Consider the following 57,671-nt stretch of genomic DNA (forward strand, 5'->3'; position numbering starts at 1 on the left):
CCGCGTATGCGCTGTCCTCGCAGGGCCCAATTCTTCATCCGCAGCTGCGCGGTCTCGTGCTCGTGCCGATCGCTCCGCACGCGCTGTCGAATCGCCCGATCGTCGTGCCGGACGAATGCAAGCTCGGCATCCAGATCATCGGCGGACGCGACGTCAACGTGAATTTCGACATGCAATCGTTTACTGCGCTCGAGCTAAACGACACGATCGAAGTGAGGCGCTCGCGTCACACCGTGCCGTTCCTGCATCCCGTCGGCTATAGCTATTACGCGACGCTGCGGCAAAAGCTCCATTGGAACGAGCATCCGTCCGGCGGCGAGGAACCGGACGACGCGACAGGGCCGCTCTAGGCGAGGCGCGCCGACGGACCGCGGCGCCCGAGCGGCCTCAGCCGTCGGCAACCCATACGAGAACACGACGTCAACATCACCATTCCCATGCTCCGCCACCTCTCGATACGCGACTTCGTCATCGTCGCCGCGCTCGACCTGGAATTCGACCGCGGCTTCACTGTTTTTTCGGGTGAAACCGGCGCCGGCAAATCGATCCTCATCGACGCACTCGCATTGACGCTGGGCGCGCGCGCGGACGCCGACGTCGTGCGCACCGGCACGAGCCGCGCCGATATCACGGCGGAGTTCAGCGCCACGGCGGAGGTCGAGCGCTGGCTCGAGGAGCAAGCGCTCGCGCGGCCCGAGCCCGACGCAGCGGGCGGCGCGGTCATGCTGCGACGCGTCGTCGATGCCAACGGGCGTTCACGCGCATTCATCAACGGCACGCCCGCCACACTCGCGCAATTACGCGAGCTCGGCGAACGGCTCGTCGATATCCACGGGCAGCATGCCCATCAGTTATTGATGCGCCCCGATGCGCAACGCACGCTGTTCGATACCCATGCGGGCCTCACGGCGTCTGCCGCCACGGTGGCAAGCGCGCACCGAAGCTGGCGCGATGCGCAACATGCGCTCGAGCTCGCTCGAACACGCGATCGCGAGCTGCAGCTCGAACGCGAGCGCCTCGCATGGCAGCTTGCCGAACTCGACAAGCTCTCACCGCAAGCCGGGGAATGGGAAGAGATCTCCGCCGAGCACCGCCGGCTCACGCACTCCGTCAATCTGATCGAAGGCGTGCGCGGCGCCGTCGATGCGCTGTCGGAAGCCGACAATGCCATGCTCGGCCAGCTCGGCTCGATCATCTCGAAACTGCGCGATTTGGCCGATATCGATCCGGCGCTTGGCGACACGCTCGCCTCGCTCGAGCCGGCCGAAATTCAATTGCGCGAGGCCGTTTATTCGCTGACGCACTATGCGCAAAAGCTCGAGCTCGATCCAGACCGGCTCGCGCAGGTCGAAGCGCGGCTCGATGCGCTGCACTCGCTGGCCCGCAAGTTCCGGTTGCAACCGGAAACGCTGCCGGCCGAGCACGAGGCACGCCGCGCGCAATTGGCCGCGCTCGACGCCGCAGCGGATCTCGATACGCTGACAGCGGCCGTCGCCACGGCGCATGAGGCCTACCTGCGCGAGGCGAAGCAGCTCTCGAAAGCGCGTGCCAAGGCGGCGAAAGCGTTGAGCGCGGCGGTCACGGCGGGCATGCAGGAGCTGTCCATGGCGGGCGGCAGCTTCGAAGTCGCGCTCGTCCCACTGGCCGAAGGCGGTGCGCACGGTCTCGAACAGATCGAATTTCGCGTGGCAGGCCACGCCGGGGTGCCGCCCAGGCCGCTCGCCAAAGTCGCCTCGGGCGGCGAGCTCGCGCGTATCAGCCTGGCATTGGCGGTGGTCGCCAGCGCCGCGAGCCCGACGCCGACACTGATTTTCGACGAAGTCGATACGGGCATCGGCGGCGGCGTGGCGGAAGTCGTCGGCCGGCTGCTGCATCAACTGGGCCGCGATCGGCAGGTGCTCTGCGTGACCCATTTGCCGCAGGTCGCGGCGCGCGGGGATCATCACTTCCAGGTCGCCAAAGCAGGTACGGCGGACGGCGGCACGCTGTCCACCGTGACGCAGCTCGACCGTACGAGCCGCATAGAGGAAGTGGCGCGGATGCTGGGCGGCCTCGAAATCACTGCCACGACGCGCCGCCACGCCAAGGAGATGCTCGCGGCCTAGGCACCGCCGGTTTGCGCCGGCTCGCGGCCCTCCGGGCGGCTCTGCCCGCTGGCGCCGGTGCAAGCCGTCACCCGAATACCCGCTGCCACAACCGCAGCACGGCATCGCGTTCGGCAGCGATTTGCGCGGCCGGTACACGCGCCTTCTCCATGCCATCGAGCCGCAAGCGATGCTGCAGTTTGCGATAAGTGCGGTAAGCGCCGCCCACGGTCTCCGCCTCTTCCGGCTGCATCAGCCCATAGCGGGCTACTTCGCGCAGCAGCGCGATATTGCCGGTATTGAGAATGAGCTCGGGGTCGCGCGCGGCGTGCAGCAAGACCCAGTATTGGACGATGAATTCGATATCGACCATGCCGCCGCGATCGTGCTTGAGATCGAAGAGGTCGCTGCGGTTCGGATGGCCGGCCGCGACGCGCTCGCGCATCGCGACGATTTCGGTCGCAAGCGGCCCCGCCTCGCGCGGCATCGTGAGCACCTGTTTGCGGATCGCCTCGAACTCGGCCCCGATTTGCGCATCGCCCGCGCAAAACCGCGCGCGCGTCAAGGCCTGGTGCTCCCAAACCCACGCCGTATTGGCCGCATCGCCCTCGCGCAATTGGTAACGCCGGAACGCATCGAGATCGGTGATCAGCAAGCCCGATTCGCCGTTCGGCCGCAAACGCAAATCGACGTCGAACAACGTGCCGGCTCCCGTCGCCGTCGTCAGCCATGTGATGAGACGCCGCGTAAAAGTGGCATAGATTTCGGCGGCCGATTCGTCAGCGTCGTCATATAGAAAGATCAGATCGAGATCCGAGGCATAGCCGAGTTCCTTGCCGCCGAGCTTGCCGTATGCGATGACGGCAAACCGCGGCGACTCGCGGTGACGTTTGGGCAGTTGGCGCCACACCGCTTCGATCGTCACGTCGAGCACCGAATCGGCGAGCTCCGACAGCCGGTCGCTGACCTGCTCGACGCTGAGCTTGCCGGCCAGATCGATCAGCAGAATGCGGAAGACTTCGGCCTGGTGGGCGTGCCGCAAAAGGTCCATCTGATGCTCGACGCCATCCGCCGCGGCCAGCCGTGTGCGCAGCGAAGCCTTGAACCCGGTCCAATCGAACGGGCTCGCAATCGCTTCGTCGTCGAGCAGTTCGTCGAGCAACTGCGGATGGCGCGTCAGGTATCCGGCCGCCCAGCGCGATGCCGCCAGCACGGCAAGTACGCGATCGAGCGCGGCCGGATACTCGTTCAGCAGCGCGAGATAGGCGCCGCGCCGGCCCACGGCCTCGAGCAAGTCGAACAGCCGCGCGAGCGTCGTGCCACGTTTGTCGGCGGGTTCCAACGCCGCAGTCGCCTCGAGCGCCCGCCGCGCGATCGTATCGAACCGTTCACGGCTACGCTCAGGCAGCCCTTGGTAGCGCGTCGAACGACGGATGCCGACGAGCCGGGCGAGGAGGTCTTCGGCGGCGGCAAAGCCCAGCGCCGAGAGGCGCGCGGCCAGCGACGGCGCGGCCGTATCGTCGTCGAGCGCGCTGCTCCAGATGCTTGCCGCCCGCGCTTCGGCCGCTTCGCCGCCCGTGTCGCGCACTTTGTCCGCGAAAATCTGATCGAACTGCGTTTCGACGAGCTCGCGGTAGTCGTCGAGCTTGGCCGCGAGGCTCGCGTAGTCCGCAAAACCCATCGAGGCCGCGAGGCGCGCCCGCTCGTCGGCATCGACGGGCATGGCATGCGTTTGAGCATCGTTCCGGTATTGAAGGCGGTGTTCGAGCACACGCAAAAAGCGGTAGGCCTGCGTGAGCTCCTCGCACACGGCGGCCGAGATCAGACCGCGGTCCGCCGCGCAGCGCAGCACGGCGAGCGTCGGCCTGACGCGGAAGCAGGCATCCTGGCCGCCGCGGATCAGTTGAAACACCTGGGCGCTGAACTCGATTTCGCGGATACCGCCGCGACCGAGCTTGATGTCGTCCGCCTTGTCCGGACGCATCGAGGCGCGGCGCCTCGCTTCCTCGCCGATCTGGCGATGCAAAGCGCGAATCGCGCTGATCACCCCGAAATCGAGATAGCGTCGGTAAACGAATGGCTTGACGAGCGCGTCGAGCTGCACGGCCAGACGCTTCGCCGCAGCGCTCGCGCCTTCCGAGACGAGCCGCCCTTTGATCCACGCATAACGTTCCCATTCGCGGCCCTGCACGTAGAAATACTCTTCGAGCATACCGAGGCTGCACGCGAGCGGTCCGGCGTCGCCGTTGGGCCGCAATCGCATGTCGACGCGAAAGACGTATCCATCCGCCGTCGGCTCGGCCAGCGCACCGATGAGCCGCCGGCCCAGGCGCGTGAAAAACTCCTGCGTCGAGATGGACGGCCGCGCCGCGCCCGCGGTCTCGCCATCGTCCTCGTAGACGAAGATGAGATCGATATCCGACGATACGTTCAGCTCCCGGCCGCCCAGCTTGCCCATGCCGACCACGCCCAGCACGAGCCGCTCGCCGCTCGGGCCGCGCGGCTCGCCGTAAAGCGCTTCGAGTTCGGCTTCGAGCGTGGCGAGCGCATGCTGGATGGCGGCCTCGGCAAGATCGGTCATCGTGCCGGTCACCTCGTCGACATCCGCAAGACCGGCCAGATCGCGCTCCATGACTGCGCAGAACACCTCGACGCGCAACCGTCGCAGCACGCGGCGCAGGGCATCCTCGTCCAGCCGCCCGGTGTCGGCGCTACCGCGGACCTGCCGCTCCAGCGCGGCGAGCGCATTCAATCGGGCGTCGATGCGCTCGCGCGTGATGGGTGCGCGCGCCCAGTCGGCAATGAGCCCGTTCAGCTCGGGCCGCGCGGCGATCGCGCGTGCGGTAAAAGACGAATAAGCGGAACTCAGGAGTGCGGTTGCAGTCATGAACGATGTGGCTCGCGTGTTGCGCACGACATGGATGGGTGAGCAGCGCACCGGCGTTTGTCGCGCGCCGGCAGCCCGCGCGGCACGGGCTTTGCGCGCCTCGCCCCGCGCCTGCGCTGTGTTACATTCGACGTCCGAAACGCCAAACTACCATACCCCCGATCTGCCGCAGCATGTCCGACAGCAAGGAATCCGTCGAAAAAGCCGTTGCCGGACGCATGCGCCACGATTCCCCGCTTCTGCGCCGGGTTTTCAAAGCCACCCTGGCATTCGCCCTCGTCGTCTACTTCACGCTCGGCGCGGTGTTCATCGGACTGCGTTATGTCGTCTTGCCGCGCATCGACGATTTTCGGCCGCGGATCGAGGCGTTCATTTCCGCGCGGCTGCACGTCGAGCTGCGCATCGAAAAACTTGCCGCTCACTGGAATGGACTGGAGCCGGGCCTCGATGTGACCGGGCTCACGATCCGCGACCGCGACGGCAACATCGCGCTTTCGGTGCCCGATGCCCGCGCCTCCCTCTCATGGAGTTCGCTCATGCGTGGCAGGCCCGCGCTCGCGAGCCTCGTCGTCGAGCAACCCGATGTGCTCGTGACGCGCGCGGCAGACGGCTCCATCGCCGTCGCGGGCGTGCAGGTACCGACTACTCACACCGGCAACGACACCACGTTTTCGAATTGGGTGCTCACGCAGCGCGCCATCGTGCTGCGCGACGGCACGCTGCGCTGGCGCGACAACCAGCGTAAAGCCCCCGAGCTGGCCCTGCGCCACATCCGGGCGGCCATCTTCAACGGAGCCTTCGAACACCGCGTAGCGCTGCAGGCTCCGCCCGAAGGCACGGTGCTCAAGGGAGCGCTCGATTTTCGCGCGCGTTTTCGTCATCTGCCGCTGGCTGAAGTCGGCAAGCCCGCGAACTGGAATGGACAGGCCTATTTGTCGACGGGACCGGTCGATCTGCCCACGCTCGCGCGTTACGTGAAGATCCCGATGAAGCTCCATGCCGGGCGCATCGACAACGAAATCTGGGCGAATTTTTCGGGCGGCGCACTGCGTTCGGCGCGCGGACAGCTGCAAGGCGCCGATGTCGTCTTGCAGGTCCGGCCCGCGCAGCCACGGCTCGACCTGCCCGTCGCCCAATTCGGCTGGGCCGCCGACATCGAGCCGCAACGCGACTACCGCCTGCGCTTGTCGAATCTGCATGCCGAACTCGGACAGCCGCCGCTCGCCGATGGCACGCCGGTCTCGCGCACGCTCTCGTTCACCACGCTCACGGGCCGTTATCGCGTGCCCGATGTGGAGCACGGTCAGTTGATGAGCGTGGCGGGCGACCGCGTCGATCTGGGGGTGCTCGCCGAATTCACTCGCGCGCTGCCGGTGCCGGAGCGTTTTCGCGACGAACTCGTACGGTTCGACCCGCGCGGACTCGTCGCCAACTACGTGATCGAAGTGGAGCGCGCGCGCCCCGACAACGCACTGGCTGCCAGCGAGCAGCGCGTCTCCGGTACCGCCCCGATCGTGCGCTACCGGTTTAAGGGCGACCTCGAAGGTATCAGCTTCGCGGCGCAGGAGCCGCCGCCGGGGCTGTCGCCGGCCGGGCATCCGCGTGCAGGCCTGCCCGGCGTCGAAAACCTCTGGGGCTCGATCGATGCCGACGAAGCCCATGGCAGCGTCACCGTCGACACCGCCGATACGACGCTCACGCTGCCCGGCGAATTCGACGATCCGCGCCTCGCGTTCGATCGGGTGCGCGGCCGCGGCCAATGGACCGTCACCGCTGCGCCCGGCCAGCCGCACAAGGCTTTCTCGATCACCGTTCCGGAACTCAGCGTCGAAAACGCCGATACGGCCGGCAGCGTCGTCGCGAGCTACGCCAATCCGGGCCATGGGCGCGGCACCCTCGATCTCTCGGCGAAAATCGAACGCGCCAAAGTCCCGACCATCCCGCGTTATTTGCCGACGAGCATCGGCGAACATCTGCGCCACTACCTCGGACATGGACTGCAAGACGGCATCGCCCGCAACGCGACCATCGAGGTCCATGGCGGGCTCGATCAGTTCCCCTACTCGCGCGATCCGAAAGCCGGCATCTTCCGCATCGTTGCACCGTTCACCGGCGCGCGCTTCGATCCCTCGCCGTTCCCCGCCAAGACGCTCGCCACCGGCGCGCCCGATGTCTGGCCCGCGCTCGACGGCATCGATGGCGTCTTCTCGCTCGCCGAAAACGTGCTGCGTTTCGATATCGGTCGGGCGCGTTACAAGCGCGTCGTGCTGGACCGGGTGACCGGACGCATCGACGATCTCGGCAACCACGGCTCGGACCTCGTCATCGACGGCAAGGCGCACGGGCCGCTCGCCGATTTCCTCGACTATCTGAACGAAAGCGCGGCCGCCAGCCTCACCGGCCATGCGACGCAAAAGCTGCACGGGACCGGCCCGGCGACGCTCGCGCTCACGCTCAAGGTACCGCGCGGACCCGAGCCTCACGTGAGCGTGGACGGCACGGTCGGGCTCGAGGGAAACAGCCTCGCGCGCGAACAATGGCCACCGCTCGACGCGCTGACCGGGCGGGTGCGTTTCACCGGGCACACCCTCGCCGTCGAGCGCGTGGCGGGACGATGGCTCGGCGGAGAAATCCGTGCAAACGGCGCGCTCGACGCCAAGGGCGCCTACACATTCGATGTCGCGGGACGCATCGCCGCCGACAGCGCGCGCGAACTCGGCATAGAGGGTCCCGCCGGAAAACTGCTGGGCCACCTGCATGGCACGGCGCCTTATACGATCTCGGTGCGCGGCACGAAGAGCGGCCTACCGCAGATCGAAGCCCGTTCCGACCTGAGCGGACTCGGGCTCGACTTCCCGGCGCCGTTCGACAAGCCGCTCGGCACGCCGATGCCGTTTTCGCTCTCGGTCGATGCGGCGAAAACCGACACCGACGCGCAGACCGGGGCGTTGGCCCGCGCCGAGTTGCAGCTCGGGCCCGCGAGCGCGACCTACCTGCTGCGGCGCGGTGCCCGTGAACCGGGCGATCAGGCGTTGGAGGTGGTGCGCGGCGCGATCGGCATCGGTACGGCCGCGAGCATGCCGGCGCAAGGCGTCAGTACGACGGCCGAGCTTGCGTCGCTCGACGGCGATGGCTGGCGCGCAATCGCTTCCGAGCTGCGCGCCGCGGCCAGGCCGGCCCAAGCGCCACCTTCGGGACGAGCCGCATCGCCCAAGACGGCCGGCGGCATCGCGAGCCAGTTCATGCCGACTCACCTGACAGCACATATCGACACCCTCAAGCTGCTCGAGCGCGAGTGGACCCACGTCGTCTTCGATGGCACGAGCTCCGACGACGACTGGCGCGCGCAACTCGCGTCGGATCAGGTGTCGGGTACGCTGTCGTGGCTACCCGGCACGCCGACCAACCGCAACGGGCTGCTGACCGCACACCTCTCGAAGGCGGCCGTTCCTGCCGCGGTGGGCAACGATCTCGTGCGGCAGATATCTTCGTCGACAGCCGAACGGATGCCGGCGATCGATCTCGTCGTCGACGAACTCAGCGTGCGCGGGCGCAGCTTCGGCCGGCTCGCCATCCAGGCGCACAATACCGATGAAGACGGCGTGCCCGTCTGGCAACTCGACAAGCTCGATCTCGCGAATCCGGCCGCGCATCTGTTGGCGACCGCGAATTGGCGCACACTGCGCCGGCTCGGCGACGACATCGATCCGAACTCGCCGCGCCGCACGGCGATCGATTTCAAGCTCGACATCGCCAATGCCGGCGCGCTGCTCGATCAGTTCGGCCTGCCGCGCACGGTGAAGGGCGGCGCCGGTACGTTGTCGGGCAAGGTGGGCTGGCGCGGCGGCCCCACGGCCATCGACTATCCGACGCTGCGCGGCCAGATGGCGCTCGATCTCCATCACGGGCAGATCCTCAAGGTCGACCCCGGCGTCGCGAAACTGCTCGGGGTGCTGAGCCTGCAGAGTCTCGCGCGCGTCGTCACGCTCAACTTCAGGGACGTCATCGGCGAAGGGTTGCCGTTCGAGCGCGTGACGGGCACGGGCCGGATCGCCGACGGCATCGGTCGAACGGACGACTTTCATATCGTCACGGCGCCGGCGCGGGCCGACCTCTCGGGCACGGTCGATCTCGCGAAGGAAACGCAGGACCTGCGCGTGCAGGTGACCCCGACGGTCAACGCGGGCTCGGCCGTGATCGCGGCGACGATCGTCAATCCGTTGCTGGGGCTCGGCGCCTTCTTCGCCAACCTGGCCCTCTCGCAGTCGATCGCTCACGCGTTTGCCACGCACTACGCAATAACGGGGTCATGGTCGCAACCGCACGTCGAGCGGCTCACGGGCGATCGGGGTAAGATGGCTGCTCCAGCCGAAGCAACGGAATCGACAGGCAAGTGACGCACGCCGTGCGCCATGCCCACCGGACACCCATGAGCGATCCACACGCATTTCCGGCGCCTTTTCGCGTCGCAGCCGTCCAGATGGTCAGCACGCCCGAGCGCGTGCGCAATCTGCACGACGCCGGCCGTCTCATCGCCGAGGCGGCCGACAACGGTGCGCGGCTCGTCCTGCTGCCCGAGTACTTCTGCTTCATGGGCTTTCGCGACGCCGACAAGCTGGCCGTGCGCGAGCCTTACGGCGATGGGCCGATCCAGCGGTTTCTGGCCGATGCGGCACGCCGGCACGGCATCTGGATCATCGGCGGCACGCTTCCGCTCGCCGTCACGGATCCGGCGCCCGACGCCGAGCGCGTGCTGAACACGACGCTCGTGTTCGATCCCGAGGGCAACGAGGCCGCGCGCTACGACAAGATCCACCTTTTCAACTTCGAAAAGGGCGCCGAATCGTTCGACGAAGCACGCACGATCCGCGCGGGCCGCGACGTGCGCACGTTCGACGCGCCGTTCGGACGCGTGGGGCTGTCGGTTTGCTACGATTTGCGCTTTCCCGAGCTTTACCGGCGCATGGGCGATGTGGCGCTCATCGTCGTGCCGTCGGCGTTCACCTATACGACGGGGCGCGCGCATTGGGAGACGCTGCTGCGCGCGCGCGCCGTAGAAAACCAGTGCTACGTGCTCGCTGCGGCGCAAGGCGGCACGCATGAAAACGGCCGCCGCACGTGGGGCCACAGCATGCTGATCGACCCATGGGGCGAGATCGTCGACGTGCGCACCGGCGAAGGGCCCGGCATCGTTGCGGGCGAAATCGACGGCGCGCGCATCGACGAAGTGCGGCGCAGCCTCCCCGCGTGGCGCCACCGCGTCCTCTCCTAGCCGTCATGCCCGACCGACCCATCGTTCGAACCCGGCCAGCCATCCCGACATTCACAGCCTCCTTTCTCGAACTATCCGCATGAATATCATCGAACCCGGCATTCGCAATCTCGCGACCGCGAAGGAAGTCTTGTTGGCCCCCTACGGTCTCGACGAGGCGTTGCTCACGCGTACGCTCGCCGATATCTTCACGCACCGCGTCGACTATGCGGACCTCTACTTCCAGGCCACGCGCAGCGAAGCATGGAGCCTCGAGGAAGGCATCGTGAAGTCGGGGAGTTTCAGCATCGACCAGGGCGTCGGCGTGCGCGCCGTCGCGGGCGATCGTACGGCATTCGCCTACTCCGACGACCTCTCGCCCGAAGCGTTGCGTCAGGCCGCCGAGGCCACGCGCTCGATCGCCAAGGCAGGCGGCGGCAAGCAAAAGATCAAGGCGGCGAGCGTCCTGAAGGGCATCGCGGGCCGCGATCTCTATCTGCCCGCCGACCCGCTCGCCTCGCTCGACGCCACGGCGAAGGTCAAGCTGCTCGAGCGTGTCGAACAGATGGCGCGCGGGCGCGATCCGCGCATCACGCAAGTCATGGCAGGGCTCGCGGGCGAGTACGACATCGTGCTCGTCGCGCGCAGCGATGGCGTACTCGCCGCGGACGTGCGGCCGCTGGTGCGCGTCTCGGTCACCGTGATCGCCGAGCAAAACGGCCGGCGCGAGATCGGCACGGGCGGCGGCGGTGGCCGCTTCGATTACGGCTATTTCTCCGACCACGTACTCTCGAGCTATGTCGACGATGCCGTCAATGCGGCGCTGGTCAACCTCGATGCGCGGCCGGCGCCGGCAGGCACCATGACCGTCGTGCTCGGGCCGGGCTGGCCCGGCGTGCTGCTGCACGAGGCCATCGGCCACGGGCTCGAGGGAGACTTCAACCGCAAGGGGTCGTCCGCGTTTGCCGGCCGCATCGGCGAGCGCGTGGCGGCCAAGGGCGTCACGGTCGTCGACGACGGCACGCTACCGAACCGGCGCGGCTCGCTCAATATCGACGATGAGGGTAACGCCACGCAATGCACGACGCTGATCGAAGACGGCGTGCTCAAGGGCTATATCCAGGATTCGCTCAACGCGCGGCTCATGAAAATGCCGGTGACGGGCAACGCGCGGCGCGAATCGTACGCGGCGCTGCCGATGCCGCGCATGACGAACACCTACATGCTCAACGGCGACAAAGACCCGGCCGAAATCATCGCATCGGTCAAGAACGGGCTTTACGCCGTGAACTTCGGCGGCGGTCAAGTCGACATCACGAACGGCAAGTTCGTGTTCTCGGCATCCGAGGCGTACATGATCGAAAACGGCAAGGTCACCTACCCTGTGAAGGGAGCGACGCTGATCGGCAGCGGTCCCGAATCGCTGAAGTACGTGACGATGATCGGCAACGACATGTCGCTCGATACCGGTGTCGGCATGTGCGGCAAGGAAGGACAGAGCGTACCCGTCGGCGTTGGTCAGCCGACGCTGCGCATCGAGAAGATGACGGTGGGCGGCACGCTTTGAACCGGCTTCGAATCCGCGCGGGCGCGCGAAAAACATGCGTTGTTCGGTCGCCCCGCGTGGATTTTTCGCTTTTTTCCCCTCCGACGGCTTGTCAGCCGTGCCGGCAGAGCGTATAAAGCCGGGATACCCGTTACCAACGCGCTTTTCCCACTCATGAGCCCGAAGTTTTACTTTTACTTCTTTTGGCATCTCAGTCCGCCGGCGGATCGAGAGGGGTGTTAGCGCGTGACGCGAACCTGAATTCCCGAAAAACCGCCGGCGAGCCCGGCGGTTTTTTTTCGCCGCGACCCGCCAGCCCTGCACCTTCACTGTTCGTCCGCCGTATCCGGAACCACGCGGAACCACGCCGAACGGATCGAGAGGTGCGTCCCACACCGAATCGACGAGGAGAAATACAGCATGGCCCCGCACAATACCGACGATGTCCGCATTCGAGAACTCAAAGAGCTCACGCCGCCCGCTCACTTGATTCGCGAATTTCCGTGCACAGAGCCGGTCGCCGATCTGATCTACGGCGCGCGCACGGCGATGCATCGAATCCTGCACGGCATGGACGATCGTCTGATCGTCATCATCGGCCCTTGCTCGATCCACGATCCCGCGGCCGCACTCGACTACGCGCTTGCGCTCGTGCACGAGCGCAAGCGCTTCGCGAGCGAACTCGAGGTGGTCATGCGCGTCTACTTCGAAAAGCCGCGTACGACAGTCGGCTGGAAGGGGCTCATCAACGACCCTTACCTCGATAACAGCTTCAAGATCAACGACGGCCTGCGCGCCGCGCGCGAATTGCTCGTCGGCATCAACGAGCTCGGCATGCCCGCGGGGACCGAATACCTCGATATGATCAGCCCGCAATACATTGCGGATCTCGTCTCGTGGGGCGCGATCGGCGCGCGCACGACCGAGTCGCAAGTCCATCGCGAACTCGCCTCGGGGCTCTCGTGCCCGGTCGGTTTCAAGAACGGCACGGACGGCAACGTCAAGATCGCGGTCGATGCGATCAAGGCGGCCTCGCAACCGCACCACTTCCTCTCGGTGACGAAGGGCGGCCACTCAGCCATCGTTTCCACGGCAGGCAACGAGGACTGCCATGTGATTCTGCGCGGCGGTACCACCCCGAACTACGATGCGCAAAGCGTCGATGCGGCGTGCTCCGCCATCGGCAAGGCAGGCCTCGCGGCGCGGCTCATGATCGATGCGAGTCACGCCAACAGCTCGAAAAAGCACGAGAACCAGATTCCCGTGTGCGCCGATATCGGAAGGCAGATCGCGGGCGGCGACGAGCGCATCGTCGGCGTGATGATCGAATCCCATCTCGTCGCGGGGCGCCAGGATCTGCAGGAGGGTTGCACGCTGACCTACGGCCAAAGCATCACCGATGCGTGCATCGGCTGGGACGAAAGCGTCGGCGTGCTGGAGGGATTGGCCGAGAGCGTCAAGCAGCGGCGCATCGTCCGCGGTAGCGGCAACTGAAGCATCGATGCGCCAATGCGGTTCCGGCCTCCGATTCAGATCGCGCCGGAGCCGAACACCTCGGTGTGAATGCGTGCCGCGTCCACACCGAGCGCAATCAGCGCTTCGCGCTGCTGCTGCATGAACGGAACCGGCCCGCACAGGTAGTAGTCGGCATCGGGCAGAATCGCTTGATGGGCGATGCGCGACAAATCGATGCGGCCCGTGAAGTCGTAATCGACACCTTCGCGGTCGGTCTCCGACACTTCTTCGTAAAACACGGCCCGCGAAACGTTCGCGTGCGTCGCCATCGTCTGTGCCAGCCAACTCTTGAACGCATGTACGCGCCCATTGCGGCAGGCGTGCACGAACGCGATGCGGCGCGGGCTCTCGGCGGCCACGAGCGTGGAGATCATCGACATCATCGGGGTCAGGCCGACACCGCCCGAGACGAGTACGACCGGCGTCGTCTTTTCGAGATCGAGGCGGAACTCGCCCATCGGCGCCGTGACTTCGACGATCGAACCGACTTCGACACCCTCATGCAGTAATGTCGAAAGGCGCCCGGCCGGCACGTCTTCCCGCCCCGCTTCGCGCTTGACCGAGATGCGCAGCCATTTGCCGTGCGGCGCGTCCGAGAGGCTGTACTGCCGCGGCTGGTCGACACCGAGCTCGCCGACATAGCGTTTGACCGAGACGAACTGGCCCGGCACGAAGCCGCACGCAGTGCCACCGTCGGCGGGCGTCAGATAAAACGAGGTGATCTCGTCGCTCTCGACTTCCTTGCGCGAGACGACGAACGGGCGATAGCCGCTCCAAGGCGCGGCGCCGTAGAGCTTGGCTTCGGCGCCGATCATGATTCCCGCCAGTTGGGCATACGCCGCGCGCCAGGCCTCGAGCGTTTGCTCGTCGACCGCGTCGCCCAGTACTTCCACGACCGACGCGAGCAGGTTTTCACCGACGATCGGATAGTGCTCGGGGCGGATATTGAGGCTCGCATGCTTGTTCGCGATCCGGCCGACGGCCGAACCGAGCGCACCCAGATTGTCGATATTCGCGGCGTAGGCGTAGACCGCGTGGGCCAGCGTATCGGCTTGCGTGCCGCTCGCCTGGTGCGTCTGGTTGAACAGATTGCGCAGCTCGGGGCGGTTCGTGAACATCCGGCGGTAAAAATGCTTGGTGATCGTTGCGCCGTGCTGGGCGAATACGGGCGCGGTCGCCTTGACGCGTGCGATCTGGTCTGCGGTGAGCGGGGTCGTCATGTCGGGAGGGCTCCTTCTAAACATGGATCAAGAATACATCTTACGAGAGTGTATCCGACATACGACACTTTGTCGCACCGCAGCATCCTGCGAGCGACCGCTGACCGAGCGGATCGGCGAGACTGCGCGGGCTATTTTTCGGCGCGCTGACGTTGCCACAAGACGTCGCCCGTACCGCCGGCGCGGTTCAGCACCCGGGCGAGCACGAACAACAGGTCGGAGAGGCGATTGACATATCGGCGGGGCGCGGCTTCCAGCGTCACCGTTGCGCCGAGCGCGACGATCGAGCGCTCCGCGCGGCGGCAGACCGTCCGGCACACATGCGCGAGCGCCGCCGCGCGGGTGCCCCCCGGCAGAATGAATTCGGTGAGCGGCGGCAACGCGGCGTTGTAGTGCGCGAGCCAGCCGTCGACACGGGCCAGATGGTCGTCGCCGATCATCGTATGGCCCGGAATGCAGAGTTCGCCGCCCAGATCGAACAGGTCGTGCTGCACGGCCGTCAGTACCTCGCGCAAGTCCTCGGGCAACGGCTCGGCCAGCAGCACGCCGAGCTGCGAATTCAATTCGTCGACGTCGCCGATCGCCGCGATTCGTGCATCGTCCTTGCGTATGCGGCTGCCGTCGCCGAGGCCAGTCGTGCCGTCGTCGCCGGTGCGCGTGGCGATCTTGCTCAAACGGTGTCCCATCCAGGCCTCCTTGGTAGTCGCTGCACGATCGGCCCGCCGCCCTGGCGGCGGCCGAAACGGCCTCATTATAGGGGCCGGCTGAACGGCACGCTCCACCGGTACGGCTCGGCACGTGCCTGTGCCGCGGCGGCGTAGAATGCCCAAAACGATATCGGAGATGATATGGACCGTCCCCCCGTCGACGTTCATCCGCTGCATCCCCAAGAAGGACATCCCGGCGCCGCCGCGACGCGCCCGCGCCGGCCGTTTGCTCCCGAACTGCTCACCGCGCTCGCGAGCGTTTTCGGTCAACGTGTTTCGACGGCCGAGGCCGTACGCGCTCACCATGGCCGCGACGAGTCGCCGTTCGATCCCCAACCACCCGATGCGGTGGTCTTCGCCGAATCCACCGAGGACGTGCGCACGACGATCGAGCTCTGCGCGCGCTACGGCGTACCCGTCATTCCGTACGGCAACGGCTCGTCGTTGGAAGGGCATCTGCTTGCGGTGGAAGGCGGTGTATCGATCGATCTTTCCGGCATGAATCGCGTGCTGTCGATCAACGCGGAAGATCTGACGGCCACCGTCGAGGCCGGCGTCTCGCGCAAGGCGCTCAACGAAGCGTTGCGCGACACGGGGCTCTTCTTTCCGATCGATCCCGGTGCGGATGCGAGCATCGGCGGCATGTCGGCCACGCGGGCCTCGGGCACCAACGCCGTGCGCTATGGGACGATGCGGGAAAACGTGCTCGGCCTCACGGCGGTACTCGCCGACGGTCGCGTCATCAAGACGGGCACGCGGGCGCGCAAATCGTCGGCCGGCTACGATCTGACCCGGCTCTTCGTGGGCTCGGAGGGCACGCTCGGCGTCATCACCGAAATCACGGTGCGGCTTTATCCGCAGCCGGAAGCCGTTTCGGCGGCCGTCTGCGCCTTTGCGTCGATGGGCGAGGCCGTGCGTACCGTCATCGAAACGATTCAGCTCGGCGTGCCCGTCGCTCGCGTCGAATTCGTCGATACGCTCGCGATCCGCGCGATCAACCGTCACTCGAATCTGACACTTGCCGAATCGCCGACGCTCTTTTTCGAGTTCCACGGCACCGAGGCGAGCGTCAAGGAGCAAGCCGAGACGGTTCAGGCGCTCGCCGCCGAACATGCGGGCAGCGGTTTCGCCTGGGCCACGCGCCCCGAGGAACGCAGCCGGCTCTGGAACGCGCGCCACAACGCCTATTTCGCGATGCTGCAGCTCAAGCCGGGCTGTCGCGCCGTAACAACCGATGTCTGCGTGCCGATCTCGCGGCTGGCCGAATGCGTGGTCGAAACGGAAGACGATCTACGCGGCTCGCCGCTGCCCTGCCCCATCGTGGGACATGTCGGCGATGGCAACTTCCATGTCGCGATACTGATCGATCCGGCCCGGCCCGAGGAATTCAGCGAAGCCGAACGCCTGAACCGGCGTATCGTCGAGCGCGCGTTGCGCATGGGCGGAACCTGCACGGGCGAGCATGGCATCGGTCTGCACAAAATGGATTTCCTCATCGACGAGCATGGCAGCGATGCCGTCGATGTAATGCGCGCGCTCAAGCATGCGCTCGATCCGCACAATCTGATGAATCCGGGCAAGATCTTCACGTACATGGCCTGAGACAGGCGAGGAAACCGATGGCAACCGTAGCCCAAACCGATCAGGCGATGTCAGCGGCGCGGCGCGAAGAGCGCCAGCGCGAAGTGGTTCAGGCGCTGATGGCCACGCTGCCCGCGCGCTGTCTGCTTTACCGCGATGAAGAGACCGCCCCCTATGAATGCGACGGGCTCAGCGTGTATCGGCAACTGCCGCTCGCGGTAGCGCTGCCGGAAACCGAGGCGCAGGTGCTGCGTATCGTGCAGATATGCAAGCGCCTTGGCGTGCCGATCGTACCGCGCGGCGCGGGCACCGGGCTGTCGGGCGGCGCCACGCCGATCTCGAACGGCATCGTCGTTTCGCTCGCGCGCTTCACCAGAATCATCGATGTCGACTCGTATGCGCGCACGGCCACCGTCCAACCCGGCGTGCGCAACCTCGCCGTCTCGGAGGCGGCCGCGCCTTATGGGCTCTACTACGCGCCCGATCCGTCTTCCCAGATCGCCTGCACGATCGGCGGCAACGTGTCGGAAAACTCGGGCGGCGTGCATTGTCTGAAGTACGGACTGACCGTCCATAACGTCTTGCGCGTGCGCGCCGTCACGATGGAAGGCGAGATCGTCGAATTCGGTTCGCTCGCGCCCGATACGCCCGGGCTCGATCTGCTCGCCGTCATGATCGGCAGCGAAGGCATGTTCGCGATCGTCACGGAAGTGACCGTCAAGCTGATCCCGAAGCCGCCGACGGCGCAAGTCGTCATGGCGAGCTTCGACGATGTCGTCAAAGGCGGCAACGCGGTGGCGGCCATCATCGCGGCGGGGATCATTCCGGCCGGGCTCGAGATGATGGACAATCCCGCGACGTGCGCGGTGGAGGCGTTCGTCGGCGCCGGCTACGATTGCGACGCCGCGGCCATCCTGCTGTGCGAGTCGGACGGCACGCCCGAGGAAGTCGCCGAAGAAATCGCACGCGTGACCGCCGTGCTGCGCGAACACGGCGCCACCCGGTTGCAGATCTCCCGCACCGAGGCCGAGCGGCTCAAATTCTGGTCCGGCCGCAAGAACGCCTTTCCGGCCGCGGGCAGGCTGGCGCCCGATTACTACTGCATGGACGGCACGGTGCCGCGTCGCAGCATCGGACCGCTGCTCGCGCGCATCGAGAAGATGGAAAGTACTTACGGCCTGCGATGCATCAACGTCTTTCATGCCGGGGACGGCAACATGCATCCGCTCATTCTGTTCGACGGTAACGATCCCGACCAACTGCATCGCGCGGAGGCGTTCGGCGCCGAGATTCTCGAAGCTTGCGTGGAGCTGGGCGGCACGGTGACGGGCGAACACGGCGTCGGCATCGAAAAAATCAATTCGATGTGCGTTCAGTTTTCGCCGGCCGAATGCGATGCGTTCTTCGCAGTCAAGCGCGCGTTCGATCCGGACGAGCTGCTGAACCCGACCAAGGGCATTCCGACGCGCGCGCGCTGCGCCGAATACGGAAAGATGCACGTGCGCGGCGGCCTTTTGCCTCATCCGGAGCTGCCGCGCTTTTAGGCACACCGCCACGCGTATAAACCCGTGGCTTGCCTGCCCCGGGTCGGCCGGTAGAATGAAGCCCTGAGGCAAAAGCGGCAACCGGATGAACGACACCAAAAAGCGGGAAGCCATGCAAGACGACGAGATCCTCGGCTACTGGGCCGAGCGTATCCGCGCAGCCACGGCTGACGAGCGCCCCTTGCGCATCCGCGGCTCGGGCACGAAAGACTGGTACGGCCAGGCGCTCAACGGCGAGATTCTCGACACGCGTGCATATCGCGGTATCGTTTCGTACGACCCTGCGGAGCTCGTCATGACGGCGCGCTGCGGCACGCCGTTGACGGAGGTCGAAGCGGCGCTCGCCGAACACAATCAGATGCTCGCGTTCGAGCCGCCCCACTTCGGCCGCTCGGCCACGCTGGGCGGCTGCATCGCGGCGGGTATCGCGGGCCCGCGCCGCAGCTCGGCCGGTGCGCCGCGCGACTTCGTCCTCGGTGTCACGATGATGGACGGCCGCGGCGAAACGCTGCGTTTCGGCGGTCAAGTGGTCAAGAACGTTGCGGGGTACGATGTGTCGCGCCTGATGGCCGGCTCGCTCGGCACGCTCGGCCTGATTCTCGATGTGTCGATCAAGGTCCTGCCGTTGCCCGTGGCCGAAACGACGCTCAAGTTCGACATGAACGGAACCGATGCGGTACGCAAGCTCAACGAGTGGTGCGGCCGGCCGTTGCCGATCACGGCAAGCGCCTGGCGCAACGGCACGCTCGCGGTACGCCTCTCGGGCGCCGAGAACGGCGTGAAGACAGCCCGCAATACGATCGGCGGCGAAGTCGTGGATGCCGTCGAGGCCGAGCGCTTCTGGGCCGGCTTGCGCGAGCAGACCGATCCGTTCTTCGCGACGATTCCGCCGCGCTCGGCACTCTGGCGGCTCGCGCTACCGTCCGTCACCGAACCGCTGCAACTGCCGGGCGCGCAGCTGATGGAGTGGGGTGGCTCTCAGCGTTGGTGGATCACGGATACCGATGCCCAAACGGTACGTATCAGCGCCAAGCAGGCCGGCGGTCACGCCACCATTTTTCGCGCAGGCCGCGAGTTCGATCGCAGCGCCGGGGTCTTCACGCCACTGCCGGCGCCGATCATGAGGATCCATCGAGGCCTGAAAGCCGCCTTCGATCCGGCACGCATCTTCAATCGCGGCCGCCTCTACGCGGACTTCTGAGCCATCCCAAGACCCGATCGACTGAGCGACGCGATGCAGACACAACTGGCGGACTTCATTCGCAATACGCCGGACGGCAAAGAGGCCGATGCGATTCTGCGCAAATGCGTTCATTGCGGCTTTTGCACGGCCACCTGCCCGACGTACCAACTGCTGGGCGACGAACTCGACGGCCCCCGCGGCCGCATCTATCTGATGAAGCAGATGTTCGAGGGTGCGCACGTCACGCGTAGTACACAGCTGCATCTGGACCGCTGCCTCACCTGCCGCAGTTGCGAGACGACCTGCCCTTCGGGGGTGCAATACGGGCGGCTCGTGGAAATCGGCCGGCCCTATGTGGATGCGGCCGTGCCGCGTCCGCTGCGCCAGCGGTTGATACGGCGGCTGCTGGCGAGTCTCTTGCCCAACACCGCCATATTCACGCCGCTCATGCGGCTCGGCCAGCACGTTCGGCCGTTTCTGCCGCGCAAGCTGCGCGACAAGGTGCCGCCGCGCCAGCATCCGCTCCAGTGGCCCGCCAAACGGGCGGTGCCGCACGAACGCAAGGTGCTGATGCTCGCCGGCTGTGTTCAGCCGGCGATGTTGCCGAACATCAACATCGCGACCGCGCGCGTACTCGATGCGCTCGGTGTCGAGGCGATCGTGGCGCCGGAGGCCGGCTGCTGCGGCGCGATTCGCTTGCATCTGAGCTACCGCGAGGAAGCACTCGACGATATGCGCCGCAACATCGACGCATGGTGGCCGTATATCGAAACGGGTATCGAGGCGATCGTCATCGATGCCTCGGGCTGCGGCGCGACGATCAAGGAGTACGGGCACTTGCTGCGCGACGATCCTGTCTACGCGGACAAGGCGCGCCGCGTCGCCGAACTCGCTTGCGACATCGCGCAATGGCTGCAGGGCTTCGAGGCGGAACTCACGGCGCTCGCGCGCCGCCGCGGCGTGCATACCGTTGCATTCCATCCGCCTTGCACGCTGCAGCACGGGCAGCAAATCCGGGGCGTGGTCGAACGGCTGCTGACGTCGCTCGGCCTCGAAGTGCGCGTGCCCGCCGACAGTCATCTATGTTGCGGCTCGGCAGGCACTTATTCGATCACTCAGCCGTCGCTCGCGTATACGTTGCGCGATCGCAAGATCGACACGCTCGAAGTACTCGAGCCGCAAATGATCGTATCGGCGAACATCGGGTGCATCACGCATCTGCAAAGCGGAACATCGGTACCCGTCACGCATTGGATCGAGCTCGTCGAGCATATGTTGGCGGCGTAAGATCGCGTCGCCCTCAACATGACCGATCCGGTCCAGCAGAATATGCTGCGGCATGGCCGCGAAACGCCACGATCGCGCTATTTCGCGATTTATTTGGCGAATCGGCCGAGGGTCGTTGCCCGGTAGCATGGAATCATCAACCGCTCCACGCTACCGGATACCGAACCATGTCCAACTCCTCGCTCGTCGAAGCCGATCGCAAACACCTGATCCATCCCGTCGTCAGCTATCGCGCGCATGAAGCGCGCGGCGTAACCGTACTCGAGTCCGCGCAAGGCGTCTTTCTGCGGGACGCAAACGGCCATGAACTGCTCGATGCGTTCTCCGGTCTGTGGTGCGTCAACACCGGCTATGGCCACCAAAGCATCGTCGAGGTGGCCGCCCGGCAAATGGCACGACTGCCCTATGCCACGGGCTACTTCCATTTCGGCTCCGAGCCGGCCATCGAGCTCGCTGCGAAACTCGTCGAGTCGTCGCCCGCGTCGTTGCAGCACGTGTACTTCACACTTGGCGGGTCGGATGCCGTCGATTCGGCACTGCGCTTCATTACGCACTACTACAATGCCACCGGGCGTCCCACGAAAAAGCACGTCATCGCGCTCGAGCGCGGCTATCACGGCTCGTCGTCGATCGGTGCCGGGCTGACCGCACTGCCCGTCTTCCATCGCCACTTCGATTTGCCGCTTGCGACGCAGCACCATATCCCGTCGCCGTATCCGTACCGTAGCGAACACGCCGACGATGCCGCAATCATCACGGCCTCGGTGGCCGCGCTCGAGGCCAAAGTCGCCGAACTCGGCGCACAGCATGTCGCCGCGTTCTTCTGCGAACCGATCCAGGGCTCGGGCGGCGTGATCGTGCCGCCTGCCGGCTGGCTGCGAGCGATGCGCGAAGCGTGCCGCAAACTCGACATTCTGTTCGTCGCCGACGAAGTCATCACGGGTTTCGGTCGCACGGGACCGCTCTTCGCCTGCGAGGCCGAACAGGTCGAGCCCGACCTGATGACCGTGGCGAAAGGGCTCACGGCGGGCTATGCGCCGATGGGCGCCGTGCTGATGTCGGATGCCGTCTATCAAGGCATTGCCGACGGCGACCCCGCGGCGGTGATCGGCCATGGTCATACCTATTCGGCACACCCCGTGAGCGCCGCGATCGGGCTCGAAGTGCTGCGTCTTTATCACGAAGGCGGACTGCTCGCCAACGGCATCGCGCGCGGCCCCCGCTTCGCGCAGGGACTCGACGCGCTGCTCGCGCATCCGCTCGTCGGCGACGCGCGGCATCGCGGCTTGCTCGGCGCGCTCGAACTCGTCGCGGATAAAACGACCAAACAACGCTTCGATCCATCGCTGAAGCTGCCCGAGCGCATCGCCACGTCCGCCTATGCCAATGGCCTCGTTTTCCGCGCGTTCGGCGATGGTGTCCTGGGGTTCGCACCCGCGTTGTCCTACACGGAAAGCGAATTCGATCTGATGTTCGAGCGCCTCGAAAAGACGCTCGACGATGTCCTCGCCCAATCCGAGGTGCGAGCCGCGCTCAAGGCATCGGGTGAACTCGGTAGCCGTGCTGCCGCGTAAGTTAGTGACGCATGGCTAACGGTGTGACGACAGGCGGCTGCGGTCCGCCTGTCGGCGCCTCAGGCGAAGCGCGTGCTGCCCGTCGCCACAGCGTCGCGCGCCCTCGCCTGCTGCAGGAATTCGGTGGGCGTGACGCCGCAAAAGCGTTTGAAATGGCGCGCCAAGTGGCTCTGATCGAAAAACCCGACCTCCGCGGCCACCACGGCGCCCGGCACGCCCGCGAGCAACAGCAATTGCGCGCGTCGCACGCGCACCCGGCACAGATACTTGTACGGTGACAGTCCGATCCGCTGGCGAAACACGGTTGCGAAGCGAGAAACGCTGAGCGCCGACATTTCGGCCAATTCGGCAAGGCGCACTGACTTGTCGAAATTCGCTTCCATGTAGGCCAGCACATCGCGAAGTGCGCTGTCGGGTGCATCGACGATCTGCATGATCAGGCCTCGCTCGGCGTGGAGACGTCGGCGCTCGCCAGCGGCGCATCGGATGCCCTGCGCGCGAAGCGAGCGATGGAGAACGGTTCGAGCGCGATCTCGGTACGGCCGACGTCGAGCAGTTCCGCGAGCGTCTCTCCCACGCCGGGACCGATCTGAAAACCGGATCCGCTGAAGCCGAATCCATAGAAAAGACCGCCGGTCGTGGAACTGGCGCCGATGATCGGCTCCGCGTCGGGCAGGTAGCTCTCGACACCGCTCCAGACGCGAATGACGTTCAGCGGTGTCATGGCCGGAACGAGCCGGCGAAACTGTGCGAGCTGGCGGACCGTGTTGATCGGCAGCACGCCGGCACGGCGCGTCGCCACGTCGGCCGGCCCCGGCGGACCGCCGCCCAATATGATGTTGCCGCGCGGGATCTGCCGGAAATAGACGCTCTCTTCCTTGATCGACGTATAGACGCCCATCGACGAGCCGAAGACGTAAGGCACCGGCTCCGTGACCGCCATCTGCGGACCGTGCGCCACAAGCGGCACGGGCTCGCCGAATTGCGTCGACAGTGCGTTCGCCCATGCGCCGGCACAGATCAAGAGCTGCTGCGAACGGTAGATATCGCCGCAAGCGCTCTCCACGCGAAAGCCGCCCGCTTCTTTTTCGATGCGCACGATCTCCGTATTTTCGACGATGTTCGCGCCGAGCCGGGCCGCCGCGCGCGCGAATGCGGGCGCCGCAAGACGCGGATTCGCATGCCCATCGAGCGGCGAAATGGAGGCGGCCAGCACCTCCTTGCTCAAAAACGGGAACCGCCGGAACATCGCCGCGCCTTCGAGCACCTCGAGATCGAGATCGTATGCACGCGCCTCGCGCGCATAGCGATGAAAATATTCGGCGTCGTGCGCGTGATAGCAAACGCGCGTATGCCCCGACGGCAGGAATTCGACGTCTTCGCCGAGCAATTCCCGCGAGCGCCGCCACGTTTCGAGCGCGCGATTGGCCATCGCCAGTTGCGCAAGCACCCGGCCCTGGCGACGGATCCCACCGAAATTCACCCCGCTCGCCTGCTGGCCCGTGAGCCCACGTTCGAGCAACGTCACCGAACGATGCCTGCGGCGCAGAAAAAACGCCGTCGACGTCCCGACGATTCCGCCGCCGATGACGATCACGTCGGCTCGGTCGCTCATTCGCTGAACTCCTGCGTACATTGACCTGCGTGTGCCGGAGTCCGTTCAGCGTCGAACGCCGGCGCGATCGCCATCGGCAACGGCTTGACCGGCGCCTGGCCGCGCAGCCGCCCCACCGCTTCGAGCGGAACATGCGCTTCGGCAGCGATCACTTCCGCGCCCGCCTGCGCGCAAAAGCGGCCTTGACAACGCCCCATGCCGATACGGGAGAACGCCTTCGCGCGGTTCGCTTCCGTCGCGCCCATCTCGCGCACGACACGGCGCAACTCACCGGCCGTGATCGCCTCGCAACGACAGACGATCGTCTCGTCGGGCAGCGCGGCCGCGAAACGCACGGGCCACGGAAAGGCGCTGCGCAAGCCGGCTGCGAACCGCGTGAAACGTACGAGTTCGGCGCGCAGGCGCGCGGCACCTTCGCGCTGGATTCCGGCGTCGCTCAACGCCGCCAAGGCGGCGAGCCGGCCCGCGCGTTCGGCGGCATCCGCGCCGCGCACGCGCACGCCGTCGCCGGCGAGATAGACGCCGGCGATGCTGCTGCGGCCATCCTCGTCGATGTGCGGAAGCCATGTCTGCGTCGCGTCGTCAAAATCGAACTCGCAGCCAGCGAGATCGGCAAGCTGCGTTTCCGAGCGCAAGTGATAACCGAGCGCGACCGCATCACAGGGCACTTCGAGGGTCGTTGCGTCGGCGAGCTTCACGCGCACGCCCGACACGCCATGCTCGGGCGAACCGTCGATTGCCACGGGCGTGACACCGCGATGAACGACAACGCCTGCCTTCTTCAGCACGCGCATGAGCGCCATGCCCTTGCGCAGCGTCGAAGGAATGGCGAGCAGTTGCGGCAAAGCGCACAGGCGCTGCGCAATTGTCGACGTATCCAGTACGGCGCTCACCGTCGCGCCGGCTTTCACATACTGCGCAGCTACCAGATACAGCAGCGGCCCCGTACCCATCATCACCGTGCGCGCACCGATCGCGCAGCCTTGCGATTTCAACGCGACCTGCGCGCCGCCCAGGCTGAAGGTCCCCGCGAAATGCCACCCAGGTACGGGCATCAATCTGTCCGTCGCGCCGCTGCAAACGATCAGCGCATCGAAAGCGATCTCCTCATAGCGCGTGCCGCTGACGACATGGACCGCCTTCGCCCCGATGTTCCAGACCAGCGTGTCGGGGCGATAGTCGATCGACGCGCGCATCGCCTGGAAGTCGCGATGCAGCGCAGCCGCCCTCGCCGCTTCGGTGCCATAGAGCGTCTCGTACGAGCGGGAAAACCCGTCGGGCTGCCGTCGATAGATCTGGCCGCCGTCCTTACGGCCCTCATCGATGACGACGGGGCGCAATCCGGCTTCGACGAGCGATTGTGCCGCGCGTACTCCCGCGGGACCGGCACCGACCACGATGACCTTCATCGCGTTCACATCCGGACGCGCGGCCATACGCCTTCCCCAACGAGCGCCGCGCGCGTGACGATCGACATGCCCGGCGCGGCCGGGGTCGTACAGGCGCGTATGCGCTCGCCCTCGGCAGTCCAGACCCAGCAGTCCTGGCATGCGCCCATCAGGCAGAAACCCGCGCGGCGTCCATCGCCGAACTCGGAATCGCGCAATGTGTCGTGCGTCGTCAGCAAGGCAACCATCAGCGTGTCGCCCTCGGCCGCCTGCGTGGGGACACCGTCCACGATCAGATCGAACGTCTTGCGTCCTGTCTCGGCCACCCTCACGAAGCGCGAACTCATGGCGTCACTGCTTCGGCTGTCTGCATGCGGATGAGATCCTCCGCCGAATGGTGGCATCGGATTTCGACGCCCGAGGGCAGCTTCGTCATCGAAGGCGGTGTGACGTTGCACTTCCCGTCGATACGGGCCGCACAGCGCGAACGGAAACTGCAAAGCTGGTCCGATTCGCTGGGCGGCCCCATGGCGGGCAGTGCGCCGGACGTCATGGCGCGGCGCGTATCGAGCCAGCCCGGACGCAGCGCGGGCACCGAGTCGACGAGCAAGCCCGTATAAGGATGATAAGGGGGTGCGCTCAATGCGTCGCGCTGGCCCGCTTCGACGCACTGCCCCGCATAGAGCACGACCACTTCGTCGCAGATCGCCCGCACCGTCGAGATGTCATGACTGATGAACATGTACGAGACGCCGAGCTCGCGCCGCAATTCGCCGAGCAGCTCGAGGATCGCCGCACCGACCACCGTGTCGAGCGCCGATGTCACTTCGTCGCAGAGGATCAGCTCCGGATCGGCGGCAAGCGCGCGGGCCAGATTCACGCGCTGCTTTTGTCCGCCCGACAGGCCGCCGGGCTGGCGTTTCGCCACCGAGGCCGGCAGCTTCACGAGGTCGAGCAGTTCGAGCATGCGCTTGGTCGCCGCCGCGCCGCGCAGCCCGTGATAAAAGCACATCGGCCGCGCAAGGATATCGGCCACGGTACGGCTCGGGTTCAGCGCCGTATCGGCGTTCTGGAAGACGATCTGCACGCGCCGATACTGCTCGAGCGTGCGCTCGGACAGCTTCGCGGGCAACGACTTGCCGTCCAGCAGCACGTCGCCGCTTGCGCGGTCCACGAGCCCGGCAACCACGCGCGCGAGCGTCGTCTTGCCCGAACCCGATTCTCCGATGACACCGAGCGCGCTGCCGCGTGCGATCTTCAGGCTCACGTCGTCGAGCACGCGCACCGCGGGCAGTCCGTTCGAGCCGACGCGCCCGTAGCCCGCGCTCAAATGGCGAATCTCGAGCAGCGGCACGCTCGCTTCAGGTGCGGCTGCGACGGGTTCGGGATCCGGATGGCGCGTTGCGGCAAGCAACTGACGCGTGTACTCGTCGGCCGGCGCATCGAGCACTTGGGCCGTTACGCCGTTTTCGCGCACTTTGCCGCCGTTGAGGACGACGATGCGATCCGCCATCTGTGCCACGACGGCCAGATCGTGCGAAACATAGACGGCGGTCGTGCCCAGTTCGCGGATGACCTTCTTGAACGCGGCGAGCACTTCGATTTGCGTCGTGACGTCGAGCGCGGTCGTCGGCTCGTCGAACACGACGACGGCCGGATCCGTGATCAACGCCATGGCCGCCATCAGGCGCTGCAATTGTCCGCCCGATACCTGATGCGGATAGCGCGAACCGATCGTCTCCGGCGCAGGCAACGCGAGCGCGCGAAACAATTCGATGGCCTTCGCGCGCGCCGCGGCCGGCGTCATCAGCTTATGCAGCAGGGCCGGCTCGATCACCTGATCCATGATCGTGCGGGCCGGATTGAACCCCGCCGACGCGCTTTGTGCGACATAAGCGACCGTGCGTGAACGCAACGCGCGCCGCCCTTTCTCGTCGAGCGACAGCACGTCGACTCCGCCGATCCTCACCGAGCCGCCTGCGATCGAACACCCGCCGCGCGCATGGCCGAGCAGCGACAGTGCAATCGTCGTCTTGCCGGAGCCCGACTCGCCGATGAGCGCCAGTACCTCGCCCTTTTCGACGGTGAAATCGACGCCCTTCACGATCTCGACGACCGTCTCCGGCGCGATGCCCGCAATGACGCGCAGTCCCCTCACTTCGATCATGCTCATTGGCCACCTCCGTGAGCGCGCGCGCCATGGCGTCGCAAGCTGTCGATCAGCAGGTTCACCCCGACCGTCAGCGTCGCGATCGCGACCGCCGGCATCAGCACGGCGGGTGCGCCTTCCGACAGACCGCCGATGTTCTCGCGCACGAGCGACCCCCAGTCGGCATCGGGCGGCTGCACGCCGAGGCCGAGGAAGCTCAGACCGCTCAACAGCAGCACGATGAACACGAAACGCAGGCCGAAGTCCGCGAGCATCGGATGGATCATGTTGGGCAGCACTTCGACGCGCGCGATATAAAGCAGCCGCTCGCCGCGCGCCCTGGCGACCTGCACGTACTCGAGCGTCATCAGATTGACCGCCAATGAACGCGAGATGCGGAATGCGCCGGGAATATAGGCGAGCGCGGCGACCATGATCAGCATCGGCACCGACGAACCGAACGCGGCGATGATGACGAGGGCAAGCACCTTGCTGGGAATCGAAATCAGTGCGTCGAACAGACGGCTGAGGATTTCGTCGACCCATCTGCCCGACACAGCCGCGACGAGACCGATGAACGTGCCGATACAGCTGGCGAGCACGGCCGATGCGAGCGCGAGCCCGACGGTGTATTGCGTGCCGTACAGCACGCGGCTCAGCATGTCGCGGCCGAGGTAATCGGTGCCGAGCAGATGCGCGGCGCTGCATGCGCCGAAGATTTCCGTCGACGTGACCGCGCCACCCTTGTACGGTGCGACGAGCGGCCCGATGAACGCCACGCCGAGCCAGAATACGATGATCGTCAGCCCGATCAGACCGAGCACCGAGAAGCGGCTCGCGAAACGGCGAAAAGCGCTGCGCTTGACGGCCAATGCTTCGATCGGCACGTCCTGGAGCGCATCGGCACAAGGCTTCGCCTCTTCGTCGGGTGCCGAGTACAGCACGGTGGTGGCGTGGGATGTGGCGGGTCGGTTCATCGTTGACGCAGCCTCGGGTTGGAGATGATTTGACACATATCGGCGATCAGCACGAGCACGAGATAGGCGGAGCAGAACACCATGACGCAGCCTTGCACGAGCGGCATGTCGCGGTTCGTCACGGCATCCACCATCAGGCTCGCGAGCCCCGGATAGTTGAAAATCGACTCGACGATCACGACCCCGCCGAACAGATACGACAAACTCAAGGCGATCGCATTGGCGATCGGTCCGATCGTGTTGGGGAGGACATGACGCAAAACGATGCGTGCGGGGGACGCGCCCTTCAATCGCGCCATCTCGACATACGGAGCATTCAACTGGTCGAGCACCGCAGCGCGCGTCATGCGTGCCATCTGCGCGACGATGACGCAGCACAGCGTCGTCACGGGCATCGCATAGATGCGCACGAGCGCACCGAACGACGTCACCTCCGACAGATACGACAGCGCGGGCAACCAGCGCAGCTTCACCGCGAAGATCAGCACGGCGATCGTCGCGATCAGAAACTCCGGAACGGCGACCGTCGACAACGTCAATACGTTGAGCGTGCGATCGAGCAGCGAGCCGCGAAACATGGCGGACAGAATGCCGATCAAGAGCGCGACGGGAACCGACACCAGCGTGGTCAATCCGGCGAGCATGAGGGAGTTGGGCAAACGCGTCGCAATAAGCTGACTCACGGGCATGCTGTTGGAGAGCGACGTGCCGAAGTTGCCCGTCACGACGTGCGCGAGCCACTCGAAGTAGCGCTGTAGCGCAGGCTGATCGAGGCCGAATTGATGACGCAAGGCGGCCACCTGCTCGGGCGTCGCCGCTTGACCGAGCGCCTGCTGGGCGGCGTCGCCCGGCAAGAGCCCGGTCAGGCCGAACACGATAGCCGAAACGATCAGCAACGTGAGCAGCGCGAGACCGAGCCGCGCCGCAATGAGTCGTTGCGCGTGGACTTTCATCGGACGACATCTCCGGTTAAGAGTTGCGCGGCCGCCGCGCGCGGTGCCGAAACCTGCAGCCGTTTCGAGCCGCGCGCGGTGCCGCGCAGGTGGATCAGGTATCCAGCCATACGTTCTCGGCAAACTTGAAGCCCATCAGGCCGGCAATCGGAATCGAGCCGAGCCCCTTGAGCTTCGTCGAATGCGCATCGATCGAGCTCAGGAACATCGGGATGCCGATGCCGCCATCGTCATGCACGAGCACCTGCATATCGCCGTAAATCTTCTTGCGCTTGGCCTCGTCCGGCTCGCCGCGGGCCGCCACCAGCATCTGGTCGAACTGCGCGCTCTTCCAGTTCGCCTCGTTCCACGGTGCGTCCGACTTGAAGAACTGCGTGAAGATCACATCGGCGCTCGGGCGCGCGTTGATGTTGCCGAACGTCAGCGGATGCTTCATCCAATGATTCGACCAGTAGCCATCCGAAGGCGTACGCACCACTTTCAGGTTCAGGCCGGCCTGCGGCGCGACTTGTTGCAACAGCATGGCCATTTCGACGGAGCCATCCGCGGCCGGCGATGCGTACACCTGCACCGGCGCGTTGCCGAGCTTCGCCTTCTGAAAATAGAACTTCGCCTTTTGCGGATCGAACGTACGCTGCGGCAACCCCGCGAAGTAGTACTTGTTGGTCGGATCGATCGGTTGATCGTTGCCGATCGATCCATAGCCGAGCAGCACCGTGTTGCGAATCTGCTCGCGATCGAGCAGGTACATCATGCCGCGGCGGAAATCGGCGTTGCCCGTGATACCGCCTTCGTCACGCATGATGAGGTCCGTATAGCCGCCCGTTTTCGTCTCCTGTACGGCGAAACCCGACGTCCCCTTGATACGCGCGGCCGAGCGCGGATCGACCTGATTGATGAGCTGCACGTCCCCCGACAGCAGCGCGTTCACGCGCGCCGGCTCGTCGCCGATACCGACGAGCTCGATCTCGTCGAGATGAGGCAGCCCCGGCTTCCAGTAGTGCTCGTTGCGCACGACGACCGTGCGTACGCCCGGCGAGAAATCCTTGAGCTTGAACGGGCCCGTGCCCACGGCCGTCTTGAAGTCGCTCGTCCCGTCCTTGATGATCATGAAATGCGAATCGGCGAGGATCACGGGCAGGTCGGCGTTCGCCCCTTGCAAGGTGATCGTCACTTCGTTCGGGCCGCTCGCCTTGACCTCCTTGAACTGATCCGCGAGCGTCTTCGCCTTCGAAGCGGTAGCCGGGTCCTTGTGACGTGTCAGCGACCAGACCACATCGGCGGGTGTGAGCGCCTTGCCGTCGTGAAACTGCACGCCGTTGCGCAGCTTGATGACCCAGACGGTGGCATCTTTCGTATCGATCGACTGCGCGAGCGCCATCTGCGCACCGAGATGCGAGTCGTATTCGGTCAGGCCGTTGTACAGCATGTTGGCCCGTACATAATCGGTCGAGACCGCTCCCTTGGCCGGATCGAGGGTATCGGTGGCGGACGACGATTGCGTCGCCACGCGAATCTTGCCGCCCTGCTTCGGCTTGTCCTGTGCGAGGGCCCGGTCGCTCATGGCGAGCAGCCCCGCGCCCGTCATCGACATCATGCCGCTCGCCATCATCGCGCGCAGAATGTCCCGCCGCGCGGCGCCACGCCGTGTCAGTTCTTCCAGTCGTACGCCGCTGCCGGCTACGTCTTCGGGCGATTTATCGATGCTCATGAATCTCTCCGCGTGAGGTGGTCTTGTGGGGGAACGGCCGTTTTGGTCAATTGCTCGATACAACGTCAATAAAAAACGTCTTTGATCTGGTAGTACGCGCCGACGAGCGGCAAAAACCAAGGCTTGCCCGTATGCCCGGGAATCGCGGGCCAGTCGAAATCGCGCCACGGATTGGCAGCCGGATTACCGCTCATCACCTCGGCCATCACCTGCCCCATATGCGTCGACATCTGCGTGCCGTGTCCGCTGTAGCCCATCGAAAACCATATGCCGCCATGCTGTCCGGCACGCGGCAGACGGTCGGCCGTGATATCGACGAGTCCGCCCCAGCAGTAGTCGATCCGCGCCCCCGCGAGGCTCGGAAAGAGCTGCGTGAGATTCGCGCGCAAGATGCGGCCGCTCTTCTCGTCGGATGGCTGCTCCGATGCCGTGAAGCGTGCCCGACCGCCGAACAGCAGGCGCGAGTCGGAGGTCACGCGAAAATAGTTGTGCATGAGGCGGCTCGTCGTGTACGAACGCCTCTTCGGGAAGAGGCGCGCTAACGCCGTTTCGGGCAGCGGCTCGGTCACGACGATGAACGAGCCGACCGGTGCCAGCCGCCGCCGGTACCATGAAAAAGGACCGTGCCGCGACGGCCCCGTCGCGATCAGCACCTGCTGAGCTCGCAACGTGCCGCGCGACGACTCCACGCGATACCCCGCGCCGTCCTTCTCGATCGACGTCACGGCCGCATGCTCGAAGAGCTGCGCGCCATGGCGTGCCGCCGCATTCGCGAGCCCGACGGCGAACTTGCCCATATGCATCTGCCCGCCGCGTTTTTGCAGGAGACCGCCGAAGAAGCCGTCGGAATCGACTTCGCTGCGAATCCGGTCCCGGCCGAGGATCTCGACGTCGGGATCGACCTCGCGATGAATCAGCTCGGCCGTGCGCTGCAAGTGTTCGAGATGACGCGGCTTCGATGCGAGCTTCAACTTGCCCGAAGCCAGGTAATCGCACTCGATCCGCTCCTCCCGAATCAGCCGCTCCACCGTATCGACGGCCGCCGCGTAAGCGCGGTAGCAGCCCTGCGCGCGCTCCACGCCAAGCTGCTGGCGCAGTGCAGCGTAATCCTGGGCCACGCCCGTGTTGCATTGACCGCCGTTGCGCCCCGATGCACCGCCTCCCATGCGTCCCGCATCGAGCACCGCGACGCTCGCGCCGCGACGACCGAACGCGAGCGCCGCAGAGAGCCCCGTGAAGCCGCCGCCGACGATAGCGACGTCGACGCTTCCCTGCGCCGGCCCCTCGCTTGCGTAAACACCGACAGGCGCGGTATCGAGCCAGTAGGAATCGAGCTTCATCGTGCAACCTCGGGGCTAAGCCGGGTGAAAGAACGCGCTTGCGACCAATGATCGATCACAGGCCGAGCTGCGCCGCGAGTTCGCCGATCGTCTTCACCTCGGTGTACTCGTAATACGGCGTGCCCGGCTCATGGCCGCGATTGATGAACGCCTTGTGCTTGATGCCGAGATCGTGCGCCGTCATCAGGTCGTAGCGCAGGCTCGACGAAACGTGCAGCACGTCCTGCGGGTTGCAGTCCAGTTGGTCGAACATGTATTCGAAACCCCGCATGCGCGGCTTGTACGACTGCGCCTGCTGCGCGGTGAAGACCCGATGGAACGGGGCGCCGAGCTTGTCGACATTGCTCTGGATCTGATCGTCCGAGGCGTTCGACAGAATCACGAGCTTGTATTTTTTCGCAAGGCGCGAAAGGCCTTCCGGTACATCCGGATGCGGGCCCCAGGTCGGCACGGCGAGATAGAACTTTTCCGCTTCGGCTTCGTTGAATTCGACCTTCATGCGCTCACAGGTGCGGCGCACCGAGTTGACGACGACGTCGCGATAGGGTTTCCATGCGCCGAGCACTTCGTCCAGCCGATAGGCCGCGAAGAACGCGACGAACTTTTCCAGTTCCGCGCCCTTCAGACGATCGCCATACATCTCGCGTGCCATATCCGCCATGCGGAATTTCGTCAGGGTGCCGTAGCAGTCGAAGGTGATGTATTTGGGCTCGAAGTCGATCATGGTGACAATCCTTTTGTTTGTCTAATGAGCCCATTTTGGGCTCAGTGGCGAAAGACAGGTAGAAAGCGTCTATACGAAAATTAAAGCAGTCCAAAATAAGCCGTGTCGTCGATTAGGGGCGGCTCGGCGATACAAATCACTCGTTCGGGACCGCTGCGACAGCAGATCGTGCTGGGCGGGCTGCGCGCCGATTCGTTGGGATTCACGGCGGTATCGTCAGCTCCGGGTATCGATGAGCACGCTTTTGAAACGAAGGTGGGCTTCATAGCCGAGCCGTCCAAGATCCTTGCCGATACCCGAGCGCTTGTATCCGCCCGTCGGCATCGCGAAGTCGTTCGTACGGCCATAACGGTTGACCCACACCGTGCCCGCCTCCAGTGCACGCACGAGGCGCAACGCGCGGCCGATATCCGCCGTGTGAACGCCGGCCGCCAGCCCGTAGTCGGGATGCGAGGCGAGCGCGAGTGCCTCCTCTTCCGTCTCGAACGTCTGCACGGTGAGCACCGGGCCGAAGATTTCTGCGCACACGGCTTCTGTTTGCGGTGTGACATCGGTGAGGATCGTCGGCAGGTAGAACGCGCCTGACACGGCGGCATCGGCGCGCCGGCCGCCGCATCGCACGACGGCGCCTTGAGCTGCGCTGCGTTCGACGATGGCCTCGATGCGCGCGGCTTGCGCCTCGGAAACGATCGGTGGCAGCGTCGTGCCCGCCGCCCAGGTAGCGCCGGCACGCAGCGTCGCGAATGCCTGGCCAATGCGCTCCACCAGTTCCTCGGCCACTGCGCGCTGAACGAGCAGACGTGAACCCGCCACGCACACCTGCCCCGCGTTGCCCGATATGGCTCCCGCGATTCGACGCGCAACTTCGTCGATCTTCGGCGCGTCGGCAAAGACCAACTGAGGGCTCTTGCCGCCGAGCTCCAGCGTGAGCGGCTTCGTGCCGGACTCGGCGCAGGCCGTCATGATCTGGGCACCCGCGCGGGTGGACCCCGTGAACGTGACCTTGGCGATGCCCGGATGCCGCACGAGCGCATCGCCCGTCGTCGCGCCGTCGCCTTGCACGACGTTGAATATGCCCGCCGGTATGCCGGCCTCGATGGCGAGTTCAGCGAGACGCAGCACGGAGAACGGCGTCATCTCGGAGGGTTTGACGACGACCGCATTGCCCGCCGCCAGCGCAGGTCCGATCTTCCAGGACGCCATCACGAGCGGGAAATTCCATGGCGCGATGGCCGCCACGACACCATACGGTTCGGCGATCGTCATGCCCAGATGATCGTGGTCGGTGGCCACGAGTTCGCCGCCGACCTTGTCGGCGAACTCGGCGTAAAAGCGGATGCCTTCGGCGGTGAACGGGACATCCCAGTTGTACGCATCCCGCACGGGCCGCGTCGAGCCGATAGCCTCGAGCGGTGCAAGCGTGCCGGCATCGGCGGCGATCAGATCGGCGAAGCGGCGCAGCATACGCGCGCGCTCGCGCGGCGCCATGCTCGGCCAGCCGCTTTCGCGAAACGCGCGCGACGCATTTTCGACCGCTCGAGCCACGGTCTCGGCATCCGCAATCGGTATCGAGGCATATGCGGCGCCGTCGGAAGGGCGCAACACGTCCCTTCGAGCGGTGCGCTGATCGATCCACTCGCCGCCAATGAAGTGGCCGCTGCGTATCGCGACGGCGGAAGGCTCGAACTGATCCATGATATGAAGTCTTCGAACGGTTTCGATGACACACATCGTAGTGCGACCGCCACCGCATATTTCGCCGACAAAATTTCGCCATCAGCAGATTCGATGCGTTATCGAGCGTCGTACGGTGCGTTTTGCAGTGCATCACATCCGGGACACTGCAACGAGGCGACGACAGGAAGATCGTCCTAGTCAGCCGTGGGGCACACTGTGACAGTGAATATCCGATGTATGCGCACACAGAACAGGAGGCCGACGTGCTCGATCGAATCCCCAATAGCGGCGTTAGTCTGCGCGAGTTTGCGGACGACGATCTCAGCGCCGCTCACGCGTTGTCCCGGTCGGTACGCTGGCGTCACCGCCCGGAGGACTGGCGGTTCGCCGCGCACACCGGCAAGGGGATCGTGGCGGTCGATGAAGACGGAACGCTGGTCGGTTCGGCATTCGCGTGGCGGTTCGGCGACGATGCGGCCACGATCGGGATGCTGATCGTGGCGCCCGATCACGAGCGCCACGGCATCGGCCGTGCGATGATCACACACTGGATGCACGCGCTCGCGCCGCGCACGCTGTTGCTCCACGCAAGCGACGCCGCTTTGCCGCTCGTCGAGCAGCTCGGGTTTCGTCGGTTGGGACGCATCCATCAGCACCAAGGGGCGGCGTTTCATCCTCCGCTCGTGTCGCTGCCGCCCGGCGAACGGTTGAGACCGGTCGGCGCCAACGACACGCCCCGGCTCGTCGAACTCGCCTCGCGTGCCAGCGGGCTCGATCGACGGGAGCTGATGCCGGCGCTGCTCGATATCGCGAGCGGGATCGCACTCGATCGGGACGGCGAGCTGATCGGGTTTGCGTTGTTTCGGCGCTTCGGCGATGGGCATGTCATCGGGCCGGTGATCGCGCCCGAGTCGACGGATTCGTGCCGGGCCAAAGCCCTCATCAGTCATTGGCTCGCGTCCAACGCGGGGATGTTCGTGCGCATCGACACGCCTCGCGAGTTGGGGCTTTCGGATTGGCTCGAAGACGTAGGATTGCCGCTCGTCGATCATATCGAACGGACGGCGTACGGCGCGCCGGATGTGGGACCGTCGGCGGCCGATACCGCATTGAAGCAGTTTGCGATCACGAGTCAGGCGGTCTGGTGAGCGTGAGGCGGTCGGAACGAAGGCGCGCCGTATAATCCCCCAGTCGCTGCCCACCGCTTTCCGCTTCGCATCGCCATGTCCGACATCGCCCGCCATCTCGACGCCGTCCATCGCCGCATCGTGCAGGCTGCACGAGCGGCCGGCCGCGACAGCGCATCCGTCCGACTGCTAGCCGTTTCGAAGACATTTCCCGCCGAGGACGTGCGCACCGCATTTGCAGCAGGCCAACGCGCGTTCGGCGAGAACTACGTGCAGGAGGCCATCGGCAAAATCGAGGCGCTCGCCGAGCTGCGCACCGATCTCGAATGGCATTTCATCGGCCCGCTGCAATCGAACAAGACGCGCCCCGTCGCCGAGCATTTCGACTGGGTCCATTCAGTCGACCGTCTCAAGATCGCGCAACGGCTTTCCGAGCAGCGCCCCGACTCGCTGCCTGCACTCAACGTCTGCCTGCAAGTCAACGTGAGCGGGGAAGCATCGAAAAGCGGCGTATCGCCCGCCGACGCATCGGCACTCGCGCACGAGATCGCCGCGTTACCGCGGCTGACGCTACGCGGCCTGATGGCGATCCCCGAACCGGCGGCCGATCCCGATGCGCAACGCGTGCCGCACCGCGTCCTGCGCGCGCTGTTCGACGATTTACGCGCGGAAGGTCTCGCACTCGATACGCTCTCGATGGGTATGTCGGCCGATCTCGAGGCGGCCGTGCTCGAAGGCGCGACGCTCGTGCGGATCGGTACCGCCATCTTCGGTGCCCGCGACTACGCCCACTGACTCTTCCTACAGCACGAACCATCCACCATGAAAATCGCATTCATCGGCGGCGGCAACATGGCCGCGGCATTGATCGGCGGCCTCGTCAAACGTGGCACCGCGGCCTCGGAGCTCTACGCCATCGATCCCAACGAAGACGCGCGCGCCCGCATCCACGCGCAGTTCGGCGTCAAGACCGGCGCGGCAGCCGACACCGCATTGCGCGACTATGACGCCATCGTGCTCGCCGTCAAACCGCAAGTGATGAAAAGCGTCGCGGCGGCCCTGGCGCCGCAGCTGGCGACGCAGCTCGTCGTCAGCATCGCAGCCGGGATTCGTGGGTCAGACATTGCACGTTGGCTCGACGGCTACACGCGCATCGTCCGTGCGATGCCGAATACGCCGGCGCTGATCGGCATGGGCGTCACGGGCCTCGTCGCGCTGCCGGGCGTCGATGCCGCTGGGCGCTCGCTCGCGTCCGATGTGCTGGGTGCGGTCGGCGACACGGTATGGTTCGACGACGAAGCGAAAATCGATGCGGTCACGGCCATCTCGGGCAGCGGTCCCGCCTACGTCTTCTATTTCATCGAGGCGTTGCAAGAGGCCGCGCGCCAATTGGGGCTCGGCGACGAAGAAGGCCGCGCGCTCGCGCTCGCGACGTTCGCGGGCGCGGCACAGCTCGCGGTGCAGTCGGACGAGGCCGCCAGCGTGCTGCGCGAGCGCGTTACGTCGAAAGGCGGCACGACGGCCGCGGCCCTCGCCTCGTTCGAGGCGCAAGGCGTCAAGGCGGCGATCGTCAAGGGTGTACTCGCCGCCGACGCGCGCGCGAAGGAAATGGGCGACGAACTCGGCAAGCAGTGAGCTGCTGCCGAATCGATGCAATCTGCAAGAAAGTAGTGGTTCGCGAGTCCCGCCTCAGCGGCGGGACGATCGCCGCGCTATAGGCCGGCGATGACGTACTGCGCGGCGATCCCCGCGAAAAGCGCGCCGCCAAGCCAGTTGTTGTGAAGAAACGCCGCGAAACAGGCCATGCGCTCGCGCTCGCGGATGAGTGTGTAGTGATAGCCGGCGCAGCCGAGCGCGACCGCCCAGCCTACCCAAAACGGCCAGCCGAAACCGAGCGCCGCGCCAATCGCTGCATAGATGCCGAACACGGCGGCATAACACAGCATGACGGCAGCGACATCGAAGCGGCCGAACGTGATCGCCGAAGTGCGAATGCCGATCTTCAGATCGTCATCGCGATCGACCATGGCGTACTCGGTATCGTAAGCCACCGCCCAGAACACGTTGGCCAGCAGCATGATCCAGGCGAGCATCGGGACGCGGTCCTGAATGGCCGCAAATGCCATCGGAATGCCGAAACCGAACGCGATGCCCAGATACGCCTGCGGGATCGCGAAAAAGCGCTTCATGAATGGATACGAGCCCGCCACGAACAGCGCGACGACCGACAACGCTTTCGTCAGTCCATTGAGCGGCAGGATCAGCAAAAACGAAACGACCGACAGCACGGCCGCAATCGCCAGCGCTTCCCACGCCTGGATCTTGCCCGAAGTCAGCGGCCGGTTCTCGGTGCGTTTCACGTAGCGATCGAAATCGCGGTCGGCGTAGTCGTTGATCGCGCACCCGGCCGAGCGCATGAGCACGGTGCCCAATGCGAAGATGACGATCAGCGACGGCGCGGGATGCCCGCCCGAAGCGATCCAGAGCGCGTTCAATGTCGGCCAGAGCAGCAGCAGACTGCCGATCGGCTTGTCCATGCGGATCAAGCGCAGATAAAGCGGAAAGCGGGCAAACATCGGTGCGGACATCGCGTGGGCGGGACTGACTGAAACTGAGATGCCGCTATTTTAAGGCTGAAAATCGGCTGCCGAATGCAAACGGGACGCCCGAACAGCGGCGTCCCGTTTTTACGTGCGGTGAGGTGGCCGGCGGGTGCCACCGACGTTGCCTCAGGCGAGCATGGCACGCAACATCCAGGCGGTTTTCTCGTGCGTCTGCATACGCTGTGTCAGCAAATCGGCCGTGGGTTCGTCGTGCGCCGCATCCGTCGTCGGAAAAATCGCGCGGGCGGTACGCACCACCGCTTCCTGCCCTTCGACCAGTTGGCGAATCATCTCTTCCGCGCTCGGCACGCCATCGGCCTCGGGAATCGACGACAGCTTCGCGAATTCCTTGTAGCTCCCCGGCGCGGGCACACCCAGCGCACGAATCCGCTCGGCGATCGCATCGACCGCCAGCGCGAGTTCGGTGTACTGCGTCTCGAACATGAGGTGCAGCGTATTGAACATCGGCCCCGTCACGTTCCAATGGAAGTTGTGCGTCTTCAGATAGAGCGTGTAGGTATCGGCGAGCAGGCGCGAAAGCCCCTCGGCGATTTTCTTGCGGTCTTTGTCGTTGATGCCGATGTCGATCTGCGATGCGGTGTTTTTCTTTGCCATGGCTGTTCCTTGCAAGAGAGATGCGAACGGTGCGAGACGGCAGATGTGCTGCGCCAACCGAAGGCGCTCGTGCTTCCCGCATCGGGCGAGCGCCAGTGTAGCCCACTCGAACGTTGCGGCGCCACCTTGGGCGGGAGCCACCTTGGCGGGCCCCGCATTCGGCATCGCTCGACGTCCTTACTTCGCCCGCGCCGCGCGCCGGCGCTCGATCGCAGCGGCCACGCCCGCGCCGTAGGCCGGGTCGGCACGCGAGAAGTGCTCGAGCTGGCGAGCGACGATATCCTCGGGCACGCCGTCGATGTGGCCCGCGATGGTTTCGAACAGTCGCGCGCGCTGGCCCTCGTCGAACAAACGAAAGAGCGCGCCCGGCTGGCTGTAGTAGTCGTCGTCCTCGCGGTGATCGTAACGGTCGATCGCGCCGGCCGCGAGCGGCGGCTCGAGGGCGCTGCGATCCTGCGCGAACTCGCCGAAGCGGCTCGGTTCGTAGTTCGGCGTGCCGCCGAGATTGCCGTCGGTACGCATGGCGCCGTCACGATGAAACGCGTGAAACGGGCACTTCGGCGCATTGACGGGAATCTGATGATGATTGACCCCGAGCCGGTAGCGCTGCGCATCGCCGTACGAGAAAAGACGCCCCTGCAGCAGGCGGTCCGGAGAAAACCCGATGCCGGGCACCACGTTGGCCGGCGTGAACGCCGCCTGCTCGACATCGGAAAAGTAGTTCGCGGCATTGCGGTTGAGCTCGATCGTGCCGACATCGATGAGCGGATAGTCCTTATGCGGCCACACTTTGGTGATGTCGAAGGGATTGACGGCGTACCGCGCGGCATCGGCCTCGGGCATGACCTGCACGCGCAAGTGCCACTTCGGGAACTCGCCGCGATCGATACTCGAGACGAGATCGCGCTGCGCGCTCTCGCGATCGCCCGCGATGACGGCGGCGGCTTCCTCGTTCGTCAGGTTTTCGACGCCCTGCGCGGACTTGAAATGGAACTTGACCCAGAACCGCTCGCCCGCCGCGTTGATGAACGAAAACGTATGCGAGCCGAATCCGTGCTGCTGCCGATAGTTCTTCGGAATCCCGCGGTCGCTCATCAAAATCGTGACCTGGTGCAGCGATTCGGGATGGCGCGACCAGAAATCCCACGCCGCTATGTTGCTGCGCAGGTTCGTGTACGGGTCGCGTTTTTGCGAGTGGATGAAATCGGGAAACTTGAGCGGATCGCGTATGAAAAAGACCGGCGTGTTATTGCCGACGACGTCCCAATTGCCCTCGTCGGTGTAGAACTTGATCGAAAAGCCCCGCACGTCGCGCTCGGCATCGGCGGCACCCCGCTCGCCTGCCACGGTCGAGAAACGGATGAACAACGGCGTTTGCTTGCCAAGCTCCGAGAACACGGCCGCTTTCGTATAGCGCGTGATGTCATGCGTCACCGTGAACGTGCCGAATGCGCCCGAGCCTTTGGCGTGAACACGCCGCTCGGGAATCACCTCGCGATCGAAATGCGCGAGCTTTTCGAGCAGCCAGACGTCCTGCAATGCGATCGGGCCGCGTGGCCCCGCTGTCATCGAGTTCTGGTTGTCGGCGACGGGCGCGCCTGCGGCTGTGGTGAGCTTGCTGTCGGACATAGCGGTTCCTTGGGTCGAGAGGGAGTCAGCGGCAAATCGCTGCGATCCATGGAACCGAGCATATAGATAGCTATCGACAACATCAAATTAATAGATTCAATCTATTCGATAGGGACTAAAAAACGAGGCGGCAGGGCTCGCCCCGTCGTTTCAGTTCACCACGGCCGGCAGATCGAGCTTGTTGACGCCGGGCAAGTCGCAGGCGGCAATCGCTTCGCTGATCGCATCGATGGCCGGCATGCGCGTGAAGCTCTTGCGCCACGCCAGCACGACGCGCCGATCGGGCACGGGTTCGTCGAAGGGCACATAGCTGAGCAGACCGGCATCGGGCCCGCCTGCGTGCACCTTCACCTCGGTCACCGACATCCGCGGCAACACGGTAATGCCGACGCCGCTGGCCACCATATGGCGGATCGTTTCGAGCGAGGAGCCTTCGAACGTCTTCTGGATGCCGTCGGCCGTCTGCGAAAATCGCATGAGTTCGGGGCATACGCCGAGGACATGGTCACGAAAGCAATGTCCGTTGCCGAGCAATAGCATCGTTTCATGCTTGAGGTCGTCGGCGTCGATCTTCTTGCGCGACTCCCATGCGTGGCCGGACGGAAGCGCGACGACGAACGGCTCGTCGTAAAGCGGCCGGACCATGAGGCCCGTTTCGGGAAACGGCAGCGCCATGATCGCCACGTCGATCTCGCCTTGCTTCAGCAGTTCGATGAGCTTGAGCGTGTAGTTCTCCTGCAGCATCAGCGGCATCTGCGGCACACGCTTGATCATCTGCTTGACGAGCGTCGGCAGTAGATACGGCCCGATCGTATAGATGACGCCGAGCCGCAGCGGCCCCACGAGCGGGTCCTTTCCCTGTTTGGCGATTTCCTTGATCGCGAGCGTCTGTTCGAGCACCCGTTGCGCCTGGGTGACGATCTGCTCGCCGATCGGCGTCACGCTGACTTCGCTCGTTCCGCGCTCGAAAATCTGCACGTTGAGCTCGTCCTCGAGCTTTTTGATCGCGACGGACAGCGTCGGCTGACTGACGAAGCACGCCTCGGCAGCGCGCCCGAAGTGTCGCTCGCGGGCTACCGCCACGATGTATTTCAGTTCAGTGAGCGTCATTGGGGGACAATCAAAACTTGGGAGTTGATAGGTTTAAGTTATACACCCGTCGCGCGAATTCGCCAACCGTATAAGCCCCAGTTCGGGCCGAGTCCCATTCGCCCTGCCTTTGCACAGCCCGTTCAGGCCTTCAGGTACTGCTCGCGCCCGCCGAGCCAGCGCGCCAGATGCGCCGCCACGACATCGGGGTACTCGGCGACGAGCCGTGCCGCGGCTTCACGGGCGGGCTCGATCAGCCACGCGTCGTTTTGCAGATCGGCAAAGCGCAGCATCGCCGCGCCGGACTGCCGCGCGCCGAGAAATTCGCCAGGCCCCCGGATTTCGAGGTCCCGGCGCGCGATCTCGAAACCATCCGTCGTTTCGCGCATCGTCTTCAGCCGCGCGCGCGCCGTCAGCGAAAGCGGCCCGCCATAGAGCAGCACGCAGACCGAGGCGGTGCTGCCGCGCCCCACCCGCCCGCGCAATTGGTGCAGTTGAGCGAGGCCGAACCGTTCGGCGTGCTCGATCACCATCAACGACGCGTTGGGCACATCGACACCCACTTCGATCACGGTGGTCGCCACGAGCAATTGGACTTCGTTGCCGGCGAATGCCTCCATCACGGCCGCCTTTTCGACGGGCGGCAGCCTGCCGTGCACGAGGCCGACGCGCAACTCGGGCAGCGCCGCCGCCAGTTTCTCGAACGTTTCGACCGCCGTTTGCAGTTGCAGCGTCTCGCTTTCCTCGATGAGCGGGCACACCCAATAGACCTGCCGCCCGGTCAGCGCCGCTTCGCGCACCCGCGCGACGACCTCGTCGCGGCGCGTGTCGGAAACGAGCTTGGTGACGATCGGCGTGCGACCCGGCGGCAGCTCGTCGATCGTCGAGACATCGAGATCGGCGTAGTAGGTCATCGCCAGCGTGCGCGGGATCGGCGTCGCCGACATCATGAGCTGATGCGGCTGGAAATCGCTGGCCCCGTCCGCAGCCCGATGCGCCTTCGCCCGCAGCGCAAGCCGTTGGGCGACGCCGAAGCGGTGCTGCTCGTCGACGATCACGAGCCCGAGCCGCGCGAATTCCACGGTTTCCTGGATCATCGCGTGCGTGCCGATGACGAGCTGCGCCGTGCCGCTGGCCGCGGCCTCGAGCGCCGCCCGTTTCTCTTTCGTCTTCAGGCTGCCGGCGAGCCACGCCACGGTGACCCCGAGCGGCTCGAGCCAGCCGCGCAGCTTGCGGGCGTGCTGCTCGGCGAGGATTTCCGTGGGCGCCATCATCGCCGCCTGGTAGCCGGCATCGATCGCCTGCGCGGCTGCCAGCGCCGCAACGACGGTCTTCCCGCTGCCGACATCGCCCTGCAAGAGCCGCTGCATCGGGTGCGGGGCGGCCAGATCGGCCGAAATCTCGGCGACGACGCGCGTTTGGGCACCGGTCAGCGCGAACGGCAGCGCTGCCCGCAAGCGGGCACTGAGTGTCTGCGCGGCGGCTTGCGCGCCGTTCGACGCAGCAGGCATCGGCGGGGCCGTGCGGCGACGCCGCTCTTCGTGGGCTCGTTTGAGCGAGAGCTGCTGAGCGAGGAGTTCGTCGAATTTGATCCGTGTCCATGCCGGATGCGTACCGTCGATCAATGCCGCTTCGTCGGCGTCCGCGCTCGGATGATGAAGCGTGCGCACGGCCTCGGCGAGGGGGGGCAAGCCGAGCCGGCGGACGTAGGCGTGCCCGAGCGGCTCGGGCAGCAGTTCCGGCAACGGCGTGCGTGCCACCGCATTGTCGATGGCCTTGCGCAAGTAAGCCTGCGAGACGCCGGCCGTGCTCGGATAAACGGGTGTCAGCGCCTGCGGCAGCGGCGTATCGGTGTCGACGGGACGCACGCTCGGGTGCACCATCTCGAGCCCGAAAAAACCGCCGCGCACATCGCCGCGTACGCGCAAGCGCTCGCCGACGGCCATCTGCTTGACTTGCGAGCCGTAAAAGTTCAGAAAGCGCAGAATCAGTTCGTCGCCCGCGTCGTCCCGCAGCTTCACGAGCAACTGCCGCCGCGGGCGGTAAGCGATCTCGTTGTCGAACACGACGCCTTCGGTCTGCGCCGTCTCCCCGGGCAGCAGTTCGCCGATCGGCGTGAGCGACGTTTCGTCCTCGTAGCGCATCGGCAAGTGCAAGACGAGATCGATGTCGCGCGTGAGACCGAGCTTGGCGAGCTTGTCGGCCGTCTTGGCCACCTTGACCTTGGCCGCCTTCGCGGCCTTGTGCGGGTTCTCCACGACGGGTTCGGCCGCGGGAACGTCGTCCGACGGATCGGGCAGGTGCGGGCGTGGCAAGGGCATCGGTCCTCTTCGCAAGTACAATATCGGCTTTATCGCATGTAAAACCGCGTGCCGGCTATGCAGCCGGACCGGGCATTCGCGATGTTTCGCGATCATAGCGGCTCGCACGTCTGTCGGGCCGCGCCGCATCAGGCCGACCAACGCAGCATGTTCACGCTTTCCGATTTCGATTTCAATCTGCCGCCCGAACTCATCGCACAGCAGGCGCTGCCTGAACGCAGCGCGAGCCGTCTGCTCGAGGTGGATACCGTGGCTACCCCGGCACGCCTCGTCGATCGCCGCTTCCTCGAGTTGCCCGAGTGCCTCTCGGCCGGCGATCTGCTCGTCTTCAACGATACGAAAGTGCTCAAGGCACGGTTTTTCGGGCAAAAGGCCAGCGGGGGAAGAATCGAAGTGCTGATCGAGCGCGTGACGGGCGAACGCTCGGCCCTCGCGCAGATCCGCGCAAGCAAAAGCCCCGCGCCGGGCACGATCCTGCGGCTCGCCGACGCGTTCGACGTCACGGTCGGCGAGCGTGTCGAACCGTTTTACACGCTGCATTTTCCCGAGAGCTGTCTCGATTTGATCGAGCGCCACGGCCGCCTGCCGCTGCCGCCTTACATCGAGCACGATCCGGACGCGACCGACGAGACCCGCTACCAGACCGTCTTTGCGCAACATCCGGGTGCCGTCGCCGCGCCGACGGCCGGACTGCATTTCGACGACGACGTGCTCGCCCGGCTCGACGCGCGCGGCGTCAGGCGCGCGACGCTGACGCTGCACGTGGGCGCCGGCACGTTCCAGCCCGTGCGCGTGGAGAACATCGCCGAACACAAGATGCACAGCGAGTGGTACCAATTGCCGGAGACGCTCGTCGATGCGATCGCCGAGACGCGTGCGCGCGGCGGCCGTATCGTGGCGGTAGGCACGACGTCGATGCGTGCGCTCGAAGCGGCCGCGCGCGACGCCGAAGCGGCAGGCCGGCCGCTCGCGGCAACCTCGGCCGAAACCGATATTTTCATCACGCCCGGCTACCGGTTTCGCATCGTGGATCGGCTCGTGACCAATTTCCATTTGCCGAAGTCGACGCTGCTGATGCTCGTGTCCGCGTTCGCCGGGGTCGAGACCATCCGCACGGCCTATCGGCACGCGATCGAAGCCCGCTACCGGTTCTTCAGCTATGGCGATGCGATGCTGCTCACGCGCCGCGATGACTGATGCACCGGCGCGCCGCTCGAAAACGGCGCGCGCAGCCTTTTCCCGGAGTCATGCATGACAGAAGGTCTCACTCACGAACATCCAGCCGGCGAGGCGCCGCCCGCGGGGCTCGCGTTCGAGCTGCTCGCCACCGATGGGCAGGCGCGGCGGGGGCGCCTAACCCTGAATCACGGCGTCGTCGAGACGCCGATCTTCATGCCGGTGGGCACCTATGGCACCGTCAAGGCGATCGCCCCGCGCGAACTCGAGGAAATCGAGGCGCGGATCGTGCTCGGCAACACGTTTCACCTCTGGCTGCGTCCGGGGCTCGAGACGATTGCGGCGCACGGCGGCCTGCACGCCTTCATGGGCTGGCGGCGCCCGATCCTCACCGATTCGGGCGGCTTCCAGGTCTTTTCGCTCGGCGAGCTGCGCAAGATCACGGAAGATGGCGTTACGTTCGCGTCGCCGATCAACGGCGACAAGCTTTTTCTGTCGCCGGAAGTGTCGATGCAGATTCAGAAGGTCTTGAATTCGGACATCGTCATGCAGTTCGACGAGTGCACGCCTTACGCCACCGACGGCGTACCGACGTCGCACGCAGACGCCGCGGCGTCGATGCGCATGTCGCTGCGCTGGGCAAAACGTTCGATCGATGAATTCGCGCGCCTCGGCAACCCGAATGCGTTATTCGGCATCGTGCAAGGCGGCATGTACGAAGATTTGCGCGACGAATCGCTCGCGGGGCTGGCCGAGATCGATTTTCACGGCTTTGCGGTGGGCGGACTGTCCGTCGGCGAGCCCAAGGAAGAGATGATGCGCGTGCTCGAGCACGTCGGCCCGCGCCTGCCCGCCGACAAGCCGCATTATCTGATGGGCGTCGGCACGCCCGAGGACCTCGTGGCGGGCGTCGCGTCGGGGATCGACATGTTCGATTGCGTCATGCCCACGCGCAACGCGCGCAACGGCTGGCTCTTCACGCGCTTTGGCGACATCAAGATCCGCAACGCGACGCACAAGAATTCGCTTCGCCCCCTCGACGAATCGTGCGCGTGTTATACCTGCCGGAACTTCACGCGCGGCTATTTGCATCATCTACACCGGGTAGGGGAAATTCTGGGCGCCCAGCTCAATACGATCCACAATCTGCATTACTACCTGGAACTGATGCGCGAAATGCGCGAAGCCATCGAAACTCGAACTTTCGACGCTTTTCGGATGCGATTCGCCGAGGAGCGCGCAAGGGGCGTCGATTAGCGGCGCGGCTCGCGGGTCCCAATCCCGCGCCGCCCCGCCGTCGCCTCGAGCGGCGGTGGTAAAATACGCGGCCTTTTTTTCGATCTCTCAGATCGTTCCGATCGTACTTACGGAGAATTAAACGTGTCCTTGATTTCCAACGCATTCGCGCAAGGCGGAACCGGCGGCGGCGCCGAGTCGAGCCTGATGAGCTTTTTGCCGCTCATCCTCATGTTCGCGGTGCTCTATTTCATCATGATCCGCCCGCAGATGAAGCGCCAGAAAGAGCACCGCAACATGCTCTCGGCGATGGCCAAGGGCGACGAAGTCGTGACCACGGGCGGCGTCGTCGGCAAAGTGACGAAGGTGGGCGACGCCTATGTCGGCGTCGAGATCGCCGAAGGCACCGAAATCGTCGTCCAGAAGGCCGCCGTCACCACGATTCTCCCGAAAGGCACGATCAAGTCGCTTTGACGCGCCGCAGCGCAGGCGAAACGCGCGGCTCATCGGGCGCCGCGCGCTCGTCGCCCAGCCTCGACGCCGCTTCGTACCGCGCCTTTACGCCCACTTCCGTTCGGCCCATCCCATGAATCGTTACCCCCTTTGGAAATATGTCGTGATGGCCGTGGCGCTTGCCATCGGCCTTCTGTACACATTGCCCAACTTCTACGGCGAAGCACCCGCGGTGCAGGTGCTGAGCGGCAAGGCAACCGTCAAACTCGATTCGTCCACGCTCTCGCAAGTCGAAGCCGCGCTCGCCGCGAACGGAATCAAGCCCGACGACGTCACGTTCGATAACGGCGCGACCAATGCGAACATCCGCGTGCGCGTCAAGGACACGGACACGCAGCTGCATGTGAAAGACGCGCTGCAAAAAGCATTGAACCCCGATCCGTCCGATCCGCAGTTCATCGTCGCGCTCAATCTGCAAAGCGCCTCGCCGCGCTGGCTGACCGCGCTGCACGCGTTGCCGATGTATCTCGGCCTCGATTTGCGCGGCGGCGTGCACTTCCTCATGCAGATCGACATGGCCGGCGCGCTGAACAAGCGCCTCGATGCGGATGCCTCGGATGCGCGCACCAATTTGCGCGAGGCGAATATCCGCGACGGCGGCGTGAATCGTGTCGGTCAATCGGTCGTCATCCGCTTCGCCGAGGCGAGCGTGGCCGACACGGCGCGCACACAGCTCACGCGCTCGATCCCCGAGTTGCAATGGAACACACGGCCTGCCGCGGACGGCGGCACCGAGCTCGTCGGCGTGTTCTCGCCGGCTCAGGAGCGCAGCGTCGAGGAAGCGGCCGTCAAGCAGAACATCACGACCCTGCATAACCGCGTAAACGAACTCGGCGTGGCGGAACCGGTGATCCAGCAGCAAGGCGCGGACCGCATCGTCGTCGAGCTGCCCGGCGTGCAGGACACCGCCAAGGCGAAGGAGATCATCGGCCGCACGGCGACGCTCGAAGCGCGCCTCGCCGATCCCGTCAACACGCATCCGCAACCGGGCGAAGCGGTCCCGGCCGGCGACGAACTGTTCACCGAAGGCAATCAGGTTCCCGTGCTGCTGCGCAAGCAGATCATTTTCACGGGGGACAGCATCATCGACGCTTCGGCCGGCTTCGACGAACACCAGCGCCCCTCGGTCAATATCCGCCTGAACTCGACGGCGGGCCGCGCGGTGGCAAGCGTCTCGCGCGACAACATCGGCAAGCCGATGGCGATGGTGTTGTTCGAAAAGGGCAAGGGCCAGGTGCTGACGGTCGCGACGATCCAATCCGAGCTCGGCGACCGGTTCCAGATCACGGGCCAGCCGACGCCGCAGGCCGCGGCCGACCTCGCGCTGCTGCTGCGCGCCGGCTCGCTCGCCGCGCCGATGGACATCATCGAAGAACGCACGATCGGCCCGAGCCTCGGCGCCGACAACATCAAGAAAGGCTTCGATTCGGTCGTCTATGGCTTCGCGGCGATCACGGTCTTCATGGTCGCGTACTACTTGTTGTTCGGCGTCGTTTCCGTCATTGGCCTGTCGGTGAACCTGCTGCTGCTCGTTGCCGTCCTCTCGATGCTGCAAGCGACACTGACACTGCCGGGTATCGCGGCTATCGCGCTTGCGCTGGGCATGGCGATCGACTCGAACGTGCTGATCAACGAGCGCGTGCGCGAAGAACTGCGCAACGGCGCGCCGCCTCAGCTCGCGATTCAAAACGGCTATGCGCATGCGTGGGCGACCATCATCGATTCGAACGTGACGACGCTCATCGCCGGTCTCGCGCTGCTCGCGTTCGGCTCGGGCCCCGTGCGGGGCTTCGCCGTCGTGCACTGCATCGGGATTCTGACGTCGATGTTCTCGGCCGTGTTCTTCTCGCGCGGTCTCGTCAACTTCTGGTACGGCGGCAAGAAGAAGCTGAAGTCGCTCGCGATCGGCCAGGTCTGGCGTCCCGCGGGGGCCGGCGCGCCCTACACGGGCGCCGATGCCGAGACCGACACCGCGCAGGCGAGCGCTGCCCTGCCCTCGCCGGGGGCACGCACGCCGGCCAAGGGAAAGGGGGCACGCGAAGGCAAGCCTGTACTGCGCAACCGCGCGCGCGAAGGCGCCAGCGCGCCGCGCAAACCGGGCTCGCCCCGCTAACGGGCCGACCAGGCTCCGGAGAGAAGATCATGGAATTTTTCCGCATCCATAAAGACATTCCGTTCATGCAGCGCGCGTTGATCTTCAACGCGATTTCGTTCCTCACGTTCTTTGCGGCGGTGTTCTTTTTGCTGCACCGTGGGCTGCACTTGTCGGTGGAGTTCACGGGCGGCACCGTGATCGAAGTTCAGTATCCGCAGGCGGTGCAACTCGAGCCCGTGCGCGCGACGCTCGGCACGCTCGGCTACGCCGACGCGCAGGTGCAGACGTTCGGGACTTCGCGTGACGTCATGATCCGCTTGCCGCTGAAGGCCGGGCTGACGTCGTCGCAGCAAAGCACGCAGGTCATGGCTGCTCTCAAGCAGCACGACGCGACCGCGCAATTGCAACGTGTCGAGTTCGTCGGGCCGCAGGTCGGCAAGGAGCTCGCCACTAACGGCCTGCTCGCGCTCGCCTGCGTCGTGACGGGCATCATGATCTACCTGTCGTTCCGGTTCGAATGGAAGTACGCGGTGGCCGGTATCGTCGCGAACCTGCACGACGTCGTCATCATTCTCGGCTTCTTCGCCTTCTTCCAATGGGAGTTCTCGCTATCCGTGCTGGCCGCGGTGCTCGCGGTGCTCGGCTATTCGGTCAACGAGTCGGTCGTGATCTTCGACCGGATTCGCGAGACGTTCCGCCGCGAACGGAAGATGAGCGTCATGGAGGTCATCAATCACGCCATCACGAGCACGATGTCGCGCACGATCATCACGCACGGTTGCACGCAGATGATGGTGCTGTCGATGTTCCTGTTCGGGGGGCCGACGCTGCATTATTTCGCGCTGGCGCTCACGATCGGCATTCTGTTCGGCATCTACTCGTCGGTGTTCGTCGCCGCCGCGCTGGCGATGTGGCTCGGCGTGAAGCGCGAAGACCTGCTCAAGGAAACGCGTGCACGTCACGACCCCAACGATCCGAACGCCGGTGCGGAAGTCTGAGGTTCGGAGCGCCGGGTAATATCAAGAACGCGCGGCTCGTCTGAGCCGCGCGTTTTTTCTGGTACACGCGGCATCCGCGTTCAGTCCCGCCGCTCGGGATACCAGGTCAGCTCGAACGCTTCCTTTTCGATCAGGCGCATGTCGGCCAAGTCCTGAACGGATTGGACGATATAGCCCGACTGGCAGTATTGCCACTGCCCCCACGGCGCCTGGAACATGGCTGGAGCCGTCAGTTCGATGGCGCGGATGCGCACGCCGGGCTTCGGGCGATACTGCGTCGGATCGTTGGGGTCCTCCTCGTAAAGCCCCCAGAAATCCGCCGGTACATATCGCTCTCCGAACGGGCCCGTGACGATGGCATCGCCCGCTCTGGCGGTCTTCGACGTCTCCTTCTTTCCCTTGATGATGGTGTCCACGACTTGCGTTGTCGTCGCGAATTCGACGTTCTCTTTCTTGATCGGTCGACGCAGATAGACGGGGGCGCTCGAGAAATCGAACGTCGCGGCCGTCACTTCGGAATACGAGATTCCGGCGACAGCGCGACGCCAAGGTTCGTAAAGCGGCGCAGTCATACGGGCACGCCATCGCGCCTCGGCAGCTTGAAAAAACTTCGCGTGCACCCACCGCCCCTGATGGCCGTCGGCCGACCCCAAGGGAGCCAACTCCGGGGAAACTCTGCCAAGGCTACGCGAGCGGCCTTCGCTGCCCATACCTACTGGATCGACGATCTCCAGCCATGAATAGGGTTGGGCGAAAGGGGCCAAACGCGCAGACAGTGGCATGGTCGATCTTCGGCAGGTTGGATGACGGGGACTGATGTTGCCCCGACATCCAGCTCACGCGTTCGACGCGCCCGAAGTCCCAGACAGCGGTGCGAACGTCCCGGCGACCATGAATCGAGCGCCTTCATTCACCGCAAGCCAAGCACCCGCCGCGCCGCGATGAGCGCCGCAAAACTCACCGCCGCCGCGAACATGAGGTAAAAGCTCGGCGCGATCTTGTCGCCCGTTGCCCGGATCAGCCAGGCAATGATGAACGGGCCGAACCCGCCGAAAATCGTGACAGCGATGTTATAGGCGAGCGACATGCCCGTCGTACGCGTCGCCACGGGGAAGAGCACCGACAGCAGCCCCGGCAGCGCCGCGAAGTACGCGGTCATCAGCAATCCGAGGCCGATCTGCACGGCGATCAGCACACCGGCCGTCGGTCGCGCCACGAGCCATGCGAAGGCCGGATAAGCCAGCAGAAGCATGAGCACCGCCGCAACCGACATGATGCCCGTGCGCCCGTAGCGGTCGGACAGATGACCGACGAACGGCGAGCCGATCATCTGGATGGCGCCGGTCAGCACGATGGCGGCAAACGAGATCGACGGCGAAAGTTTCAGCTGCTGCACCCCGTAAGTCGGCATGAACAACACGAGATACGTCGAGACCGTGCCGAGCACCACGATGCCGATCGCCACCGCCAACCGCGTCTTATGCTCGGCGAACGTATCGGCAAGCGGCGTGCGCGTCGTCTCGGCCGCCAGAAACTCGGGCGTCTCGTCGACGTTGGAGCGGATGTAATAGGCGATCGGCCCGAGCAGCAGGCCGAAGACGAACGGCACGCGCCACCCCCAGCTCGACAACTGCTCGTGCGTGAGCGTGCCCGTGAGCACTGCTCCGAATACCGCGGCCAGGACTGTGGTGAGGCCTTGGCTCGCCACCTGCCAACTCGCAAAGAATCCGCGCCGCTCGGGCTGGTGTTCGGCCAGAAACGCAGTGGCGCTGCCGAATTCGCCCCCCGCGGAGAAACCCTGCATGAGCCGAGCGAGCACAAGAATGAGCGGGGCCGCCACATCTATGCGTTCGTAGGTCGGCAGCACGGCAATGATTGCGGTGCCGACCATCATGAGCAGGATCGACAGCGTGAGCGCCGCTTTGCGTCCGGCGCGGTCCGCGTAGGCGCCGATGACGACGGCGCCAAGCGGGCGCATAAAAAAGGAAACGCCGAACGTTCCGAGCGTGAGCAGCAGCGAGACGGTTTCATTGCCCGCGGGAAAGAAGAGCCGGGCGATCAGAACGGCAAAGAATCCGTAGACGACGAGATCGAACCACTCGAGTGCGTTGCCGATCGACGTCGCGACGACAGCCCGCCAGACGCCATTGCGCCTCGCGGCCGCGTGTGCGGTCAACGTATCGCCCATGTTTTTGCCTCCTCGGTTGTGTTGTCGGAGCGGTGCCGCGGCAAGTATCTATCGCAAATTTGCGGCGCGCAACGGAGGAGCGGCAGGTGTCGATGCGAAAAAGAAGCCGCCCCGGCTCGATGCGCGAAGCGGCTCGTTCCCTGAGCGCCGGGTCTGAAGCCCGTGCTGAGCGGTTATTGCTGCTTGATACCCTCGGCCTGGATGTGCAGTGCCGTTTCCATCTTGAACCCGTACTTCTTGCCCATATCGATGCCGAATTCGTCGCGATCGAACATCGTGCTGGCCTCGACACCGCAAACCTCGCGCTTGAGCATCGGATGCGGCATGCACTTGAACGAATCGATCTTCAGGTTCACGGGCTTCGTGACGCCGTGCAGCGTCAGCGTGCCGATGACTTCGACGGGCTTGTCGCCGTCGAACTTGATCTCGTTGCCCTTATACGTCGCGGTCGGATATTTCGCGACATCGAAGAACTCGTTGCCGACGAGGTGCTCGTCGAGCTTCTTGTTGCCGGTGTCGATCGAAGCGGCGTCGATCGTGACATTGACCGTGCCCGTCTTCGCTTGACGATCGAGCGTCACCGTGCCGGAGCTTTTCGTGAATTTGCCGCGCCAGACCGAGAGGCCGCCGAAATGATCGGCCGCGAAGGTCGGATAGGTGTGATTCGGATCCAACTGATAAACGTCGGCAGCAAATGCAGCGCCCGAAATCGAGGCGGCGAGTGCCGCGGCGATGAGCAGGTTGGTTTTCATCGATTCTCCTGATGCAAGCCGCCATCCGGGCGGCGTAAGGGTTGATCGTGTACGGCGCAGTTCAGCGCGGCAGGTCAGCTCTTCTTCGCAGCGGCGACGATGTGGAACTTGATGGTGACGTCATCGGCGACGACCGATGTGTCCTTCCACTCGCCGGTCCCGATGTCGAACGTCGAACGCTTGATCGGCAACGCGCCGTCGAAGACCTGTGTGCCGCCTTGTTGGCTCACGGTCACGGGCACGACGACGTTCTGGCTCTTGCCCTTGATCGTCAATTTGCCCGTCACGTTGTACTTGTTGCCGCCTGCCGGCGCGATGGCACTCGAAACGAAGGTCGCGCTCGGATAAGTCTTCGCATCGAACCAGTCCTTGCCGGCTACCTGCTGGTTGTACTCTTTGTCGCCGAGATCGTAGCTCGCCACGTCGATGGTGAATTGGGCGTTGCCCGTCGTCGGCTTGGCCGGATCGAAACTGATTTGCGCCGTGAACTTCGTAAACTTGCCGTCCACGGGCACGTTCATCTGCTTGGAAGTCGCGACGATCGAACTCTTCGCGGCATCGACCTGCGCCTGGGCCATGCCGGCGGCGGCCATGGTCGCCGCGGCGAACGCCGCCAGCATGTAGCGGTAAAACGATGCTTTCATTGTCATTTCCGTTCAGGGATCACTTGAGAAACGGAATCATCCGGGCGAGCAGCTTGTCCCGGTCGATCCATTGATGCTTGAGCGCGGCCGCCACGTGCGCCAGCACGAGAATGCCGAGTCCGTAATCGAGCGTAATATGCGCGGTCTTGAGGATCGCTTTCCACTCGGGGTTCGGATCGATGATGCGAGGCAACGGAATGAGCCCGAGATAGACGACGGGCACGTTCGCGGCCGAGCTATAGAGGTACCCGGTAACGGGGACCGCGATCATCAGCAGGTACAGCAGCCCGTGCACGGCATTCGCAGCCGTGCGCTGCCACGCGCTCATGCGGGACGGCAGCGGTGGCGCCTCGTGCGTCAGGCGCCACAGGATGCGCGCGAGCGCCAACGCGAACACGGTCACGCCAATCCACTTGTGCCACGAAAAATAGCGCAGCTTCTCGGGGGTGAAGCCGGGAATGCGGGTCATGATCCAGCCGATCGCGAATCCGCCCACGATCAAAAGCGCGATCGCCCAGTGAAAGGCGATTGCAATATTCGTGTAGCCGTCTGATCGGGCAAAGGAAGGCTGACGTTTGGTTTGCATGGCAAGGCGTCGAGTGACATGAAAGCGGGCCCGCTACCCGGACACTGATGAAACGGATGTGTCCCGCTTGCTATTCCAACGGGCGCCATCGTACCGCAACCTGAAAATGCGTGCGGGATCGCAAACGGGCTTCTCGCCGGCGACCGCCGCCCACTGCAAAGTGCCCACGCGCCGCTCGGACCGACCTGAATCGTTCGATCGGCGAGCCCGGCCGCGGGACGCGCGGCGCCCCCTCGAAGGTCCATTTGGTAAGATGGGCGCGGACTTGCGGCCCATCCGCACCTCGCGCGGACGCCCCGCGGCCCGCGATGAAACCAGGACGAAAGCCCGCCGCCCATGAATCGCTTGGATCTGATTGCATGCCACGAATGCGACGCACTGTTGCGAAAACCGCATCATGCGCAGCAGATGAACACGCGTTGCCCGCGCTGCGCGGCGTTGCTTTTTCGCTCGAGCGCGACCCGCCTCGACCTGATCGCCGCGCTCGCGGTCGCCGCCCTGATCACCTTCCTGATTGCACAAGGCTTTCCGATCGTCGAACTCGATCTGAATGGCACGACTTCCCAGACTACGCTGATCGGCGCGATCAGCGTGCTATGGAACGATGGCATGGAGCTCGTCGCCGTGGCCGTCTTCTGTTCGACGTTTCTATTTCCGCTCGTCGAACTCGTCGCGCTGCTCTACGTGCTGATGCCGGTTCGCTCGGGCGTCGTGCCGCCCGCCTTCGATCTGGTTTTGCGGACCATCCAGTTCGTTCGGCCGTGGGGGATGGTCGAGGTGCTGATGCTCGGCATCCTCGTCACCATCGTCAAGATGACGAGCCTCGCCCGCGTGGTGCCCGAGGCGGCGCTCTTCGCGTTCGGCGGGCTGACGCTGATGCTGGCCGTCGTCGTCATGTTCGATCCGCGCGCGCTCTGGGATATCGCAGACGCCCTGCGCCCGTCCCCAGCACCCCGTACACCCACGCATGGCGGCATCCCACATGCGTCGGCGCACCGCCGATAGACGCCCGATGAGCTATCTCACCACGGCCCGCGCTGGATTCATCGCCTGCCACGCATGCGGCAACGTCGAAGTCCGCGCTGCGCCGCGGCGCGCGCGACAGCATTGCTCGCGCTGCGGCGCCGCGCTCCATCAGCGCCAGGCGAACAGTATTTCGCGCACCTGGGCGCTGCTGATCGCGGCGGCGTTGCTCTACATTCCCGCTAACCTGTTGCCCGTGCTCCATACGAGTTCCTTGTTCGGCGACCAGGACGACACGATCATGAGCGGCGTCGTCTATTTCTGGGTCTCCGGAGACTGGCCGCTGGCCATCATCGTCTTCGTTGCAAGCATTCTCGTACCGATGCTCAAGCTCACCGTGCTCGCGCTGCTAGCGATCACCGTCCAGCAGCGCTCGCCGTGGCGCCCGCTCGAACGCACGCGGCTTTATCGGCTCGTCGAGCGCATCGGCCGCTGGTCGATGCTCGATGTCTTCGTCATCACGCTGACCGTCGCGCTCGTACGGTTCAAGTCTTTCGCCGTCATCACGGCCGGTTGGGGCGCGCTTGCGTTCGCCGCCGTGGTCGTGCTGACGATGCTCGCTTCGATGCAGTTCGATCCGCGCCTCATCTGGGACGCTGTGCACGACGAAAGCGGAGCCGATACCGCCGATACCGCCGACACTGCGCAACGCCGCCCGCCCGACTCAGGACCTTCATCATGACCAGTTCGCAAGGACAGCCCCCCAACGCCAACGGCGCTCCGCCCGGGGGCCCGGAGCTGCCGCCCGATTTGCCCGAGCCCGTGGCAGCGAAACGCACTTGGCTGCCCTCGCTCGTCTGGCTGGTACCGCTCGTTGCCGCGCTGATCGGTATCGGCCTCGTCGTCAAATCGGTGATCGATCGCGGGCCGACCATTACGATCAGTTTCTCGAGCGCCGAGGGCCTCGAGCCGGGCAAGACGAAGGTGAAGTACAAGGATGTCGATATCGGCGCGGTCAAAACGATACGCTTGTCGAAGGACCATCACCGTGTGCTCGTGGAAGTCGAGCTGACCAAGGAGGCCGAGGACTTCGCCGTCGAAGACACGAAATTCTGGATCGTGCGTCCGCGCATCGGTGCGAGCGGCGTAACGGGGCTCGGCACGCTGCTGTCGGGTTCGTACATCGGAGTCGACGCCGGCCGCTCGCATAACGCGCAATCCGATTTCGTCGGGCTCGAAAAGCCGCCGGCCGTGACGGGCGATCTGCGCGGGCGCCGCTATACGCTGCAAGGCGGCTCGCTGGGCTCGCTCGACATCGGCTCGCCCGTCTATTACCGGCGCGTGCAAGTCGGACAAGTGGTCGGCTTCTCGCTCGACAAGGACGGCACCGGCGTGACGGTCGAGGTATTCGTCAATTCGCCCTACGACCAATACGTCGGCACCAATTCACGCTGGTGGCATGCGAGCGGCGTCGATCTGCGGCTCGATTCCAGCGGCCTGAAGCTCAATACGCAGTCGCTCGCCACCGTCATCGTCGGCGGCGTGGCGTTTCAGTCGCCGCCCGGGCAAGCCGTGGGCCAGCCCGCACCCGACGATGCGGTGTTCCGGCTCGCCAGCGACGAAAGCAGCGCAATGCGTGAGCCGGACGGCCCGCCGCTGTCGGTGGTCATGAACTTCAACCAGTCGGTGCGCGGACTGTCCCCGGGCGCGACCGTCGATTTCCGCGGAATCGAGCTCGGCGAGGTGACGCGAATCGGTGTCGAGTACGATCCGAAGGCACGCAATTTCACGATGCCCGTCACGATGAACCTCTATCCCGACCGGCTCGGTCAACAGTTCCGCGACGCCATTGCGCGCGGGGGACCGACCGCGGGGATGGAACTGCTGAGCACGCTCGTCGCGCATGGGCTGCGCGGCCAGTTGCGTACCGGCAATCTGCTCACGAACCAGCTCTATGTTGCGCTCGATATTTTCCCGAACGCACCGCGGGCGTCGTTGGACATGCGGCATGCGCCGCTGGTCTTGCCGACGGTGCCCAACACGCTGGAAGAGCTGCAGTTGCAGGTGGCCGACATCGCGAAAAAGATCGACAAAATTCCGTTCGACGAGATCAGCCAGAATCTGAACGGCACGCTGAAGAACGCCAACAATCTGTTCAAGAAGCTCGATACCGAACTCGCCCCGCAGGCGCGCGACACGCTCGCCGCGGCGCGGCAAACGTTC

The 57,671-nt window shown here is 65.1% G+C and carries 46 protein-coding genes (2 of these 46 cut by a window edge); 22 read left to right on the forward strand and 24 right to left on the reverse strand.

Translation table 11 applies throughout. From position 1 onward, the window contains the following. Both GWC77_RS02100 and recN read left to right on the forward strand, forming a co-directional pair. A protein-coding gene (locus tag GWC77_RS02100; RefSeq protein ID WP_173255206.1) for an NAD kinase crosses the window boundary here: on the forward strand, positions 1–350 show its 3' portion. It extends 568 nt beyond the left edge of the window; 350 of the gene's 918 nt are visible here — the last part of the coding sequence; its start codon lies beyond the left edge, outside the window; it ends in the stop codon at positions 348–350. 87 nt (positions 351–437) lie between these two features. Beyond that, complete coding sequence (gene recN / locus GWC77_RS02105; protein ID WP_173255207.1) at positions 438–2,105, forward strand: DNA repair protein RecN; 1,668 nt, start codon at positions 438–440, stop codon at positions 2,103–2,105. Between the two features lie 67 nt (positions 2,106–2,172). Here the strand turns inward: recN and glnE are convergent, their stop codons facing one another. Next, positions 2,173–4,971 (reverse strand): bifunctional [glutamate--ammonia ligase]-adenylyl-L-tyrosine phosphorylase/[glutamate--ammonia-ligase] adenylyltransferase, encoded by a 2,799-nt coding sequence (gene glnE / locus GWC77_RS02110; protein ID WP_173255208.1) that lies wholly within the window; start codon positions 4,969–4,971, stop codon positions 2,173–2,175. A gap of 173 nt (positions 4,972–5,144) precedes the next feature. Between glnE and GWC77_RS02115 the strand changes: the two genes are divergently transcribed. The 4 genes from GWC77_RS02115 (at position 5,145) to aroG (ending at position 13,262) form a co-directional block, all read left to right on the forward strand. Beyond that, positions 5,145–9,368, forward strand: a complete 4,224-nt coding sequence (locus GWC77_RS02115; RefSeq protein WP_173255209.1) for a YhdP family protein — start codon at positions 5,145–5,147, stop codon at positions 9,366–9,368. A 32-nt stretch (positions 9,369–9,400) separates the two neighbouring features. After that, the gene (locus GWC77_RS02120; protein ID WP_173255210.1) at positions 9,401–10,243 is read left to right on the forward strand and encodes a carbon-nitrogen hydrolase family protein; all 843 of its coding nucleotides are present in this window, start codon (positions 9,401–9,403) and stop codon (positions 10,241–10,243) included. 79 nt (positions 10,244–10,322) lie between these two features. After that, positions 10,323–11,789, forward strand: a complete 1,467-nt coding sequence (gene tldD / locus GWC77_RS02125) for a metalloprotease TldD (protein WP_173255211.1) — start codon at positions 10,323–10,325, stop codon at positions 11,787–11,789. Between the two features lie 399 nt (positions 11,790–12,188). Further along, a complete protein-coding gene (gene aroG / locus GWC77_RS02130) occupies positions 12,189–13,262 on the forward strand; it encodes a 3-deoxy-7-phosphoheptulonate synthase AroG (protein ID WP_173255212.1) in 1,074 nt (357 codons plus the stop codon). 35 nt (positions 13,263–13,297) lie between these two features. Here the strand turns inward: aroG and hmpA are convergent, their stop codons facing one another. Together hmpA and GWC77_RS02140 are read right to left on the reverse strand one after the other, a co-directional pair. After that, positions 13,298–14,503: an NO-inducible flavohemoprotein gene (hmpA, locus tag GWC77_RS02135; protein WP_173255213.1), complete on the reverse strand. Its 1,206-nt coding sequence runs from the start codon at positions 14,501–14,503 to the stop codon at positions 13,298–13,300. 131 nt (positions 14,504–14,634) lie between these two features. Beyond that, positions 14,635–15,189 (reverse strand): cob(I)yrinic acid a,c-diamide adenosyltransferase, encoded by a 555-nt coding sequence (locus GWC77_RS02140; RefSeq protein WP_173255214.1) that lies wholly within the window; start codon positions 15,187–15,189, stop codon positions 14,635–14,637. A gap of 162 nt (positions 15,190–15,351) precedes the next feature. On the opposite strand from GWC77_RS02140, the gene GWC77_RS02145 reads away from it, so the two are divergent. From GWC77_RS02145 to GWC77_RS02165, 5 genes are all read left to right on the forward strand, one after another. Then, complete coding sequence (locus GWC77_RS02145) at positions 15,352–16,812, forward strand: FAD-binding oxidoreductase (protein WP_173255215.1); 1,461 nt, start codon at positions 15,352–15,354, stop codon at positions 16,810–16,812. A gap of 17 nt (positions 16,813–16,829) precedes the next feature. Beyond that, a complete protein-coding gene (locus GWC77_RS02150) occupies positions 16,830–18,335 on the forward strand; it encodes an FAD-linked oxidase C-terminal domain-containing protein (RefSeq protein ID WP_254366725.1) in 1,506 nt (501 codons plus the stop codon). A gap of 112 nt (positions 18,336–18,447) precedes the next feature. Then, a complete protein-coding gene (gene glcE / locus GWC77_RS02155; protein ID WP_173255326.1) occupies positions 18,448–19,536 on the forward strand; it encodes a glycolate oxidase subunit GlcE in 1,089 nt (362 codons plus the stop codon). 33 nt (positions 19,537–19,569) lie between these two features. Next, positions 19,570–20,805 (forward strand): glycolate oxidase subunit GlcF, encoded by a 1,236-nt coding sequence (gene glcF, locus GWC77_RS02160; protein WP_173255216.1) that lies wholly within the window; start codon positions 19,570–19,572, stop codon positions 20,803–20,805. A 167-nt stretch (positions 20,806–20,972) separates the two neighbouring features. After that, positions 20,973–22,379: an aspartate aminotransferase family protein gene (locus GWC77_RS02165; RefSeq protein WP_173255217.1), complete on the forward strand. Its 1,407-nt coding sequence runs from the start codon at positions 20,973–20,975 to the stop codon at positions 22,377–22,379. A gap of 59 nt (positions 22,380–22,438) precedes the next feature. Here GWC77_RS02165 and GWC77_RS02170 read toward each other — a convergent pair whose 3' ends face one another. From GWC77_RS02170 to GWC77_RS02220, 11 genes are all read right to left on the reverse strand, one after another. After that, positions 22,439–22,813 (reverse strand): helix-turn-helix domain-containing protein, encoded by a 375-nt coding sequence (locus tag GWC77_RS02170; protein ID WP_173255218.1) that lies wholly within the window; start codon positions 22,811–22,813, stop codon positions 22,439–22,441. A 2-nt stretch (positions 22,814–22,815) separates the two neighbouring features. Next, positions 22,816–23,994: an FAD-binding oxidoreductase gene (locus tag GWC77_RS02175; RefSeq protein WP_173255219.1), complete on the reverse strand. Its 1,179-nt coding sequence runs from the start codon at positions 23,992–23,994 to the stop codon at positions 22,816–22,818. Beyond that, complete coding sequence (locus GWC77_RS02180) at positions 23,991–25,430, reverse strand: NAD(P)/FAD-dependent oxidoreductase (protein WP_173255220.1); 1,440 nt, start codon at positions 25,428–25,430, stop codon at positions 23,991–23,993. The genes GWC77_RS02175 and GWC77_RS02180 overlap by 4 nt, the downstream gene beginning before the upstream one ends. Next, positions 25,409–25,729: a (2Fe-2S)-binding protein gene (locus GWC77_RS02185; RefSeq protein ID WP_173255221.1), complete on the reverse strand. Its 321-nt coding sequence runs from the start codon at positions 25,727–25,729 to the stop codon at positions 25,409–25,411. Before GWC77_RS02185 ends, GWC77_RS02180 begins: the two co-directional genes overlap by 22 nt. Beyond that, complete coding sequence (locus GWC77_RS02190) at positions 25,726–27,555, reverse strand: ABC transporter ATP-binding protein (protein ID WP_173255222.1); 1,830 nt, start codon at positions 27,553–27,555, stop codon at positions 25,726–25,728. Before GWC77_RS02190 ends, GWC77_RS02185 begins: the two co-directional genes overlap by 4 nt. Beyond that, a complete protein-coding gene (locus GWC77_RS02195; protein ID WP_173255223.1) occupies positions 27,552–28,508 on the reverse strand; it encodes an ABC transporter permease in 957 nt (318 codons plus the stop codon). Before GWC77_RS02195 ends, GWC77_RS02190 begins: the two co-directional genes overlap by 4 nt. Further along, complete coding sequence (locus tag GWC77_RS02200; RefSeq protein WP_173255224.1) at positions 28,505–29,461, reverse strand: ABC transporter permease; 957 nt, start codon at positions 29,459–29,461, stop codon at positions 28,505–28,507. The genes GWC77_RS02195 and GWC77_RS02200 overlap by 4 nt, the downstream gene beginning before the upstream one ends. Positions 29,462–29,555: 94 nt before the next feature. Next, complete coding sequence (locus GWC77_RS02205; protein WP_173255225.1) at positions 29,556–31,172, reverse strand: ABC transporter substrate-binding protein; 1,617 nt, start codon at positions 31,170–31,172, stop codon at positions 29,556–29,558. 65 nt (positions 31,173–31,237) lie between these two features. Continuing rightward, a complete protein-coding gene (locus tag GWC77_RS02210; RefSeq protein ID WP_173255226.1) occupies positions 31,238–32,512 on the reverse strand; it encodes an FAD-binding oxidoreductase in 1,275 nt (424 codons plus the stop codon). Positions 32,513–32,567: 55 nt separating this feature from the next. Beyond that, positions 32,568–33,236, reverse strand: coding sequence for a haloacid dehalogenase type II (locus GWC77_RS02215; protein WP_173255227.1), 669 nt, complete (start codon positions 33,234–33,236; stop codon positions 32,568–32,570). Between the two features lie 216 nt (positions 33,237–33,452). Further along, entirely contained in the window at positions 33,453–34,931 is a 1,479-nt protein-coding gene (locus tag GWC77_RS02220; RefSeq protein WP_173255228.1) for an aldehyde dehydrogenase, read from the reverse strand. A 245-nt stretch (positions 34,932–35,176) separates the two neighbouring features. On the opposite strand from GWC77_RS02220, the gene GWC77_RS02225 reads away from it, so the two are divergent. The 3 genes from GWC77_RS02225 (at position 35,177) to proC (ending at position 37,675) form a co-directional block, all read left to right on the forward strand. Continuing rightward, positions 35,177–36,061: a GNAT family N-acetyltransferase gene (locus tag GWC77_RS02225; RefSeq protein WP_367948985.1), complete on the forward strand. Its 885-nt coding sequence runs from the start codon at positions 35,177–35,179 to the stop codon at positions 36,059–36,061. A 75-nt stretch (positions 36,062–36,136) separates the two neighbouring features. Beyond that, positions 36,137–36,835, forward strand: a complete 699-nt coding sequence (locus GWC77_RS02230; protein ID WP_173255230.1) for a YggS family pyridoxal phosphate-dependent enzyme — start codon at positions 36,137–36,139, stop codon at positions 36,833–36,835. Between the two features lie 27 nt (positions 36,836–36,862). Beyond that, positions 36,863–37,675, forward strand: a complete 813-nt coding sequence (proC, locus tag GWC77_RS02235; protein ID WP_173255231.1) for a pyrroline-5-carboxylate reductase — start codon at positions 36,863–36,865, stop codon at positions 37,673–37,675. A 77-nt stretch (positions 37,676–37,752) separates the two neighbouring features. Here the strand turns inward: proC and ubiA are convergent, their stop codons facing one another. The 5 genes from ubiA to recG form a co-directional block, all read right to left on the reverse strand. Continuing rightward, positions 37,753–38,616, reverse strand: coding sequence for a 4-hydroxybenzoate octaprenyltransferase (ubiA, locus tag GWC77_RS02240; protein WP_173255327.1), 864 nt, complete (start codon positions 38,614–38,616; stop codon positions 37,753–37,755). 153 nt (positions 38,617–38,769) lie between these two features. After that, positions 38,770–39,258: a Dps family protein gene (locus GWC77_RS02245; RefSeq protein WP_173255232.1), complete on the reverse strand. Its 489-nt coding sequence runs from the start codon at positions 39,256–39,258 to the stop codon at positions 38,770–38,772. 177 nt (positions 39,259–39,435) lie between these two features. After that, positions 39,436–40,887: a catalase gene (locus GWC77_RS02250; RefSeq protein WP_173255233.1), complete on the reverse strand. Its 1,452-nt coding sequence runs from the start codon at positions 40,885–40,887 to the stop codon at positions 39,436–39,438. Between the two features lie 150 nt (positions 40,888–41,037). After that, entirely contained in the window at positions 41,038–41,997 is a 960-nt protein-coding gene (locus tag GWC77_RS02255; protein ID WP_173255234.1) for a hydrogen peroxide-inducible genes activator, read from the reverse strand. Positions 41,998–42,119: 122 nt separating this feature from the next. After that, a complete protein-coding gene (gene recG / locus GWC77_RS02260) occupies positions 42,120–44,297 on the reverse strand; it encodes an ATP-dependent DNA helicase RecG (protein ID WP_173255235.1) in 2,178 nt (725 codons plus the stop codon). 147 nt (positions 44,298–44,444) lie between these two features. Between recG and queA the strand changes: the two genes are divergently transcribed. From queA to secF, 5 genes are all read left to right on the forward strand, one after another. Further along, positions 44,445–45,494, forward strand: a complete 1,050-nt coding sequence (gene queA / locus GWC77_RS02265; protein WP_173255236.1) for a tRNA preQ1(34) S-adenosylmethionine ribosyltransferase-isomerase QueA — start codon at positions 44,445–44,447, stop codon at positions 45,492–45,494. Positions 45,495–45,548: 54 nt separating this feature from the next. After that, the gene (tgt, locus tag GWC77_RS02270; protein WP_173255237.1) at positions 45,549–46,730 is read left to right on the forward strand and encodes a tRNA guanosine(34) transglycosylase Tgt; all 1,182 of its coding nucleotides are present in this window, start codon (positions 45,549–45,551) and stop codon (positions 46,728–46,730) included. Positions 46,731–46,853: 123 nt separating this feature from the next. Further along, complete coding sequence (gene yajC / locus GWC77_RS02275; protein ID WP_173255238.1) at positions 46,854–47,183, forward strand: preprotein translocase subunit YajC; 330 nt, start codon at positions 46,854–46,856, stop codon at positions 47,181–47,183. Positions 47,184–47,295: 112 nt separating this feature from the next. After that, complete coding sequence (secD, locus tag GWC77_RS02280; RefSeq protein ID WP_173255239.1) at positions 47,296–49,335, forward strand: protein translocase subunit SecD; 2,040 nt, start codon at positions 47,296–47,298, stop codon at positions 49,333–49,335. Between the two features lie 29 nt (positions 49,336–49,364). After that, the gene (gene secF, locus GWC77_RS02285; RefSeq protein WP_173255240.1) at positions 49,365–50,315 is read left to right on the forward strand and encodes a protein translocase subunit SecF; all 951 of its coding nucleotides are present in this window, start codon (positions 49,365–49,367) and stop codon (positions 50,313–50,315) included. Positions 50,316–50,395: 80 nt separating this feature from the next. Here the strand turns inward: secF and GWC77_RS02290 are convergent, their stop codons facing one another. From GWC77_RS02290 to GWC77_RS02310, 5 genes are all read right to left on the reverse strand, one after another. After that, positions 50,396–50,887: a hypothetical protein gene (locus GWC77_RS02290; protein ID WP_173255241.1), complete on the reverse strand. Its 492-nt coding sequence runs from the start codon at positions 50,885–50,887 to the stop codon at positions 50,396–50,398. A 338-nt stretch (positions 50,888–51,225) separates the two neighbouring features. After that, the gene (locus tag GWC77_RS02295; RefSeq protein WP_173255242.1) at positions 51,226–52,503 is read right to left on the reverse strand and encodes an MFS transporter; all 1,278 of its coding nucleotides are present in this window, start codon (positions 52,501–52,503) and stop codon (positions 51,226–51,228) included. A gap of 173 nt (positions 52,504–52,676) precedes the next feature. Continuing rightward, a complete protein-coding gene (locus tag GWC77_RS02300; protein WP_173255243.1) occupies positions 52,677–53,255 on the reverse strand; it encodes a YceI family protein in 579 nt (192 codons plus the stop codon). A 74-nt stretch (positions 53,256–53,329) separates the two neighbouring features. Further along, positions 53,330–53,899, reverse strand: coding sequence for a YceI family protein (locus GWC77_RS02305; protein ID WP_173255244.1), 570 nt, complete (start codon positions 53,897–53,899; stop codon positions 53,330–53,332). A gap of 19 nt (positions 53,900–53,918) precedes the next feature. Next, complete coding sequence (locus GWC77_RS02310; RefSeq protein ID WP_173255245.1) at positions 53,919–54,485, reverse strand: cytochrome b; 567 nt, start codon at positions 54,483–54,485, stop codon at positions 53,919–53,921. 336 nt (positions 54,486–54,821) lie between these two features. Here GWC77_RS02310 and GWC77_RS02315 point away from each other — a divergent pair, with 336 nt between their 5' ends. The 3 genes in view from GWC77_RS02315 to GWC77_RS02325 are tightly spaced (at most 7 nt apart) and all read left to right on the forward strand, a layout consistent with a single transcriptional unit that may run on beyond the window. Continuing rightward, the gene (locus GWC77_RS02315; protein WP_173255246.1) at positions 54,822–55,490 is read left to right on the forward strand and encodes a paraquat-inducible protein A; all 669 of its coding nucleotides are present in this window, start codon (positions 54,822–54,824) and stop codon (positions 55,488–55,490) included. Positions 55,491–55,497: 7 nt separating this feature from the next. Next, on the forward strand, positions 55,498–56,190 hold the full coding sequence (locus GWC77_RS02320) for a paraquat-inducible protein A (RefSeq protein ID WP_173255247.1): 693 nt from the start codon (positions 55,498–55,500) through the stop codon (positions 56,188–56,190). Further along, positions 56,187–57,671, forward strand: the 5' portion of a protein-coding gene (locus GWC77_RS02325; RefSeq protein ID WP_173255248.1) for an intermembrane transport protein PqiB. 168 nt of this gene lie beyond the right edge of the window; the window shows 1,485 of its 1,653 coding nt (coding positions 1–1,485); the start codon lies at positions 56,187–56,189; the stop codon falls past the right edge of the window. Before GWC77_RS02320 ends, GWC77_RS02325 begins: the two co-directional genes overlap by 4 nt.

This window comes from Paraburkholderia sp. NMBU_R16, assembly GCF_013282575.1.
Classification (GTDB): domain Bacteria; phylum Pseudomonadota; class Gammaproteobacteria; order Burkholderiales; family Burkholderiaceae; genus Trinickia.

What these genes read in the sequence shown, in the direction of transcription:
- secF (WP_173255240.1), top strand. Translation starts at nt 49,365, where the DNA reads ATGGAATTTTTCCGCATCCATAAAGACATTCCGTTCATGCAGCGCGCG.
- GWC77_RS02170 (WP_173255218.1), bottom strand. Translation starts at nt 22,813, where the DNA reads ATGCAGATCGTCGATGCACCCGACAGCGCACTTCGCGATGTGCTGGCC.
- GWC77_RS02140 (WP_173255214.1), bottom strand. Translation starts at nt 15,189, where the DNA reads ATGGGACACCGTTTGAGCAAGATCGCCACGCGCACCGGCGACGACGGC.
- GWC77_RS02230 (WP_173255230.1), top strand. Translation starts at nt 36,137, where the DNA reads ATGTCCGACATCGCCCGCCATCTCGACGCCGTCCATCGCCGCATCGTG.
- recN (WP_173255207.1), top strand. Translation starts at nt 438, where the DNA reads ATGCTCCGCCACCTCTCGATACGCGACTTCGTCATCGTCGCCGCGCTC.
- tgt (WP_173255237.1), top strand. Translation starts at nt 45,549, where the DNA reads ATGACAGAAGGTCTCACTCACGAACATCCAGCCGGCGAGGCGCCGCCC.
- GWC77_RS02115 (WP_173255209.1), top strand. Translation starts at nt 5,145, where the DNA reads ATGTCCGACAGCAAGGAATCCGTCGAAAAAGCCGTTGCCGGACGCATG.
- GWC77_RS02210 (WP_173255226.1), bottom strand. Translation starts at nt 32,512, where the DNA reads ATGAAGCTCGATTCCTACTGGCTCGATACCGCGCCTGTCGGTGTTTAC.
- hmpA (WP_173255213.1), bottom strand. Translation starts at nt 14,503, where the DNA reads ATGACGACCCCGCTCACCGCAGACCAGATCGCACGCGTCAAGGCGACC.
- glcE (WP_173255326.1), top strand. Translation starts at nt 18,448, where the DNA reads ATGCAAGACGACGAGATCCTCGGCTACTGGGCCGAGCGTATCCGCGCA.
- GWC77_RS02305 (WP_173255244.1), bottom strand. Translation starts at nt 53,899, where the DNA reads ATGAAAGCATCGTTTTACCGCTACATGCTGGCGGCGTTCGCCGCGGCG.
- glcF (WP_173255216.1), top strand. Translation starts at nt 19,570, where the DNA reads ATGCAGACACAACTGGCGGACTTCATTCGCAATACGCCGGACGGCAAA.
- GWC77_RS02215 (WP_173255227.1), bottom strand. Translation starts at nt 33,236, where the DNA reads ATGATCGACTTCGAGCCCAAATACATCACCTTCGACTGCTACGGCACC.
- GWC77_RS02220 (WP_173255228.1), bottom strand. Translation starts at nt 34,931, where the DNA reads ATGGATCAGTTCGAGCCTTCCGCCGTCGCGATACGCAGCGGCCACTTC.
- GWC77_RS02180 (WP_173255220.1), bottom strand. Translation starts at nt 25,430, where the DNA reads ATGGCCGCGCGTCCGGATGTGAACGCGATGAAGGTCATCGTGGTCGGT.
- tldD (WP_173255211.1), top strand. Translation starts at nt 10,323, where the DNA reads ATGAATATCATCGAACCCGGCATTCGCAATCTCGCGACCGCGAAGGAA.
- GWC77_RS02255 (WP_173255234.1), bottom strand. Translation starts at nt 41,997, where the DNA reads ATGACGCTCACTGAACTGAAATACATCGTGGCGGTAGCCCGCGAGCGA.
- GWC77_RS02320 (WP_173255247.1), top strand. Translation starts at nt 55,498, where the DNA reads ATGAGCTATCTCACCACGGCCCGCGCTGGATTCATCGCCTGCCACGCA.
- aroG (WP_173255212.1), top strand. Translation starts at nt 12,189, where the DNA reads ATGGCCCCGCACAATACCGACGATGTCCGCATTCGAGAACTCAAAGAG.
- GWC77_RS02295 (WP_173255242.1), bottom strand. Translation starts at nt 52,503, where the DNA reads ATGGGCGATACGTTGACCGCACACGCGGCCGCGAGGCGCAATGGCGTC.
- glnE (WP_173255208.1), bottom strand. Translation starts at nt 4,971, where the DNA reads ATGACTGCAACCGCACTCCTGAGTTCCGCTTATTCGTCTTTTACCGCA.
- GWC77_RS02200 (WP_173255224.1), bottom strand. Translation starts at nt 29,461, where the DNA reads ATGAAAGTCCACGCGCAACGACTCATTGCGGCGCGGCTCGGTCTCGCG.
- secD (WP_173255239.1), top strand. Translation starts at nt 47,296, where the DNA reads ATGAATCGTTACCCCCTTTGGAAATATGTCGTGATGGCCGTGGCGCTT.
- GWC77_RS02190 (WP_173255222.1), bottom strand. Translation starts at nt 27,555, where the DNA reads ATGAGCATGATCGAAGTGAGGGGACTGCGCGTCATTGCGGGCATCGCG.
- GWC77_RS02175 (WP_173255219.1), bottom strand. Translation starts at nt 23,994, where the DNA reads ATGAGCGACCGAGCCGACGTGATCGTCATCGGCGGCGGAATCGTCGGG.
- GWC77_RS02185 (WP_173255221.1), bottom strand. Translation starts at nt 25,729, where the DNA reads ATGAGTTCGCGCTTCGTGAGGGTGGCCGAGACAGGACGCAAGACGTTC.
- GWC77_RS02205 (WP_173255225.1), bottom strand. Translation starts at nt 31,172, where the DNA reads ATGAGCATCGATAAATCGCCCGAAGACGTAGCCGGCAGCGGCGTACGA.
- ubiA (WP_173255327.1), bottom strand. Translation starts at nt 38,616, where the DNA reads ATGTTTGCCCGCTTTCCGCTTTATCTGCGCTTGATCCGCATGGACAAG.
- GWC77_RS02315 (WP_173255246.1), top strand. Translation starts at nt 54,822, where the DNA reads ATGAATCGCTTGGATCTGATTGCATGCCACGAATGCGACGCACTGTTG.
- GWC77_RS02290 (WP_173255241.1), bottom strand. Translation starts at nt 50,887, where the DNA reads ATGACTGCGCCGCTTTACGAACCTTGGCGTCGCGCTGTCGCCGGAATC.
- queA (WP_173255236.1), top strand. Translation starts at nt 44,445, where the DNA reads ATGTTCACGCTTTCCGATTTCGATTTCAATCTGCCGCCCGAACTCATC.
- GWC77_RS02250 (WP_173255233.1), bottom strand. Translation starts at nt 40,887, where the DNA reads ATGTCCGACAGCAAGCTCACCACAGCCGCAGGCGCGCCCGTCGCCGAC.
- GWC77_RS02245 (WP_173255232.1), bottom strand. Translation starts at nt 39,258, where the DNA reads ATGGCAAAGAAAAACACCGCATCGCAGATCGACATCGGCATCAACGAC.
- GWC77_RS02150 (WP_254366725.1), top strand. Translation starts at nt 16,830, where the DNA reads ATGGCAACCGTAGCCCAAACCGATCAGGCGATGTCAGCGGCGCGGCGC.
- GWC77_RS02145 (WP_173255215.1), top strand. Translation starts at nt 15,352, where the DNA reads ATGGACCGTCCCCCCGTCGACGTTCATCCGCTGCATCCCCAAGAAGGA.
- GWC77_RS02310 (WP_173255245.1), bottom strand. Translation starts at nt 54,485, where the DNA reads ATGCAAACCAAACGTCAGCCTTCCTTTGCCCGATCAGACGGCTACACG.
- GWC77_RS02195 (WP_173255223.1), bottom strand. Translation starts at nt 28,508, where the DNA reads ATGAACCGACCCGCCACATCCCACGCCACCACCGTGCTGTACTCGGCA.
- GWC77_RS02300 (WP_173255243.1), bottom strand. Translation starts at nt 53,255, where the DNA reads ATGAAAACCAACCTGCTCATCGCCGCGGCACTCGCCGCCTCGATTTCG.
- GWC77_RS02120 (WP_173255210.1), top strand. Translation starts at nt 9,401, where the DNA reads ATGAGCGATCCACACGCATTTCCGGCGCCTTTTCGCGTCGCAGCCGTC.
- GWC77_RS02165 (WP_173255217.1), top strand. Translation starts at nt 20,973, where the DNA reads ATGTCCAACTCCTCGCTCGTCGAAGCCGATCGCAAACACCTGATCCAT.
- proC (WP_173255231.1), top strand. Translation starts at nt 36,863, where the DNA reads ATGAAAATCGCATTCATCGGCGGCGGCAACATGGCCGCGGCATTGATC.
- recG (WP_173255235.1), bottom strand. Translation starts at nt 44,297, where the DNA reads ATGCCCTTGCCACGCCCGCACCTGCCCGATCCGTCGGACGACGTTCCC.